52 protein-coding genes (2 of these 52 only partly in view) are annotated in these 56330 nt (G+C 71.6%); 20 read left to right on the forward strand and 32 right to left on the reverse strand.

From position 1 onward, the window contains the following. On the forward strand, positions 1 to 32 hold the 3' portion of the coding sequence (locus ACWGPE_RS03575) for a DUF305 domain-containing protein (protein ID WP_376930940.1). The gene continues 697 nt to the left of window position 1, outside the view; the window shows 32 of its 729 coding nt (coding positions 698–729); the start codon falls outside the window, past its left edge; its stop codon occupies positions 30 to 32. 3 nt (positions 33 to 35) lie between these two features. Here ACWGPE_RS03575 and ACWGPE_RS03580 read toward each other — a convergent pair whose 3' ends face one another. From ACWGPE_RS03580 to ACWGPE_RS03600, 5 genes are all read right to left on the reverse strand, one after another. Further along, positions 36 to 1523: a sugar porter family MFS transporter gene (locus ACWGPE_RS03580; protein ID WP_231432392.1), complete on the reverse strand. Its 1488-nt coding sequence runs from the start codon at positions 1521 to 1523 to the stop codon at positions 36 to 38. Between the two features lie 137 nt (positions 1524 to 1660). Next, on the reverse strand, positions 1661 to 3601 hold the full coding sequence (locus ACWGPE_RS03585; RefSeq protein ID WP_452048166.1) for an ABC transporter ATP-binding protein: 1941 nt from the start codon (positions 3599 to 3601) through the stop codon (positions 1661 to 1663). Positions 3602 to 3674: 73 nt separating this feature from the next. Beyond that, on the reverse strand, positions 3675 to 4574 hold the full coding sequence (locus ACWGPE_RS03590; RefSeq protein ID WP_231432394.1) for a carbohydrate ABC transporter permease: 900 nt from the start codon (positions 4572 to 4574) through the stop codon (positions 3675 to 3677). Between the two features lie 89 nt (positions 4575 to 4663). Then, positions 4664 to 5635 (reverse strand): carbohydrate ABC transporter permease, encoded by a 972-nt coding sequence (locus tag ACWGPE_RS03595; protein WP_231432060.1) that lies wholly within the window; start codon positions 5633 to 5635, stop codon positions 4664 to 4666. 108 nt (positions 5636 to 5743) lie between these two features. After that, a complete protein-coding gene (locus ACWGPE_RS03600) occupies positions 5744 to 7093 on the reverse strand; it encodes an ABC transporter substrate-binding protein (protein WP_231432061.1) in 1350 nt (449 codons plus the stop codon). 266 nt (positions 7094 to 7359) lie between these two features. Between ACWGPE_RS03600 and ACWGPE_RS03605 the strand changes: the two genes are divergently transcribed. Beyond that, a complete protein-coding gene (locus ACWGPE_RS03605) occupies positions 7360 to 8421 on the forward strand; it encodes a LacI family DNA-binding transcriptional regulator (RefSeq protein WP_452048167.1) in 1062 nt (353 codons plus the stop codon). 53 nt (positions 8422 to 8474) lie between these two features. On the opposite strand, the gene ACWGPE_RS03610 is transcribed toward ACWGPE_RS03605, so the two are convergent. From ACWGPE_RS03610 to ACWGPE_RS03635, 6 genes are all read right to left on the reverse strand, one after another. Continuing rightward, on the reverse strand, positions 8475 to 9731 hold the full coding sequence (locus ACWGPE_RS03610; protein WP_275506280.1) for an MFS transporter: 1257 nt from the start codon (positions 9729 to 9731) through the stop codon (positions 8475 to 8477). Then, a complete protein-coding gene (locus ACWGPE_RS03615) occupies positions 9728 to 10201 on the reverse strand; it encodes a MarR family winged helix-turn-helix transcriptional regulator (RefSeq protein WP_231432064.1) in 474 nt (157 codons plus the stop codon). Before ACWGPE_RS03615 ends, ACWGPE_RS03610 begins: the two co-directional genes overlap by 4 nt. Positions 10202 to 10362: 161 nt before the next feature. Further along, a complete protein-coding gene (gene rplL / locus ACWGPE_RS03620; protein ID WP_231432065.1) occupies positions 10363 to 10746 on the reverse strand; it encodes a 50S ribosomal protein L7/L12 in 384 nt (127 codons plus the stop codon). Between the two features lie 48 nt (positions 10747 to 10794). Next, on the reverse strand, positions 10795 to 11283 hold the full coding sequence (gene rplJ / locus ACWGPE_RS03625) for a 50S ribosomal protein L10 (RefSeq protein WP_231432066.1): 489 nt from the start codon (positions 11281 to 11283) through the stop codon (positions 10795 to 10797). Between the two features lie 365 nt (positions 11284 to 11648). After that, positions 11649 to 13580, reverse strand: coding sequence for a M64 family metallopeptidase (locus ACWGPE_RS03630; protein ID WP_452048168.1), 1932 nt, complete (start codon positions 13578 to 13580; stop codon positions 11649 to 11651). 295 nt (positions 13581 to 13875) lie between these two features. Further along, complete coding sequence (locus ACWGPE_RS03635) at positions 13876 to 15090, reverse strand: PucR family transcriptional regulator (RefSeq protein WP_452048169.1); 1215 nt, start codon at positions 15088 to 15090, stop codon at positions 13876 to 13878. Positions 15091 to 15263: 173 nt separating this feature from the next. Between ACWGPE_RS03635 and ACWGPE_RS03640 the strand changes: the two genes are divergently transcribed. Together ACWGPE_RS03640 and ACWGPE_RS03645 are read left to right on the forward strand one after the other, a co-directional pair. Further along, the gene (locus ACWGPE_RS03640) at positions 15264 to 16985 is read left to right on the forward strand and encodes an MDR family MFS transporter (RefSeq protein ID WP_255680021.1); all 1722 of its coding nucleotides are present in this window, start codon (positions 15264 to 15266) and stop codon (positions 16983 to 16985) included. 10 nt (positions 16986 to 16995) lie between these two features. After that, positions 16996 to 17433 carry a MarR family winged helix-turn-helix transcriptional regulator gene (locus ACWGPE_RS03645; RefSeq protein ID WP_231432069.1) on the forward strand — a complete coding sequence of 146 codons (438 nt, stop codon included), beginning with the start codon at positions 16996 to 16998 and terminating at the stop codon, positions 17431 to 17433. A gap of 130 nt (positions 17434 to 17563) precedes the next feature. Here ACWGPE_RS03645 and ACWGPE_RS03650 read toward each other — a convergent pair whose 3' ends face one another. The 3 genes from ACWGPE_RS03650 to ACWGPE_RS03660 all read right to left on the reverse strand — a co-directional run bounded on the left by ACWGPE_RS03650 (position 17564) and on the right by ACWGPE_RS03660 (position 21989). Then, positions 17564 to 19408, reverse strand: coding sequence for a Xaa-Pro dipeptidyl-peptidase (locus ACWGPE_RS03650; protein ID WP_275506278.1), 1845 nt, complete (start codon positions 19406 to 19408; stop codon positions 17564 to 17566). Between the two features lie 248 nt (positions 19409 to 19656). After that, a complete protein-coding gene (locus ACWGPE_RS03655; protein WP_231432071.1) occupies positions 19657 to 21246 on the reverse strand; it encodes a sensor histidine kinase in 1590 nt (529 codons plus the stop codon). Continuing rightward, positions 21243 to 21989 (reverse strand): response regulator transcription factor, encoded by a 747-nt coding sequence (locus ACWGPE_RS03660; RefSeq protein WP_231432072.1) that lies wholly within the window; start codon positions 21987 to 21989, stop codon positions 21243 to 21245. The genes ACWGPE_RS03655 and ACWGPE_RS03660 overlap by 4 nt, the downstream gene beginning before the upstream one ends. 163 nt (positions 21990 to 22152) lie before the next feature. On the opposite strand from ACWGPE_RS03660, the gene ACWGPE_RS03665 reads away from it, so the two are divergent. The 4 genes from ACWGPE_RS03665 (at position 22153) to ACWGPE_RS03680 (ending at position 26007) form a co-directional block, all read left to right on the forward strand. Further along, complete coding sequence (locus ACWGPE_RS03665; protein WP_231432073.1) at positions 22153 to 23667, forward strand: ABC transporter permease; 1515 nt, start codon at positions 22153 to 22155, stop codon at positions 23665 to 23667. 92 nt (positions 23668 to 23759) lie between these two features. Next, positions 23760 to 24425, forward strand: coding sequence for an ABC transporter ATP-binding protein (locus ACWGPE_RS03670; protein WP_452048181.1), 666 nt, complete (start codon positions 23760 to 23762; stop codon positions 24423 to 24425). A 110-nt stretch (positions 24426 to 24535) separates the two neighbouring features. Beyond that, positions 24536 to 25243 carry an amidase domain-containing protein gene (locus tag ACWGPE_RS03675; protein ID WP_231432074.1) on the forward strand — a complete coding sequence of 236 codons (708 nt, stop codon included), beginning with the start codon at positions 24536 to 24538 and terminating at the stop codon, positions 25241 to 25243. A 59-nt stretch (positions 25244 to 25302) separates the two neighbouring features. Beyond that, positions 25303 to 26007, forward strand: coding sequence for an amidase domain-containing protein (locus ACWGPE_RS03680; protein WP_452048170.1), 705 nt, complete (start codon positions 25303 to 25305; stop codon positions 26005 to 26007). 26 nt (positions 26008 to 26033) lie between these two features. On the opposite strand, the gene ACWGPE_RS03685 is transcribed toward ACWGPE_RS03680, so the two are convergent. The 8 genes from ACWGPE_RS03685 to ACWGPE_RS03720 all read right to left on the reverse strand — a co-directional run bounded on the left by ACWGPE_RS03685 (position 26034) and on the right by ACWGPE_RS03720 (position 34542). Then, a complete protein-coding gene (locus ACWGPE_RS03685; RefSeq protein ID WP_231432076.1) occupies positions 26034 to 26330 on the reverse strand; it encodes a Dabb family protein in 297 nt (98 codons plus the stop codon). Between the two features lie 8 nt (positions 26331 to 26338). Next, positions 26339 to 27352: a sugar phosphate isomerase/epimerase family protein gene (locus tag ACWGPE_RS03690; protein ID WP_231432077.1), complete on the reverse strand. Its 1014-nt coding sequence runs from the start codon at positions 27350 to 27352 to the stop codon at positions 26339 to 26341. Then, a complete protein-coding gene (locus ACWGPE_RS03695; protein ID WP_231432078.1) occupies positions 27349 to 28218 on the reverse strand; it encodes a sugar phosphate isomerase/epimerase family protein in 870 nt (289 codons plus the stop codon). Before ACWGPE_RS03695 ends, ACWGPE_RS03690 begins: the two co-directional genes overlap by 4 nt. 151 nt (positions 28219 to 28369) lie before the next feature. After that, entirely contained in the window at positions 28370 to 29575 is a 1206-nt protein-coding gene (locus ACWGPE_RS03700) for a substrate-binding domain-containing protein (RefSeq protein WP_452048171.1), read from the reverse strand. Then, complete coding sequence (locus tag ACWGPE_RS03705; RefSeq protein WP_231432080.1) at positions 29575 to 30810, reverse strand: ABC transporter permease; 1236 nt, start codon at positions 30808 to 30810, stop codon at positions 29575 to 29577. The genes ACWGPE_RS03700 and ACWGPE_RS03705 overlap by 1 nt, the downstream gene beginning before the upstream one ends. Continuing rightward, the gene (locus ACWGPE_RS03710; protein ID WP_376930930.1) at positions 30807 to 31892 is read right to left on the reverse strand and encodes an ABC transporter permease; all 1086 of its coding nucleotides are present in this window, start codon (positions 31890 to 31892) and stop codon (positions 30807 to 30809) included. The genes ACWGPE_RS03705 and ACWGPE_RS03710 overlap by 4 nt, the downstream gene beginning before the upstream one ends. Further along, positions 31889 to 33439, reverse strand: coding sequence for a sugar ABC transporter ATP-binding protein (locus tag ACWGPE_RS03715; protein WP_231432082.1), 1551 nt, complete (start codon positions 33437 to 33439; stop codon positions 31889 to 31891). Before ACWGPE_RS03715 ends, ACWGPE_RS03710 begins: the two co-directional genes overlap by 4 nt. Next, on the reverse strand, positions 33436 to 34542 hold the full coding sequence (locus ACWGPE_RS03720; RefSeq protein WP_231432083.1) for a Gfo/Idh/MocA family protein: 1107 nt from the start codon (positions 34540 to 34542) through the stop codon (positions 33436 to 33438). The genes ACWGPE_RS03715 and ACWGPE_RS03720 overlap by 4 nt, the downstream gene beginning before the upstream one ends. Positions 34543 to 34658: 116 nt before the next feature. On the opposite strand from ACWGPE_RS03720, the gene ACWGPE_RS03725 reads away from it, so the two are divergent. After that, positions 34659 to 35846: an ROK family transcriptional regulator gene (locus ACWGPE_RS03725; protein WP_231432084.1), complete on the forward strand. Its 1188-nt coding sequence runs from the start codon at positions 34659 to 34661 to the stop codon at positions 35844 to 35846. Positions 35847 to 35934: 88 nt separating this feature from the next. Here ACWGPE_RS03725 and ACWGPE_RS03730 read toward each other — a convergent pair whose 3' ends face one another. Both ACWGPE_RS03730 and ACWGPE_RS03735 read right to left on the reverse strand, forming a co-directional pair. Next, entirely contained in the window at positions 35935 to 36894 is a 960-nt protein-coding gene (locus ACWGPE_RS03730; protein WP_452048172.1) for a sugar phosphate isomerase/epimerase family protein, read from the reverse strand. A 174-nt stretch (positions 36895 to 37068) separates the two neighbouring features. After that, positions 37069 to 37542 carry a DUF1772 domain-containing protein gene (locus ACWGPE_RS03735; RefSeq protein ID WP_231432086.1) on the reverse strand — a complete coding sequence of 158 codons (474 nt, stop codon included), beginning with the start codon at positions 37540 to 37542 and terminating at the stop codon, positions 37069 to 37071. Between the two features lie 58 nt (positions 37543 to 37600). Between ACWGPE_RS03735 and ACWGPE_RS03740 the strand changes: the two genes are divergently transcribed. Beyond that, entirely contained in the window at positions 37601 to 38164 is a 564-nt protein-coding gene (locus tag ACWGPE_RS03740) for a TetR/AcrR family transcriptional regulator (protein ID WP_275506273.1), read from the forward strand. A 3-nt stretch (positions 38165 to 38167) separates the two neighbouring features. Here ACWGPE_RS03740 and ACWGPE_RS03745 read toward each other — a convergent pair whose 3' ends face one another. Beyond that, a complete protein-coding gene (locus ACWGPE_RS03745; protein ID WP_376930924.1) occupies positions 38168 to 38632 on the reverse strand; it encodes a DUF1294 domain-containing protein in 465 nt (154 codons plus the stop codon). Positions 38633 to 38737: 105 nt separating this feature from the next. Between ACWGPE_RS03745 and ACWGPE_RS03750 the strand changes: the two genes are divergently transcribed. Both ACWGPE_RS03750 and ACWGPE_RS03755 read left to right on the forward strand, forming a co-directional pair. After that, a complete protein-coding gene (locus tag ACWGPE_RS03750; protein WP_374201150.1) occupies positions 38738 to 39433 on the forward strand; it encodes a YqaJ viral recombinase family protein in 696 nt (231 codons plus the stop codon). Continuing rightward, entirely contained in the window at positions 39430 to 40233 is an 804-nt protein-coding gene (locus ACWGPE_RS03755; protein WP_231432089.1) for an alpha/beta fold hydrolase, read from the forward strand. Before ACWGPE_RS03750 ends, ACWGPE_RS03755 begins: the two co-directional genes overlap by 4 nt. A 16-nt stretch (positions 40234 to 40249) precedes the next feature. Here ACWGPE_RS03755 and ACWGPE_RS03760 read toward each other — a convergent pair whose 3' ends face one another. Beyond that, complete coding sequence (locus ACWGPE_RS03760) at positions 40250 to 40957, reverse strand: Pr6Pr family membrane protein (protein WP_231432090.1); 708 nt, start codon at positions 40955 to 40957, stop codon at positions 40250 to 40252. 102 nt (positions 40958 to 41059) lie between these two features. On the opposite strand from ACWGPE_RS03760, the gene ACWGPE_RS03765 reads away from it, so the two are divergent. Beyond that, positions 41060 to 42049: an NADP-dependent oxidoreductase gene (locus ACWGPE_RS03765; protein ID WP_452048173.1), complete on the forward strand. Its 990-nt coding sequence runs from the start codon at positions 41060 to 41062 to the stop codon at positions 42047 to 42049. Positions 42050 to 42064: 15 nt separating this feature from the next. On the opposite strand, the gene ACWGPE_RS03770 is transcribed toward ACWGPE_RS03765, so the two are convergent. After that, entirely contained in the window at positions 42065 to 43021 is a 957-nt protein-coding gene (locus ACWGPE_RS03770) for an ArsR/SmtB family transcription factor (RefSeq protein ID WP_231432092.1), read from the reverse strand. Between the two features lie 55 nt (positions 43022 to 43076). On the opposite strand from ACWGPE_RS03770, the gene ACWGPE_RS03775 reads away from it, so the two are divergent. Further along, entirely contained in the window at positions 43077 to 44486 is a 1410-nt protein-coding gene (locus tag ACWGPE_RS03775; RefSeq protein WP_452048174.1) for an MFS transporter, read from the forward strand. A 30-nt stretch (positions 44487 to 44516) separates the two neighbouring features. On the opposite strand, the gene ACWGPE_RS03780 is transcribed toward ACWGPE_RS03775, so the two are convergent. Beyond that, a complete protein-coding gene (locus ACWGPE_RS03780) occupies positions 44517 to 45194 on the reverse strand; it encodes an N-acetyltransferase family protein (RefSeq protein WP_452048175.1) in 678 nt (225 codons plus the stop codon). A gap of 59 nt (positions 45195 to 45253) precedes the next feature. Here ACWGPE_RS03780 and ACWGPE_RS03785 point away from each other — a divergent pair, with 59 nt between their 5' ends. After that, positions 45254 to 46639: an ATP-binding protein gene (locus ACWGPE_RS03785; RefSeq protein ID WP_452048176.1), complete on the forward strand. Its 1386-nt coding sequence runs from the start codon at positions 45254 to 45256 to the stop codon at positions 46637 to 46639. Between the two features lie 150 nt (positions 46640 to 46789). Here the strand turns inward: ACWGPE_RS03785 and aceB are convergent, their stop codons facing one another. Together aceB and aceA are read right to left on the reverse strand one after the other, a co-directional pair. Then, on the reverse strand, positions 46790 to 48457 hold the full coding sequence (gene aceB / locus ACWGPE_RS03790; RefSeq protein ID WP_452048177.1) for a malate synthase A: 1668 nt from the start codon (positions 48455 to 48457) through the stop codon (positions 46790 to 46792). A gap of 106 nt (positions 48458 to 48563) precedes the next feature. Next, complete coding sequence (aceA, locus tag ACWGPE_RS03795) at positions 48564 to 49898, reverse strand: isocitrate lyase (protein ID WP_231432097.1); 1335 nt, start codon at positions 49896 to 49898, stop codon at positions 48564 to 48566. Positions 49899 to 50142: 244 nt separating this feature from the next. Between aceA and ACWGPE_RS03800 the strand changes: the two genes are divergently transcribed. Together ACWGPE_RS03800 and ACWGPE_RS03805 are read left to right on the forward strand one after the other, a co-directional pair. Continuing rightward, positions 50143 to 50505, forward strand: coding sequence for a PadR family transcriptional regulator (locus ACWGPE_RS03800; protein WP_452048178.1), 363 nt, complete (start codon positions 50143 to 50145; stop codon positions 50503 to 50505). 1 nt (position 50506) lies between these two features. Beyond that, a complete protein-coding gene (locus ACWGPE_RS03805; RefSeq protein WP_376930918.1) occupies positions 50507 to 51946 on the forward strand; it encodes a permease prefix domain 1-containing protein in 1440 nt (479 codons plus the stop codon). 1 nt (position 51947) lies between these two features. Here ACWGPE_RS03805 and ACWGPE_RS03810 read toward each other — a convergent pair whose 3' ends face one another. Further along, positions 51948 to 52619 (reverse strand): response regulator, encoded by a 672-nt coding sequence (locus tag ACWGPE_RS03810; RefSeq protein ID WP_231432100.1) that lies wholly within the window; start codon positions 52617 to 52619, stop codon positions 51948 to 51950. Further along, a complete protein-coding gene (locus ACWGPE_RS03815) occupies positions 52616 to 53830 on the reverse strand; it encodes a sensor histidine kinase (protein ID WP_452048179.1) in 1215 nt (404 codons plus the stop codon). The genes ACWGPE_RS03810 and ACWGPE_RS03815 overlap by 4 nt, the downstream gene beginning before the upstream one ends. Before the next feature lie 197 nt (positions 53831 to 54027). Between ACWGPE_RS03815 and ACWGPE_RS03820 the strand changes: the two genes are divergently transcribed. The 3 genes from ACWGPE_RS03820 to ACWGPE_RS03830 form a co-directional block, all read left to right on the forward strand. Continuing rightward, positions 54028 to 54699, forward strand: coding sequence for a hypothetical protein (locus ACWGPE_RS03820; RefSeq protein WP_231432102.1), 672 nt, complete (start codon positions 54028 to 54030; stop codon positions 54697 to 54699). 226 nt (positions 54700 to 54925) lie between these two features. After that, on the forward strand, positions 54926 to 56092 hold the full coding sequence (locus tag ACWGPE_RS03825) for an ABC transporter ATP-binding protein (RefSeq protein WP_452048180.1): 1167 nt from the start codon (positions 54926 to 54928) through the stop codon (positions 56090 to 56092). A 100-nt stretch (positions 56093 to 56192) separates the two neighbouring features. Then, positions 56193 to 56330, forward strand: the 5' portion of a protein-coding gene (locus tag ACWGPE_RS03830) for a polyamine ABC transporter substrate-binding protein (RefSeq protein WP_231432104.1). It continues 1044 nt past the right edge of the window; only the first 138 of its 1182 coding nucleotides appear in the window; it begins with the start codon at positions 56193 to 56195; its stop codon lies beyond the right edge, outside the window.

The following is a 56330-nucleotide window of genomic DNA, read 5'->3' on the forward strand; positions in this document are numbered from 1 at the left end:
TCATGCAGCAGATGCTCGCCGACCGCTCCTGACCCTCAACCCGCTCGCGTCGCGCGGCGCTTCGCCGAACCCTTCGGCGGGAACAGGGTCTCGGACTGCTCGAGCGACATGCCGTTCGTCTCGGGCACCTTCGCGAGCACGAAGAAGAACGAGAGCGCGGCGAACGTCGCGTACATGCCGTAGGTGAACACGAGCGAGTAGTCGCTCAGCACGGGGAACGTGACCGTCACGAGGAAGTTCGCGATCCACTGCGCGGCCGCGGCCAGCCCGAGGGCGCGCGCCCGGATGCTGTTCGGGAAGATCTCGCCGAGCAGCACCCACACGAGCGGACCCCACGAGAACCCGAAGGCGACGACGAACACGTTCGCCGCGACGAGCGCCGTCGGACCCCACCCGCCCGGCAGCGACAACGCCCCGTCGACCGTCACGGCGTTGCCGAACGCGACGGCCATGACTGCGAGCGCGACCGTCATGCCGACCGAGCCGACGAGCAGCAGCGGCCGCCGCCCCACCCGGTCGACGAGCGCGATCGCCACGAACGTGACGGCGATGTTCGTCACCGAGGTGAGCACGCTGATCAGCAGCGAGTTCGACTCGTCGAAGCCGACGGCGCTCCACAGCGTCGTCGAGTAGTAGAAGATCACGTTGATGCCGACGAACTGCTGGAACACCGACAGCAGGATGCCGATCCACACGATCGGCCGGAGCCCGAGCACTGGGCCGCGGAGCGCGCCCTTGCGGGTCGAGAGCTTGTCGTTCGCGATCGAGTCGTGGATCTCGCGAACCGACCGGTCGATCTCATCGGCGGGCTGGATCTGCGCGAGCACGCCGCGCGCGACCTCCTCCTTGCCCTGCTTCACCAGGAACCGGGGCGACTCGGGCAATCGCAGCGCGAGCAGTCCGTAGACGACCGACGGCACGATGCACGCGAGGAACATCCAGCGCCACGCCTCGAGCCCGAACCAGAACGGCTCGCTCGCTCCGCCCGCGGCGGTCGCGAAGAGCGCGTCCGACAGCAGCGCCGCGAAGATGCCGAAGACGATCGCGAGCTGCTGCAGGGAGGCGAGCCGCCCGCGCACCTTGCGCGGCGAGATCTCGGCGATGTAGGCGGGCGCCACGACCGAGGCGATGCCGATGCCGACACCGCCGATGATCCGCCAGATCGTGAGGTCCCAGCCCGAGAACGCGAAGCCCGAGCCGATCGACGAGATGAAGAACAGCGCCGCCCCGAGCAGCATCACGGGGATACGGCCGAACCGGTCGGCGAGCCGACCGGCGAGCTCCGACCCGAGCGCGCAGCCGAGCAGCGCGCTCGCGATCGCGAAGCCGGTCGCCGCCGCCGAGAGCCCGAACTGCTGCTCGATCGCGTCCACCGCGCCGTTGACGACCGACGAGTCGAATCCGAAGAGGAACCCGCCGACGGCTCCCGACGCCGCGAGTGCGACGACCCTGCGGTTCAGGGCCCGTGCGGTCGGAGAGGTCGCGGTCGCCGACCCCGTCGCGGTGCTCGCCGCGGCATCCATGCCCGTGCTCTCGGCCCCGGTCGGCTGGCGCCCTCCAGTGCCCGAATTCTGCTCCGCCCGATCGTCCATGATCTCCCCCTCGGCGTCGTGCGACCACGCTACTGCGCGGGTCGACCGACGGTCGAGAGGCGGTGAGGTCAGTCGGCGGCCTCGCCGACCTGCACCGGCCGCTCCTCCTGCTGCCGGTAGAGCGATGCGTAGACGCCGCCCGCCTCGACGAGCTCGGCGTGCGTCCCGCGCTCGACGACGCGGCCCGCGACGACGACGAAGATGACGTCGGCGGCGACCACGGTCGAGAGCCGGTGCGCGATCGCGATCGTCGTGCGGCCGCGCGCGGCATCGTCGAGCGCCTGCTGCACGACCCGCTCGGAGATCGGGTCGAGCGCGCTCGTCGCCTCGTCGAGCACGAGCACCGCCGGGTCCTTCAGCAGCACCCGCGCGATGGCGATGCGCTGCTTCTCGCCGCCCGAGAGCCGGTACCCCCGCTCGCCGACGACGGTGTCGTACCCCTCAGGGAAGGAGGCGATCGTCTCGTGGATGTTGGCGGCCCGGGCCGCGGCCTCGAGCTCGGCGTCCGAGGCATCGGGGTTCGCGTACCGCAGGTTGTCGGCGATGGAGGCGTGGAAGAGGTAGGTCTCCTGGCTGACGATGCCGATGTGCAACATCAGGGAGTCGCGGCGGAGGTCGCGCACGTCGACGCCCGCGAACCGCACCGCACCGCTCGTCGCCTCGTAGAGCCGTGGCACGAGGTACGACACCGTCGTCTTGCCGGCGCCGCTCGGCCCGACGAACGCCGCGAACTGGCCCGGCTCGATCGTGAAGCTCACTCCGTCGAGCGTGGGACGGGGCTCGTCGCCCTCCGTGCGCACGGCATCGGGGTAGTGGAACGAGACGTCGTCGAACTCGACCCGGCCGAGCGCCCCGTCGGTCGGCACGTCGCGCGCATCGGGCGCGTCGGTGATCGCCGGTCGCAGGTCGAGGTACTCGAAGATGCGGGCGAACAGTGCGCTCGAGGTCTGCAGGTCGAGCGCGACGCGCATGAGCCCCATGAGCGGGAACAGGAGGCGAGCCTGCACCGTCGTGAAGGCGACGATCGTGCCCGCGGTGACGTCGGTGTTGCCGCCCGCGATGAGCCAGCCCGAGACGAGGTAGACGATCGCGGGGATCGACGACATGAAGATGTTCACCATCGCGAAGAACCACTGGCCGGTCATCTGCTGCCTGACCTGCAGGCCGATCTGGTTGCGGTTCTCGTCGGAGTACCGCTCGATCTCGCTCTGCTGGCGGCTGAAGCTCTTCGACAGCAGGATGCCCGAGACCGAGAGCGTCTCCTGCGTGATCGCCGTCATCTCCGACAGCGACTCCTGCGTCCGCCCGGCCAGCCGCGCCCGCACCTGGCCGACCCGCCGCTGCGCGATGACCATGAAGGGCATGAGCACGAGGGCGACCACCGTGAGCTGCCAGTTGAGCAGCAGCATCGCGACGAACGCGCTGATCACGGTGACCGTGTTGCCGAGCACGCTCGACACCGTGTTCGTCAGCACGCCGGCGACGCCGCCGACGTCGTTCTGCAGGCGCGACTGGATGATGCCCGTCTTCGTGCGGGTGAAGAAGCTCAGCTCCATCGCCTGCAGGTGGCTGAACAGCCGCACCCGCAGCGCGCCCATGACCTTGTTGCCGATGGTCGAGGTGAGCCAGGTCTGCCAGACGCCGAGCAGGGCGGCGACGACGAAGACCGCGATCATGGCGAGCACGAGGGTCGTCAGCACGGGCAGGTTCGGCGGGGATGCCTCGCCGCCGGCGCCCGTCGGGAAGAGGCCGTCGTCGAAGGCCCGCTGGGTGAGCAGCGGCGGGATGACGCTGAGCGCGGCGCCGATGAGCACGAGTACGACCGTCGTCACGAGGGCCGCCTTGTGCGGGGCGAACAGTTCGGAGATGCGGCGCAGGAGGTGCGGGATCTTCGGAGCGTCGGCGTTCTCGGCCCGCTGGGCCGCCTCGTCGGCCGAGGCGATGCGCGTGCGCGCCTTGCCGTAGCGGCCGACCTGCGCGCCGCCGCCTCCCCCGCCGTGCATGCTCATGGGTTCACCCTACGGCGGCGCGCCGACGAGCCCGCGGGCGTTCGCCCCGGGCGCATCGGGTACTGCGCGCCGGTCAGCCCTTCGTCGAGCCGGCGAGCAGGCCGCGAACGAAGTACCGCTGCAGGCTGAAGAAGACGATCAACGGGACGATGAGCGAGATGAACGCGGCCGCGGTCAGCCGCTGCCACGTCTGTCCGCGCTGGCCCGCGAGTTCTGCGAGGCGCTGCGTGAGCGGCGCGACGTCGGCGGTGCCGCCCGAGAACACGAGGGCGACGAGCAGGTCGTTCCACACCCAGAGGAACTCGAAGATCGCGAACGAGGCGAGGATCGGCACCGAGAGCGGCACGACGATGCGCATGAAGATCTGCCCGTGCGTCGCCCCGTCGACGCGCGCCGCCTCCATGAGCTCACGCGGAATCTCGGAGATGAAGTTGTGCAGCAGGAAGATCGCGAGCGGCAGGCCGAAGATCACGTGGGCGATCCAGACCTGCACGTACGTCTCGTCGGGGATGATCGGCACGAGGCCGTGGACCCATTCCTGCGCCGGCTTGAGGGTCGAGGTGAAGATCTGCAGCAGCGGGATGAGCGCCATCTGCAGCGGCACGATCTGCAGCGCGAAGATGCCGATGAACACCCAGTCGACGAAGGGGAACTTGATCCACGCGAGCGCGTAGGCCGCCATGGCCGCGAGCACCGTGCAGAACACGACGACGGGGATGGTGATCGCGAGGGAGTTCACGAAGTACGACCCGAGCTGCGGTGCGCTGGACGACGCCGAGAGCAGCACCTCGCTGTAGTTGTCGAGGGTCCAGCCCCAGTTCTGGAAGACCGTCCACCAACCGGTGGTGTTGATGAGCTCGGCCGGCCGGAACGAGGAGATGAGCAGCCCGAAGGTCGGGAGCGTCCACAACACGGCGATGAGCAGCGCGAAGACCGTCGCCGGGCGCGAGGTCAGGCGCCGTTTGACCCTCATCGCCTTGGTGCCGTCGAGGTTGTAGCCGCGACGCGCGGCCGCGTCGAGCTCTTTCACGATCGCCTTGTCGGTCGAGCCGGTGGCCTGGCTCATCGGATCTCCCTCTGCTTGCGGAGCACGCGGATGTTGTAGACCACGATCGGCACGACGAGCAGGAACAGCACGAGCGCGAGCGCGGCGCCGCGCCCCGCCTCGGCGGCTCGGAAGGCCTGCGTGTACATCTCGTTGGCGATCACGCTCGTGTTGAAGTTGCCGCCGGTCATGACGCGCACGATGTCGAACACCTTGAGCGTCGCGATCGTGATCGTCGTGACGACGACGACCAGACCGCCTCGGATGCCGGGCAGCGTCACGTTGCGGAACCGCTGCCAGTTCGTCGCGCCGTCGAGCTCGGCGGCCTCGAGCTGCTCGGACGGGATGCCCTTGATCGACGCGGAGAGCACGACGACGGCGAACCCGACCTGCACCCAGATCATCACGACGATGAGCAGCAGGGTGTTGATGAACGGCTCCTGCAGCCAGAGCACGGGCTCGCCGCCGAACCAGACCACGATCTGGTTGAGCAGGCCGATCTGGGGGCGGCTCGCCGGGCGGTACTCGTAGATGAACTTCCAGATGATGCCGGCCCCGACGAACGAGATCGCGACGGGCATGAAGACGAGCGACTTGTAGATGCGTTCACCGCGCGAGCGGTCGATGAACACCGCGTACGCGAGCCCGATGCCGGTCGAGATCGTCGGCACGAGCACGACCCAGAGGATGGTGTTGCCGAGCGTCAGCAGCGCCTCGGGCTGGGTGAACATCCAGACGTAGTTGTCGATTCCGACGAACTCGCCCGCCCGGTTGGTGAACGAGGTGAAGGCGGTGCGCACCGCCGGGTAGAGCAGCCCCACCGCCAGCAGGATGCAGGCGGGCGCGAGGAACAGCACGAGCTGGTACCACTCTCGGCCGCGCTTCGGCGCGCGGTCGATGAGGAACAGGATCAACCCGATCACGGCCGCGAAGATCGCGAGCCCGAGCAGGATCTGGAAGATCTTGCCGATGAGGTCGGCGGTGGTCACGTCGATGGCCTCCGATCGCAGGGGATACAGACGGGCCGGCGCACGGCGCGGCAGGGGTGGGGAACGGGAAGCCTCGGGGCCGCGCGCGGCGCGGCCCCGAGGCATCCATCACTCCTGCGGCCAGCTCGCCTCGATGAAGTCGAGCGTGTCTGCCGTGCTCTTGCCGCCGATCCAGTCGACCATCCCCGTCCAGAACGTGCCCGAGCCCACCGCGGCGGGCATCACGTCGGAACCGTCGAAACGGAACGTCGTGTTCGGGTCCTGCAGCAGGGCGACCGACGCCTTCAGCAGTTCGCTGCCGGCGTTCTCGGGGTCGAGCCCGGTGTTGGCGCTGATGACGCCGCCGAGGCTGACGCGCGAGTTCGCCCACTCGGGGCTCGACAGGTACGTCTGCGTGGCCACGACCTCGTCGCTGTCGGCGAACGCGGCGACGATCTCACCGCCGCCCGTGACCGCGTTGGCCCCGGCCTCGGTGCCCGGCAGCATGAACGCCCAGACGTCGCCGTCCTCTGCGACCGTCGTGCCCTCGGGCCAGAAGCCCTCGTAGAACGAGGCCTGGTGGTGCAGCGCGCACGCGCCGTCGAGGATCGGCAGGCCCGCATCACCGAAGTCGGTCGTCGCGATCGAGCGCACGTCGCCGAGCCCGCCGTTGACGTTGTCGTCGGCGCGGATGTAGTCGCCGACCGAGTCGAACGCCTCGGCGATCTTCGGGTCGTTGAACGGGATGTCGTGCGCGACCCACTCGTCGTACACGTCGGCGCCCTGCTGGCGGAGCACGAAGTCCTCCACCCAGTCGGTGCCGGGCCATCCGGTTGCGACGCCCGAGGCGAAGCCGACGCACCAGGGCTTGTCGACCGCGCCCGATTCGCGGATGTCGTCGGTCAGCGTCGCCAGCTCGTCGAGCGTCGTCGGCACCTCCCAGCCGTTCTCCTCGAACATCGACGGCGAGTACCAGACCCAGCCCTTGATGTTCGCCATCAGTGGCGCACCGTAGAGCGTGTCGTCGACGGTGCCGTAGGCGGCCCAGTCTTCGGACCAGTACTCGGCGACGTTGTCGGCCACCGCCTTCGGCGCCGGCAGCAGGTCGCCCTGCTGGGCGAGACGGGCGATGAGGCCCGGCTGCGGCGTGATGCCGAGGTCGGGCGGGTTGCCGCCCTCGATGCGCACGTTCAGCTGTTCTTCGTACTGGTCGGAGCCCTCGTAGACGATGTCGATGCCGGTGCAGTTCTCGAAGTCGACCCACGATTCGTTCAGGAGGTCGGCCTCGGCGTCGAGGATCGTGCCGTAGACGTTGACCTCGGTGCCGTCGTCGAAGGTGCCGTAGGTCTCGTACGGGCCGCAGTCGCCCGTGGCGGAGTCGTCGTTCGCGATGTCGCCCGTGCAGGCCGTGAGCGTGAGGCCGACCGCCGCGGCCACCACGACGGGGGCCATCAAACGGCGATGCCGTGTGAATCTCATGTCTTCTCCTCGTTGAGTGTGGTGCAGGGCGGAGCCGGAACCGGTTCCAGATTCCACGCTATGGCAGGGCGAGCGGCTCCCACAAGGGGGCGGCCGGTCACGATCCGGCACCGATCGCACGGCCTACGAACATTGCGAGAGAGCGCTCCCCTGCGCATCGGGACGGATGCCTCGGGGCGGGCGCCGAGGCATCCGCAATCGGTTCCAATCACGGGTCGGCCCGCAGTATGCTCGGCACCGGGACTGCCCGACGGAGGGGGTTGCTGATGGCGGCGATCGGCGATGTCGCCCGCCTGGCCGGAGTGTCGAAGGCGACCGCGTCGCGAGCACTCTCGGGCCGCGGTCACGTCGCGGTCGCCACGCGCCGGCGGGTCGAGGCGGCTGCAGCCGAGATCGGCTACATCGCCTCGCCCGATGCGGCGAGCCTCGTCACCGGCCGCACGAAGAACGTCGGCGTCGTCATCCCGTTCGTCAACCGCTGGTTCTTCGGCGAGGTGCTCGAGGGCATCGAGCGGGCGCTCCTGGCCGCCGGCTACGACCTCACGCTCTACAACGTCGGCGACACGGGGCCGGTGCGCGACCGCGTGTTCGAGTTCTTCCTCGCGCGCAAGCGCGTCGACGCGGTCATCGCCGTCGGCGTCGACCTCACGAGTCGCGAGGCGGAAGGGCTCGAGCAGCGGGGCAAGCCGCTCGTGCGCCTCGGCGGCGGCGAGCCGGGCGGCGCCAGGCTCTCGATCGACGACCGGGCGGTCGGCGCGCTCGCGACCGAGCACCTGCTGCACCTCGGCCACACCCGCGTCGCGCATCTCGCCGGCGCGGGCGCGGCCGCAGCGCCGTGGAGCGTGCACGGCCAGCGTCGGCTGGGCTATCTCGACGCCATCGCGGCGGCCGGGCTCGGCGATGCGGTCGCCGGGAGCGCCGCGGCGGGCGCCGCGTCGGGCGCCGCGGCGACGCTCCTCGAAGGCGAGATGACCATGCCGGGGGGTTACACGGCCGCGCTGCAGCTGCTCGGCAGGCCCGGGCCGCGCGCGACGGCGGTGTTCGCCGCCTCCGACGAGATGGCGTTCGGGGTGATCCGCGCCGCCGAGCGGCTCGGCCTCTCGGTGCCCCGCGACCTCTCGGTGATCGGCGTCGACGGCCACGAGTACGGCGAGATGTTCGGTCTCACGACGATCTCGCAGTCGCCGGGCGACCAGGGCCGGCTGGCCGTCGACGTCGTGCTGCGGCTGCTCGGCGAGGGCGAGCACGCCGACCCGCTGCCCGATTCGGGTGCCCCGCTGCCGACGCGCCTCGTCGTGCGCGCGAGCACGACCGCCCCGGGGCGCTGACACCGGCCGGCTCTCCGCGCCTCGTCACGGACGGGATCGGGTCGTGGCGCGGTTCACGCCGCGTCGCCGACCGAGATCGCCTCGGCCTCGACGAGGGATGACTCGGGTTCGGACTCGACCCGGTCGACCCGGCGCAGCGCGCGGTGCCCGGCGACGACGATCACGAGCGCGACGCCGACCGAGATCGCCGCCGCGTAGTACGGCGCGTCGGGCGAGATGAGGTGGGCGAGCTCGGCCGCCGCGGGCGGGGCGACCGCACCGCCCAGGAACCGCACCGCCGAGTAGGCGCTCGACGCGACCGAGCGCTGCAGGTCGGTCGCCTCCATGACGCACTCGGTGAGCACGGTGTTGAGCACGCCGAGCACGAGACCGCCGACGACGATGCAGACGACGAGCGCCGCGGGGTCGGAGATGAACAGGCCCGCCGCGACGAGGTCGAGCGAGAGCAGCGGCAACGCGATCCAGAGCACGCGGGTGCGCGGCATCCTCGCCGTGAGCAGGGGCGCCACGAAGACCGAGGTGATCGCGAGCGCGAGGCCCCAGCCGAAGAACGTGAAGCCGAGGCCGAGCGCGTCGAAGCCGAGCGGGAACGGCGAGTACGCGAGCAGCACGAAGAAGCCGATGTTGTAGAACAGCGCGGCGGCGGCGAGCACGGCCAGTGCGGGCTGGCGCAGCGCCCGGATGGGCGCCGACAGCCTGGTGGGCTCGGGCCCGGCGGTGGCACCCGCGTCGTCCTTCAGGAACGCGACGATCGCGATGAAGCCGACCGCCATCAGCGCGGCGGTGCCGAAGAACGGGCCCCGCCAGCTGACGTGCCCGAGCAGTCCGCCGAGCAGCGGGCCGATCGCGATGCCGAGACCGAGCGCCGCCTCGTAGAGGATGATCGCCGAGCCGGTGCCGCCCGCTGCGGCGCCGACGATCGTCGCGAGCGCCGTCGAGATGAACAGTGCGTTGCCGAGTCCCCACCCGGCGCGGAACCCGATGACCTCCTCGACGTTCTGCGAGAGGCCGGCCGCCGCGGCGAACACGATGATGAGGCCGAGCCCGATGAGCAGCGTCTTCTTCGCGCCGATGCGGCTCGACAGCCAGCTCGTGCCGAGCATCGCGAGCCCCGTGATGAGCAGGTAGCTCGTGAAGAGCATCTCGGTCTCGGTCGGGGTCGCCTTGAGGCTCTCGGCGATCGCGGGCAGGATCGGGTCGACGAGGCCGATGCCCATGAACGCGATCACGCACGCGAACGCGACGGCCCAGACGGCCTTCGGCTGCTTCAGGATCGATGCGGATGTCTCGTGGCTGGCGTGGCTGGTCACGCGGTCGCTGCTCCATTCCGCGCGGTGTCGTCCGCGCGCTCGATGCGGGTACGGATGACGGCGACCGCTCGGGCGAGCGTCTCGCGCTCGTCGATCGAGAGGTCGTCGAAGTAGGGGGCCATCGCGCCGACGAGCTCGTCGCGCCACGCGTCGAGCGCCTCGAGGCCCGACGGGTCGGCCGAGATGAGCCACGCGCGAGCGTCGTTCGCGTCGGCGATACGGCGGATCCACCCCCGGTCGTCGAGGGTGTGCACGAGCTTCGTCATGGTCGGCTGGCTGACCCGGCTGACGCGGGCGAGTTCGCCGAGGCGCATGGGGCCGAGGTCGCGCAGCACCGCGATGGTGCGCCAGACGGCGGGTGACTCGGCGGACGCCGTCGACGCGGCGGCGAGGCGGGTGAGGCGGTGGTTCACCGAGACGAGATCGCCGATGAGCGCGGTCAGGCTCGACGTGTCGGTGGAAGAATGCATAGCCCAACTATATAGCTAGGCTAAGCAATTGTCGAATGCGTTGCTCCCCCGATTGGGCCCGAGAACGACGGATGCCCCGTGGTCGATGATCGACCACGGGGCATCCGTGTGTTCAGGTGACGCGGTCACCTCAAGCAGCGCGCCCGAAGCGGGCGCCCTGATTACTTGAGGGTGACGGTTGCGCCGGCTTCCTCGAGGGCAGCCTTCGCCTTCTCGGCGGTCTCCTTGTTCGCGCCCTCGAGCACGGCCTTGGGAGCACCGTCGACGACGGCCTTGGCCTCGCCGAGACCGAGCGAGGTGAGCTCGCGGACGGTCTTGATGACCTGGATCTTCTTGTCGCCGGCAGCCTCGAGGATGACGTCGAACGAGTCCTTCTCCTCCTCGGCCTCAGCGGCACCGGCGCCACCGGCAGCGCCGGCGACGGCGACCGGGGCGGCCGCGGTGACTTCGAACTTCTCCTCGAACGCCTTCACGAACTCGCTGAGCTCGACAAGCGTGAGACCAGCGAACTGCTCGAGCAGCTCTTCGGTGGTGAGCTTCGCCATGATGTTTCTCCTAATGGGTGGGGTTTGTAGAACGAGATCGTCGGGCGCTTACGCGGCCTCGGCGGTCTCCAGCTTTTCGCGAAGCGCGTCGATGGTGGCGGCAGCCTTGCCCATCGTCGCCTTCATCATTCCCGCAGCCTTCGCAAGCAGAACCTCACGGCTCTCGAGCGAGGCGTACTTGTTGACCTCGTCGGCGCTGAGGGTCTTGCCCTCGAAGACGCCGCTCTTGATCACGAGATGCGGGTTCGCCTTGGCGAAGTCACGCACGGCCTTGGCAGTGGCGACGAAGTCGCCGTGCACGAAGGCGACGGCGGACGGACCGTTGAGGTCGTCGTCCAGCGTCGTGATCCCCGCGTTGTTGGCGGCGATCTTGGTCAGCGTGTTCTTCACCACGGCGTAGTTCGCGTCCTGACGGATGCTGTTGCGCAGCTCCTTGAGCTGTGCAACCGTCAGGCCGCGGTATTCGGTCAGCAGAACGGCAGTCGAGCTCTCGAACAGGTTCGTGAGTTCGGCAACCGAGGCTTCCTTGTTCGCCATGGCCACTCCTTGTGTACTCAACGCGCATCGCGGAGGCGATGCACGGCCTGGGAGCGCTGGAAGCATGGGGAGAAAGAAAAAAGCTCCGGCGCAGTTGCGCGGAGCTCGGCCGATCACTCGGAAGTCTTCGTCACACCTGCGCGGGCCCTTGCTTTCGCAAGACTTCGGTCGCATGCGCCCGCTTTCACGAGCGCGCACGACAACCAGCGGTCTTCGGCTCCGTCAAGATTAGCGGATGCCTCGGCCCTCGCCAAATCGGCGGGGCGCACCGGCGCACGCGGAAGGGGCACCCGGGGCCCTTCGGCCCCGGGTGCCCCTGCGCGATCAGCCGGACGAGGATGCGCCGATGCGGCGCGTCAGCCCGTTCAGGGGCGCACCTCGACGGTGAACGCCTCGACCGGACCGATGTTGCCCGCGGCATCCGTCGACCGGTACTCGACGCGGTGCTCGCCGTAACCCGGCTCGCGCGCCTGGAACGGCGAGAGCGACATGCCGCCCGTGCCGAGGTTGCCGTAGATGAGGTCGTCGACGTTCGTGCCGGTCGGCGTGAACAGGAACGGCGCATCCGCGTCGGTCGGCCAGCCGTAGTAGTTGTGCCACCCGTCTCCGTCGAGGCGGAACTCGGTCACGAGCGCGCCGGCCTGGTCGTCGCTCGCCGTCAGCTTCATCGTGAACGACTCGTCGACGACGTAGTGCGGCTCGCCGTTCGCGCCGGTCGAGGTCTCGACCGGGGTTCCGACGACCGCCTCGACGGTCGGACCGGTCGCGTCGACCGTCCAGGCGCGGGTCTCGGTCGCCGCGGCGGCCCGCTTCGAGTCGCCGACGGACGCGGTGACCGTGTGCGTACCGGCGGAGAGGTCGAGGTCTGCGAGCTCGAGGGTGCGCGCGTTGTGCGGATTCGGCTGACGCTCGCCGTCGACCGTCCAGATCACGTCGAACACCCGGTCGGGGCGATGCGTGGTCTCGACGTAGAGCACGTCGTCGGAGCCGACGGGGCGCTCGGTCTGGGTCGACTCGGTGAACGCCGGCTCGACGTCGGTCGCCGCTGCGCGGCCGGTGCCCACGGTCCACGAACGCGTCTGGGTCATCGACGCCGAGTCGCGCAGCGCGGGGTCGCGCACGAACGGCGTGTTGTCGACGACGGTGACGGTCACCGTGTCGCCGGGCTTCGCCCTGGTCTTCGCGAGCTCGAGCTGCGTCGTGTTGTGCGGGTTCGGCACCGCCTTGCCGTTGATCGCCCAGGCGACGTCGAGCTCGTGGTAGACGGGGTGGGCGACATCGATCGAGATCACTTCGTCGGCCGCGACCGGCGTCGCCTCGTCGGGCGCTTCCGCGATGAGCGGGATCTTCGACGAGATGCGCTCGGTCATGATCTCGCGGGAGACCTGGTCCATCTGGTATCCGAGGGTCTTCATCATCGAGTGGCGGCTCGGACGGAAGATGCCGGTCGAGTAGTACTGGCCGCCCTCGTAGGCGCCGATGATGCCGCCGGCCTCGCTCGGCTCGCCGAGCCAGCGCCACCACTTGGCCTGCTGCGCGGCCATCTCCTCGACGGTCATGATCGTGTGGTGCTTCGAGCGGGGCTCGCCGCCCGTGTAGTCGCCGGTCGTGATGCCGCGCGTGTAGTAGTCGTACTCGTCGGCGAGGCCGCCGAGCGAGTGCCCGATCTCGTGCGGCGAGATGAGGGCCGAGAGCGAGTTGCCGCCGCTCGCCGTCGCATAGCTGCCGCCCGCGCCGCCGTAGGTGTCGCTGTTCGCGAGGGCGAGCACCTGGTCGACCTTGGGCGCGGCCTTCGCGTACTCGCGGGCCTTCGCGCCGTCCATCGTGATCAGCCGCTGCACGCTGTTCGGGTTGCAGCCGCCCCAGAACGACATCTTGAGCGGAGTGTTCCGTCGGGGCGAGTCGAGCGACGAGTCGCAGCTGATGCCGGACTCGCCCGAGATGATCTCGACCGCGTAGACGTTGAAGTAGTTGCGGTAGCTCTTGTACGGTTCGATGCTCCACATCGTCTCGAGGTGCTTCTCGACCTGCTCGCGGAAGAGCGGCTGCTCGTCGGCGGTGTAGCCGTCGCCGAGGATCACGAGCGAGAACCGCTCGGAGGGGTCGCCCGTCACCTGGATCGGGACGAGCGTCGAGCTGCCGACGGCGGGCTCGTCGGCGTTCGCGGACTGGGCCGTGGCGACGGTCAGGCCGGTGGCGAGCACTGCGGCGAGCGCGAGGGCGCCGGCGCGACGACGCGCCGGGCGCGACGTGACGGCTCGCGGCACGGCCGGCGGGGCGAGCGGTTGGGCGTTCATGCGATGGTTCCCTTCATCTGGATGTCCCGCGGCGCGACGTTGCGTCGCGGTCGGAAGATCGGCGCATGGGTGGCGCGACGAACCGCTCCCCCGCCGCGGTGACGGCGGGTGGTGCTCTTCTCGTCGGGCGACGCGGCCGGCCTTCAGCCCGTGCTGGATCCGCCGCGTGCCCGTTCTTGCCCGTGTCAGGTGACTCACAGCCTAGGAACCCCTCGGCGCCCGGTCATCGATCAACTGTCGAGCAACCACGAGCTCCGGTGCGACGATCGTCGTACGAGACCGGCGACGGATCCCGTCAGGCCGTGAGGTTCGGCTCGATGGCCGCCGCGACCTCGATGCGGCGCAGGAGCAGCGCGAGATGGAGCCCGAGGTGCTCGAGCCCGTCGTGCAGGTCGATGCCGAGGATGCGCTCGACGCGGGCGAGCCGGTGGTAGACCGTCGCCCGGTGCACGTTCAGCCGTCCCGCGACGTCGCGGAGCCGACCTCCGTGCCGGAAGTACGCCTCGAGCGTCTCGAGGAGCACGTCTCCGTCGCGCTCGTCGAGAAGGCTCGCGAGTCCGGTCGAGAAGTCCGCCGAGCGCACGCCCAGCGCGGCCGCGGACTGCAGGCCGCGGTACACGCCGAGCTCGTCCCAGGCGACGGCGGGCCCCCGCAGTCGGAAGGCCGTGGCGATCGCGAGCGCGCGCTGCGCCTCGCGGTGGCTCCGGGCCGAGTCGGGCAGGTGCACGACGGCGCCGCCGATCGCGACGAGCGGGTCGCCCAGGGGGCCGCCGCCGCGCGCAGCGGCCGACCGCAGTCGCTCGACGACGGCGTCCACGGCCGGGTGCAGCCGCCCGCCGTCGTCCGGCACGATGAGCACCACGCCGCCGGCGGTCACGAGGGTGAGCGGGCCGAGGTCCGCGAGCGCCCGGCGGATGCGGCGCTCGGCAGCCTCGAGGTCCTCGCGGCTGAGCGCGCCGGGATCGCGGGTGGTCAGGAGGTAGGCGCGGAGGGCGCCCGAGGCGTCGATGTCGCCCGACGCGACCAGCTCGTCGGCCGCGAGGAGGCGCTCGCGCGCCTCGCCCATGAGCAGCACGCGAGTGCGCTCCGCCCTGCGGGCCGACTCGTCGTCGCGCAACGAGAGCACGCGGGCCCATTCCTCGGCCAGGCGCACGGCGAGCTCACCGGCTCGAGCGACCTCCTCCGGCGACATCGCGTCGGGCTCCTCGATGAGCCAGAGATGCGCGCGCGCACCGTCCTGGGTGCGGATCGGGACGTAGAGCCGCTGCAGCATGCCGAGGCCGGGATTGCGCGGCACGTGCATGGTCTCCTCGGAGCGGTAGACCCCGAGTCCCGCGAGCCAGGAATGCACGCCCGGACCGGCGTGGTGCTCGAGGATCGAGCGGCGCCGCACCTCGTCGATGACCTCGGACTGCGGGCTGAAGGCGACGACGCGATACCGGCCGTCCTCGAGGAGCGCCGGCCGGCCGAGTTCGCGGGCGATGAGATTGACGAGCTGACTGACGGTCACCGGCTGCCTCCGAGGTGCACCGCGCAGGGGGATTCCCACGGGGGTACGCGACGCATCTGGGATCTCAGGATACCGGCCGGATCCTGAGGAATAGTTGACCTGAGTCGATAGTTGATAAAGATCAACGAAACGTATATAGTTGACCGTAATCAACTTTCTGTGAGGATCTCCCCTTGACTGCAACACTCCCGAACGACACCGAGGCGCAGCGCTCGCCGCGCGAGGTGTTCACGGCCCTCTCGGGCCTCATCATGGGCATGTTCGTCGCCGTGCTCTCGGGCACGGTCGTCTCGACCTCGATGCCCGTCATCATCGCCGACCTCGGCGGCGACCAGGCCGCCTACACCTGGGTCATCACGGCGAGCCTGCTCGCCACCGCCGTCTCGACCCCGATCTGGGGCAAGCTCGCCGACCTCGTCGACCGCAAGATGCTGCTGCAGCTCGCGCTCGGCCTCTTCGTCGCGGGCACCGTCATCGCCGGCTTCTCGCAGGACACGGGCATGCTCATCGCCGTGCGCGTCGTACAGGGCCTCGGCGCCGGCGGCCTGATGTCGCTCGTCATGATCGCCGTCGCGCTCATCATCTCGCCGCGCGAGCGCGGCAAGTACATGGGTGTCGTCGGCGGCATCATGGCGCTCGCCACGATCGGCGGGCCGCTGCTCGGCGGCGTCATCACCGACGCGTTCGGCTGGCGCGCCAACTTCTTCATCGGCGTGCCCTTCGCCGTGCTCGCGATCATTCTCATCCAGCGCACGCTGCACCTGCCGAAGCCGAACCGCGAGCGGGTCAAGATCGACTACCTCGGCGCCATCCTGCTCACCGTCGGCGTCTCGCTGCTGCTCATCTGGGTGTCGATGGGCGGCAACCAGTTCGACTGGGACTCGGTCGAGAGCTTCGTCGTCATCGGCATCTCCGCCGCCGCGATCATCGGCTTCGTCATCGCCGAGTTCTTCGTCGAGGAGCCCATCGTGCCGATGAGCCTCTTCGCGAACCGCACCTTCACCCTCGCCGTGATCGCGTCGATCTCGGTCGGCGTCGCGATGTTCGCGACGAGCGTCTTCCTCGCGCAGTACTTCCAGCTGGCGCGCGGCGCCACCCCGACCGAGTCGGGCCTCATGACCATCCCGATGATCGTCGGCCAGATGGGCGCCTCGATCGGCATCGGCGCGCTCGTGAGCCGCTTCGGCAAGTGGAAGGGCTGGATGCTGCTGGGCTCCGTGCTCGTGACCGCCGGCGTGACCGCCATGGCGACCCTGCAGTACGACACCGAGTTCGCGCTCGTCTCGGTCTACATGTTCGTGCTCGGCGCCGGCCTCGGCATGGTCATGCAGAACCTGACCCTGATCGTGCAGAACGACACGCCCGCCTCGCAGCTCGGCGCCGCGAGCTCGAACGTGAACTTCTTCCGCTCGATCGCCGGCACCATCGGCGTGACGGTCATGGGCTCGGTGCTCGCCACCCAGGTGACGACGCACATCACGAGCAGCCTCGCGAAGTTCACGCCGACCTCGCCCGACGAGATCGACGCGCTCAAGTCGCTCGCGACCGGCGACCTGCCCAAGGTCTCGGAGCTGCCCGACACGATCCGCGTGATCGTGGAGAGCTCGTACGGCCAGGGCATCGCCGACGTGTTCATCATCGCGATCCCCCTCGCCGTGCTGAGCCTCATCGCGATCGCGTTCCTGCCGAACAAGCCGCTGTCGACGAAGAATGCCGCGCAGACCCTCGCCGAGGAGGCGGAGCAGGTCGCCATCGACCTCGCCGAGGCCGAGATCGGCGCGCCGGTCACCTCGTCGCTGCAGGTCGTCGAGGGCTCGGATGCCGCGACCGGCGCCGACCGCGAGGCATCCGCCCGCTCGTCGGCGACGGCCACAGCGCAGGAGGCGCGCAAGTAGCATGATCGCCATGACCTCCCCCTCCCTCGACGAGGCCATCGCCCGCGTCGAAGAGCAACTCGGCCTCGTCTTCAACCGTGCCCGCACGGTCTGGAAGGAGGCGGCGCAGCAGATCCACCCCGAGCTGAACCCGGCCGGGTACAAGCTGCTCTCGACGATCGTGCGACTGGGCTCGTCGAACGCGCATCAGCTCGCGGAGCTCTTCGACATGGACAAGAGCGTCGTGAGCCGCCAGGTGCGCATCCTCGAGGAGGACGGGCTGGTCGTGAGCCGCCCCGACGAGCGAGACGGCCGGGTGCGGGTGCTCGAGCCCACCCCGTTCGCGGTCGAGCGGGTCGCGGCCCTGCGGGTGAAGAACCAGGCACGGCTCCACGAAGCGCTCAGCGAGCGCTCCGTGTCCGAGCTCGAGACCTTCGCCGAGATGCTGAAGGTGCTGTCGGAGGCCTGAGCCTCCGGGCGGACCTCCCCCCGCCGCCCGGACCGCGCCGGACGGACTCCCCCGCCGTTCCGGCCGCGACGAAGGAGCGTATCGAGACCCGCCGGGGTCCCGATACGCTCCTTCTGCGTCTCCGTCGCGCTCAGCCCGCGTGCAGCGACGCCTGCAGGGCCTCCATGCCGCCGACGAGCGGCAGGTGCACGGTCGACTTCGACGGGTCGAGCGTGAGCGTCGTGCCCGGCGCCGGGCGCACCGTGTACTCCTGGTCGCTCGAGAGCACGACGACGCCGATCTGCGAGCCCGCCGAGAACACGTAGTCCTTCGGCTGCAGGTCGAACGCGAAGTCGTACGCCACCCCGGGGGCGACGGGCGTCGTCACCGCGTCGGAGTCGCGGTTCTCGACGTCCATCCAGCCCCGCGTGATGATCTTCGGGGCTCCCGTCAGCGGGTACTCGACGAGGAGGGCGGTGAGGTTCGCCTTCGGCCGGTCGACCGCGATCCGCAGCGAGACCGTCGGCGTGCCCGAGAGCCGCAGCGGCTCGCCGAGCGCCGCCGTGCGGTACGCGAGCCGGTTCGGCGACGATGCGGCGGCGGCCAGGTCGGCGGCGCGGATGCCCGCGTCGTCGACGAGGTCCTCGGTCGCCTTCGATCCGTTGCGCGACGCGGCGAGCGCGCCGACGCCGTCGGCCTCGACGGCGGGCGCGAGCTTGAGCTTCACGTCCTCCGTCGCCGGGTCGGGCCACTCGGGGTACTCGGTGAGGGTGCGGTCCTCGCGCACGACGTACGCCTTCGGCAACTGCTCGACGCCGTTCTCGACGTCGTACAGGTACCGCGTGAACCAGCGGTTGAGCAGCGTGTCGTTCGGGTTGCCGCCGTGGCCGCCCTGGTGCAGGTAGATCTGGTGCGGCACGCCGTTCGCCTTGAGCTCCTCGTAGAGCGCGGAGGCGTTCTTCGTCATGACGTTCCAGTCGTTGAGCCCGTGCGCGACGAGGGTCGCCGCGCTGATGCGGTCGGCGTTCGCGAGGTAGTTCCGCTCCTCCCAGAACGCGCTGCGGTCGCCGGTCGCGCGGTCCTGGTTCGCCCGCAGCTCGTCGATGACCGGCTGGCAGATCTCCTGGTCGAACCGGGTGTACACGTAGTCGGCGAGCACGTCGAGGTCCTCGCCCTGGTATCCGCCCGGTGCGCGGACCGCGCCGTTCGCGCGGTAGTAGTCGTACCAGTCGGAGATCGCCGAGACGGGCACGATCGCGTCGAGTCCCTCGACGCCCGTCGACGCGACGCCGATCGGCAGCGTGCCGTTGTACGACGTCCCGATCATGCCGACGCTGCCGGTCGTCCAGTCGGCCGCGACCTCGGTTGCGCGGTCGGGCTTCGTGTACGCCTTCGCGCGGCCGTTCAGCCAGTCGACGACGGCCTTGCCGGCGAGCGACTCGTTCACCCCGCCCGAGGTGGGGCAGCCCTCCGACCAGCCGCTGCCGAAGCCCTCGGCGTGCACGACGGCGAAGCCGCGGGGCACCCACGTGTTCTCGAGCGAGCGAGAGATGGTCGGGCTCGTGCGGTTCGTCGGCTGGTACGCGGGCCACGGGTCCTTCGTCGAGGGCGGGTCTCCGATCTCGTGGTCGACCGACCAGTTCGTCACCTGCGAGCCGCCTGCGTAGTACGGGCTCAGCTCCATGATGACCGGCACGTCGAGGCCGTCGGTCTCGGTCTCGGGCACTCGGCTGACGTCGATGTGCACGAGGTCGGGCCGCCCGTCGCGGTCTGAGTCGACCTCGCTCTCGACCCAGGCCTCCTCGTTGACCCACTCGGCCGAGTTCTTCGTGAAGACGGCTTGCGAGAGGCCGTCGACGAAGGTCGGATCAGTCGGGTCGGGGCTCGCGTACGCGGGCGAGGCGGCCGCGAGGCCGGCGCCGGCGATCACGGCGGTGAGCAGGGCTGCGGTGCGGATGGTGCGTCGTCGTGCGGTGGTGGGTACCGCTGAAGACATGCGGATGCTCCTTCGGTCATGCCGGGGCCACGGCCTCCACCCGCGTCTCTGCGCGGTGCCACGACCCCGTGGCTCCTCCACACGCTAGGGGTGCAGGCGCGCGACACGCCAGAGATGGTCGGATGTCTGTCCGGCGGCCGCACCCGTCGCCTCCGGTCCTCGTGTCGCGACGGGCACGTTCGCACGACACCCGTCGCACGGCGCCCGCACGCCGTGTTCCGGTGAGGACTGCCGGTCGTTCGATCGGGCTACGACGCGGGCGTCGCCCCGGCGAGCGGCAGATCGACCGTGAAGACCGTGCGGCCGGGCTTCGACTCGACCGACACCGTGCCGTGCTGCGCCTCGACCACCGCGCGCACGATCGCGAGCCCGAGGCCGGTCGACCCGGCGCGGCGCGAGCGCGAGGCATCCCCTCGTGCGAAGCGCTCGAACAGGCGGTCGCGCAGCCCCTCGTCGATGCCTGGGCCGTCGTCGGCGATCTGGAGCCTCGCGCGCCCGTCGACCTCGGTGAGGGTCGCCGACACGGCGGTGCCGGCGGGCGTGTGCACGCGCGCGTTCGCGAGCAGGTTGGCCAGCACCTGGCGCAGTCGTGCGTCGTCGCCCGAGACCTCGACGGGCGACTCCCCCGCGTCGACCGACCAGTCGTGATCGGGTCCTGCGGCCTGGGCGTCGCCGACGGCGTCGACGACGATCGCCCGCAGGTCGACGGTCGAGTGCACGAGTTCGCGCCCCTCGTCGAGCCGGGCGAGCAGCAGCAGGTCCTCGACGAGCTCGGTCATGCGCACCGACTCCGACTCGATGCGCGAGAGCGCATGCATCACGTCCTCGGGCAGCTGGCCGCCGTGCAGCCGCGTGAGCTCGGCGTACCCGCGGATCGATGCGAGCGGCGTGCGCAGCTCGTGCGAGGCGTCGGCGACGAAGCGGCGCACCTTCTGCTCGCTCTGCTCGCGCGCCGTCAGGGCGGATGCCACGTGCCCCAGCATGCGGTTGAAGGCGGCGCCGAGCCGGCCGACCTCGGTGCGCTCGTCGCCGACGTCGACCCGCTCGGCGAGCGCGACGTCGCCGCGGTCGAGCGGCAGTTCCGACACTCGCTGGGCGGTCTCGGTGACGCGCGCGAGCGGGCTGAGGGCACGGGTGACGATGAGCGAGCCGAGCGCGAGCGCGGCGGCGAGCCCCGCGAGCGCGACGATCGTGATCGTGATCGCGAGCTGCGAGGTCGCGGCGCCGACCTCGGCGAGGGGCAGTGCGAGGACGATCGAGACGCCGTCCCACTCGGCCTCCTCGACGGCGAGCGCACGGTAGTCGCCGTACTCGCCGACCTTGATCGAATGGGGCTGCCCGTCGGCCGGCACCGCCGCGAGGGCGTTCGCCACGTGGTCGGGAAGGTCGAGCACGCGACCGCCCTCGGTGATGTAGCCGGCCCGTGCCTCGCCCTCGCGCGGCACGAGGGCGGCGAGCGTGCCGGCCTCCTGGCCGGGAACGTTCAGCACGAGTCCCGGTGCGGCGTCGGGGTCGCCGGGGAACCCGGGCGGCTGCCCGGCGATGGCGACGTTCGCGCGCGAGATCGCCGAGTCGAGGTTGGCGTCGAGCCGGGCGACCGACGAGCTGTGGAACACCGCGACGCTCACGACGCCGACGACGGCGCTCACCGCGACGAGCAGCGATGCGACGATGACGAGGAGCCGGCGACGCAGGGTCCAGGGGCGGCGGTGCGCGGCATCCGCGTCGTTCGTCGCCGTGTCGTCGCCCTGGCCGGCCGACCCGCCGGCGCCGTGGTCGCGGGCGGTGGCCTCCCGGCGAGCCGCCGCCGCGTATCCGGGATCGCCGGGGCGCGTCATCCCGCCGCCTTCAGCATGTAGCCGGCGCCGCGAACCGTGTGGATCATGGGTGCCCGGCCCGCGTCGATCTTCTTGCGCAGGTACGAGATGTAGAGCTCGACCACCGTCTCCTTGCCGCCGAAGTCGTACGACCACACGCGATCGAGGATCTGCGCCTTCGAGAGCACGCGGCGGGGATTGCGCATGAGGTAGCGCAGCAGCTCGAACTCGGTCGCGGTGAGCTCGATCGGCTCTCCCGCGCGGGCGACCTCGTAGGAGTCCTCGTCGAGGGTGAGGTCGCCGACGGTCAGCACCGGGTCCTTCGCCTGCGCGAGGGTGAGCGTCGAGCGGCGGATGAGCCCGCGCAGCCGGGCGACGACCTCTTCGAGGCTGAACGGCTTCGTGACGTAGTCGTCGCCGCCCGCGGTGAGCCCGGCGATGCGGTCGTCGAGCGAGTCCTTCGCGGTGAGGAACAGCACGGGGGTCTCGGTGCCGTCGGCGCGCACCCGCTGCAGCACCTCGAGCCCGTCGATGTCGGGCAGCATGATGTCGAGCACGATCGCATCTGGACGGAACTCGCGCGCGATCCGCACGGCGCTCTGGCCGTCGGCGGCGGTGCGCACGTCCCAGCCCTCGTACTTGAGCGCCATCCTGAGCAGCTCGGTGAGCGAGTGCTCGTCGTCGACGACGAGCACCCGCACCATCGACCCGTCGCCCTTGGCGATCGCGGGGGCACGGTGCGGGGCGGCGGGCGTCGAGCTCATGGTTCCAGTATCCGCACCGAGCTATGCGATTCCTATGGCTCGCCTGTGCGATTCCGGATGCCTCGGCCCCGGCCGATGCATGGCCGACGCATAGCGGCGCCAAAGCGACGCCACAGCGCGCGCTCCTAGCGTCGGTCCCGACCCCATCGACGAGAGGACCCCCATGTTCTTCACCTACCTCCGGCGCGAGCTCGCGGGCCGCCGCAGGCAGACCGCGATCATCGCGATCGGCATGGCGCTCGCCATCGCCCTCGTCATGATCGTGAACGCCGTCTCGACGGGCGTGCGCGATGCGCAGGCCCAGGTACTGCAGTCGGTCTACGGCGTCGGCACCGACCTCACGGTGACGGCGACCCCCGCCGCACCGGGCGAGGGGGACGGGCCGCAGCGCTTCGAGTTCGGCGCCGACGACGGCGAGACCGCCGACGGCTCGACCTCGATCAGCCAGTCGCGCCTCACCTCGGGCCCGGGCTCGCAGACATTCGACGCGTCGTCGCTCGACACCGTGCAGGGCCTCGGCGGCGTCTCGGCGGCCGCGGCGACGCTCGCGCTCGAGAACGTCACGTTCTCGGGCGAGCTGCCCGACTTCTCGGCGCAGCAGGACGGCACCGACCGGGTGGCACCGGGCGACGGCACCGGCGAGCAGCCCCCGCAGGGCGGGTTCGACGGCGCCGGCGGCAGCGCCTTCGACGTCGACCGGGTCAGCGTGCTCGGCGTCGATCCGGCCGGCGCCGCGGTCGGCCCGCTGTCGTCGGTCGAACTGGCCGACGGCCGCGGCCTCGAGTCGGGCGACACCGGTCAGGCCGTCGTCGTGCTCGACGCGACCTACGCGACGAGCGCCGAACTCGCGGTCGGCGACACGATCGACCTCGGGGGCACGGACTTCGAGGTGGTCGGCACGGTCGCCTCGACGTCGGCCGACGCGACGACCGCGTCGAACGCGTACATCCCGCTCGACCTCGCCCAGTCGATCTCGGGCCAGGACGGCATGATCAGCGACCTCTACGTGCAGGCGGACTCGTCGGATCGGATCGACGCCGTGCAGGCCGAGATCGAGGAGGCGCTGCCCGACGCCACGGTGTCGACGCAGGCCGACCTCGCCTCGCAGGTCTCGGGATCGCTGTCGACCGCGTCGAGCCTCATCTCGAACCTCGGCCTGTGGGTCTCGCTCGCCGTGCTGGTCGCCGCGTTCCTCATCGCGATCCTCTTCACGATCCAGGGGGTCACCCGGCGCACCCGCGAGTTCGGCACGCTCAAGGCGATCGGCTGGCGAAACGGCCGGATCGTCGGGCAGGTCGCGGGCGAGTCGCTCGTGCAGGGCCTCATCGGCGGGGCCGCGGGCCTCGTCATCGGCCTCGCCGGCATCTGGATCGTGAACCTCATGGGGCTCACGCTCGGCGGCAGCGCCGGCGGCATCACGGCCGGCGGCCCGGGCGGTGCGGCGATGCAGGGGGCGGATGCCTCGGGCGCGATGCCCGGCGGCATGGCCGGCGGCCCGTTCGGCGCCGCCGCGGCGACCCAGACGACCACCGAGGTCGTGCTGAACGCGCCGGTGACGGTGGGCGTCATCGCGATCGCGATCGGCCTCGCCGTGCTCGGGGGCCTCGCCGCCGGCGCGATCGGCGGCTGGCGGGCCTCGCGCCTGCGCCCGGCGGAAGCGCTGCGGAGCGTCGCATGACCGCCGTCGAGACCGGGGCCGTGCACGCCGCCGGCGCCGAGGCATCCACCGAAACCGGGCCGGCGACGCCCGCCCGACCGAAGGGAACCCACATGTACGTGCTCGAGAACGTCACGAAGCAGTACCCCGGCAAGCGCACGGTCACCGCGCTGAAGGACGTCAGCCTCGAGATCGCAGCCGGCCAGATGGTCGCGATCCAGGGGCCGACGGGCGGTGGCAAGTCCACGCTGCTGCAGATGCTCGGCGCGCTCGACCGGCCGACCTCCGGCCGGGTGCGGCTCGGCGAGTCCGACATCTCGCACCTGCCCGACGCGAAGCTCGCCCGGGTTCGCGCGAAGGAGGTGGGCTTCGTCTTCCAGGGGTTCAACCTCATTCCGACGCTCACGGCGCAGGAGAACGTCGAGACCGCCCTCGAGCCGCTCGGCGTGCCGGGGCCGGAGCGGCGCCGGCGCGCCGCCGAGGCGCTCGCCGCCGTGGGGCTCGCCGACCGCGCGACGCACGTGCCCGGTGAGCTCTCGGGCGGGCAGCAGCAGCGGGTCGCGATCGCCCGCGCCCTGGTGAAGGAGCCCGACGTGCTGCTCGCCGACGAGCCGACGGGCGCGCTCGACGAGGAGACCCGCGACGAGATCCTGGGCCTGCTCGAGGGGCTGTGGCGCGACCGCGGGCTCACGCTCGTCATCGTCACGCACGACTCGGCCGTCGCGCGGCGGGCCGAGCGGCGCCTGCACATCAAGCACGGCACGGTCACCGAGCGCTGATGCGACGTCCGTCGAAGCGCGGATGCCTCGCCGGGAGCACTCCCGGCGAGGCGTCCGCGCACTCGTCCGTTCGGATGGAACGCGGAGGAAGACCGCCTACGGTCGAATCGATGTCGCAGCCACCGCACCCCCGCGCCCTCCCCCGCCGAGCCGTGCTGATCGGCGGCGGCGTCGCCGCCGTCGCGGCCACCGGCGGCGCCCTCGCCTGGCTCTTCGGGCAGTCGCCCGCCCCCTCGGCCGCGTCGGCCGACTCGATCGACGCCGCGACCGCCCGGCCGACGCCGGGCGCCGACGCGAGGGCCGACTCGACGGTCGCCGCGGCCGCGGTGAGCCCCGCGGTCGCGGCCCAGCTCGCCTACCTGCGCGCCCACTGGCAGGACACGTCAAGCGAGGAGTTCGGCTACATCGACGAGAACGACTGCGTGAACTTCGCGAGCCAGGGGCTGCTCGCCCGCGGCTGGACCGAGGACGACGAGTGGTGGTACTCGGCCGACGGCGACCCGTGGGCCTCGAGCGACGCCTGGATCAGCTCGACCGTGCTGCGCGACTACCTCGAGCTGCACCCCGAGCGGGCGACCGCCCTCGACGACACGCAACGTTCCCTCGTGAAGCCCGGCGACCTCGTGCAGTTCGACTGGGACGGCACCGGCGACCGCGATCACACGGGCACCGTGACGGCCGTCGTCGTCGGCGCCGACGGCGCGGTCTCGATCGAGTACGCCGGCCACACCGACGCCACTTGGGACCGCACGGTCGACGAGGCGATCACCGAGATCCATCCCGGCGGCGTCGCGTACTACTGGAGCATCCCCGAGTAGCGCCCGACGATGCGCGTGCCCTCCGGCCGACCGTCGACGCACGACGTAGCGTGGAACCGATGAGCCAGCCGACCCCGCGACCCTCTCCCGGCGTGTACCTGCGCCGGCGCCTCGTCGTGGGCGGCGCGCTGCTCGTCGCCGTCGGGCTCGTCGTGTGGCTCGTCGTGGCGATCGTGACCGCGGCGGTCGCCGCCGCCACGCCGCCCGACCCGACCGGGCCGGGAACGCAGGGCGGCCACGGCAGCCGTCCGAACGCGGCGGCGCTCGAGCTCGACCCCGAGCTGCCGGCCCCCGTGCTGCGCCAGCTCGAGTACGTGCGCGAGCACTGGGACGGCGCGAACGAGCAGTACGGCGTGCTCGGCGACGACGACTGCGTGAACTTCGCCTCGCAGTCGCTCGTCGAGCGCGGCTGGCAGCCCGACGCCGAGTGGTGGTACTCGGCGGACGGCGACCCGTACGCGTCGAGCGACGCGTGGCGATCGTCGACCGTGTTCCGCGACTACCTCGCGGCGCACCCCGAGCGGGCGACGCCGCTCTCCGACGCGCAGCGAGCGAAGGTGAAGCCCGGCGACATCGTGCAGTTCGACTGGGACGCCTCGGGCGATCGCGACCACACCGCCATCGTCACGGCCGTCATCGAGGACGAGGACGGCGACGTGCACGTCTACTACGCGGGGCACACCGACGCGACGTGGGATCGGTCGGTCGACGACCACCCGAAGCACCCCGAGACGAAGGTGTACTTCTGGAGCGTGACGGGCTGACGCCCGCCGGCGGTCGCGACCGCCGGTCAGGCCGGTTCGAAGTCGAACTCCTGGAAGTCGGCGACCTCGGGCACCCAGCGCTCCTCCACGAAGCCGACGTGAGCGGGATGGCGGTTGTAGGCGTCATACGCCGCGGCATCCGCGAACACCATGCGGAACTGGTGGGTGAACGGGCTCCCGGGGCTGACCTGACGCATGACCGCGAAGCCCGTCACCCCGGGGATCGCCGTCAGCGTGTCGCGGCCGGCGCGCAGGAACGCCGACTCCTCGTCGGAGCCGGCCTCGTGCACGAGGCGGAAGACGACGGTGTGCTCGATCGGCATGCGAGCCCCTACTGGTTCGAGAACGCCGCGTCGAACGAGGCGGTCGGGCGCGGGAAGAGCTTCGAGCGGATGAACCCGACCGCCTCGGCGGCACCGTGCAGCCGGTCCATGCCGGCGTCCTCCCACTCGACCGAGATCGGGCCCGTGTAGCCGATCGCGTCGAGCGCGCGGAACGCGTCCTCCCACGGCACGTCGCCGTGCCCCGTCGAGACGAAGTCCCAGCCGCGCCGCGGGTCGCCCCACGGCAGGTGCGAGCCGAGGATTCCCGGCCGGCCGGTCGCGGGCCGCATCCTCGTGTCCTTGCAGTCGACGTGGTAGATCCGGTCCTGGAAGTCCCAGATGAAGCCGACGGGGTCGATGCCCTGCCACATCATGTGCGAGGGGTCCCAGTTGAAGCCGAACGCGGCGCGGCGGTCGATCGCCTCGAGCGTGCGCACGCTCGTCCAGTAGTCGTAGGCGATCTCGGAGGGGTGGACTTCGTGGGCGAAGCGCACGCCCTCGGCGTCGAACACGTCGAGGATGGGGTTCCAGCGGTTCGCGAAGTCCTCGTAGCCGGCGTCGATGACGCTCGCCGGCACGGGCGGGAACATGGCCACGTACGGCCAGATCGCCGAGCCCGTGAACCCGACGACGGTGTCGACGCCGAGCGCGCGGGCGACCCGCGCCGCCCGCTTCATGTCGTCGGCGGCACGCTGCCGCACCCCCTCGGGGTCGCCGTCGCCCCACGTGTACGGGCGCACGATCGCCTCGTGGCGGAAGTCGATCGGATCGTCGCAGACGGCCTGGCCCGTCAGGTGGTTCGAGATCGCGTGGACCTCGAGCCCGTGCCGCTTCAGGATCTCCTGCCGCTCGGCGAGGTAACCGGGCTCCTCCTCCGCCAGCTTCAGGTCGAGGTGGTCGCCCGAGCAGGCGATCTCGAGCCCGTCGTAGCCCCAATCGGCGGCGAGGCGCGCCACCTCGGCGAACGGCAGGTCGGCCCACTGGCCGGTGAACAGCGTGACGGGATGGGTTGCGGCGGTCATGCGGGGTACCTTTCGTCGTTCAGGGCGGTCAGGTAGCGGATGCTTCGTGCCGCCAGCTCGTCCTGCGAGGGCGCGAGCGGCCGCCAGACCGAGGCGGCCACCGCGATCGTGGCGTTCTCGCCCGTGAAGCTCTCGAGCCCGAGCGCCCCGGCGTACCCGACCTCGTCGAGTGCGTCGAGGAACGCCGGCCAGTCGAGGTGGTCGTCGCCGACGGCGCCGCGGTCGTTGCCGCAGACCTGCACGTAGGCGAGGTTCGGGCCGGCCGCACGGATCGCGTCGCCGATCGACTTCTCCTCGATGTTGAGGTGGTAGCTGTCGAGCGCGAGCCCGAGGCCGGGGCCGAGCAGCGGCCCGAGCGCCTCGAGCGCCTGCTCGACCGTGTTCACGAGGCTCGTCTCGTACCGGTTGAGCGGTTCGATCGCGAGCCGGATGCCACGAGCCTCGGCCTGTCGCACGAGCGGCGCGAGCGCCGTGCGGAGCTCGCGGTACCGGGCCTCGCGCTCCTCGGCGTCCATGCGCCAGGCGCGGCCGGTGGCCGCGGTGAAGGGGCCGGCCACGACCGGGGAGCCGAGGCGCTCGGCGACGCCGAGGCAGTGCACGAGGTAGTTCTGGGTCGCCACGATCTCGGAGCCGGGCGCGGCGACGAGGTTGCGGCCGGGGCCCATCGCCCCGATCACGATCGGGGCGAGGCGGTGCTCGCGCAGGATCTCCACCGCGGCATCCGCCGACCAGTCGCCGGGGTTCTCGACCGGCAGCTCGATCGCCCCGAAGCCGAGCGCCGCCGCCTTCGCGGCGAGCGCGGGCAGGTTCTCGGCGGTGAGGGGCGAAGCCCACACCCAGGTGTTCACGCCGATGGTGCGGCGCATGCTGCCTCCTTGCAGAACTCCGTCGGTCGAGTAGGGAGCGAAGCGAGCGTATCGAGACCCGCCGCCGGTCGACGAGCGCAGCGTATCGAGACCACGATCGTGCGTGTGGTCCCGATACGCGCTCCGCGCTCCTCGACCGACGGATCAGGGTTTACGGGATGATCCGGTCCTCCCAGACCTGCGGGTAGCCGGGCAGGTCCTCGCCGCCGAACTTGGCGTAGTGCCCGTCGGGCATGTTCTCGTTGAGCGCGAGGTACTCGTCGACCTCCTCCGCGGTGATCGGCGACTGCGGCAGCACCCACTCCTGGGGCACCTCCTCGCCGGCGAAGATCTTCTGCGCGGCGAGCAGCGGCGTGCGCCACTGGAAGTTCGAGTACACCGGCGCGAGGCCCGTGAGCCCGGTCTCCTTCCACTTGCGGAGGAAGCTCATCTCGTCCTCGCCCGTCATCACCGGGTAGTCGGCGCCGGCATCCTCGAACGCCTCGATGGCGGCGACGGCGCCGTCGCCGGCGTCCATCCAGATGCCCTGGACGTCGCCCTTGGCGAGCTCGTCGGAGATGATCTTCTTGATCTCGGCGGGGTCGGCGCCCGTGAAGTAGTCGACGGCCTCGATGCCGGCCTCGTCGAACAGCTTCTCGGCCGCGGCCCAGCGCTGCTCGAGCACGTCGACGCCCGGCAGGATGCGCAGTGCCACGACCTTGTCGCCCTCGTCGAGCTCGTCGATGAGGAACTCGGCCGTGTCGATGCCCCACGCGAATCCGCCGATGGGGTGGATGAACGTGACGGGGCAGTCGGTCTGCACGCCGCGGTCGAACACGACGACGGGCTTGCCCGTGTCGCAGGCGCGCTCGACGGCCGGGGTCATCGCCGCCGTCGAGTTCGGCGAGATGAGGAAGATGTCGCAGTTGCCCTCGTTGATGAAGTAGTCGATGTCGGCGATCTGCGTGTCGTCGGAGTCCTGCGCGTCGCGGGTCTCCATCTCGCTGATCACACCGGCGTCCTGCAGCACCTTCAGCTGCTGGTTCATCGTGATCCAGCCGGTCTGGCGCCACGGGTTCGAGATCGAGGCGTTGGCGAAGCACGCCTTCTTCGCCCCGTCGCTCGCGAACTCCGAGGTGTCGACCATCTCGGCGTTGATGTACTGCAGCCACGGCTGCCCTTCGGGGCCCTCGGGCACGACGTCGCGTTCGGCGTCCTGCTTGTCGAAGAGCTCCTGGTCGAACCACTCGACCGCTTCCTCCGTGGCGCCGGCGTCTTCCGTCGGCGCGGCCACGTTGGGGTCGGTGGTACAGCCGGCCATCGTCAGCAGCGCGAGGGCGCCGACCATTGCGGATGCCACCGCATACTTGCGTCGCATCACGAACCTCCCTTGGTTTCGTTGTCAGCCCTCGACGTCGAGGGAATGGATGCAGGGCGAGCGGATGCCTCGGCATCGCGCTCCTCCGCCGGTGCCGGCGAAGTCTGGGTCGCCGTGTCCGGCGAGGTCTGGGTGGCGGTCCCGGGCGAGCCGCCCGATGCCGCGTCGGATGCCTCGGCCGAGGCATCCGGAATCGTCGTCGATGCCGCGGGTGCCGGATCGATGCCCTTGCCGCGGCGTCGTGCGCGGAAGGTGGTCGCCGAGTAGGCGACCGCGATGATGATGATCGCGCCCTGCACCGCGTCGCGGTAGGTCGAGGGCACGCCGGCGAAGTTGAGCAGGGTGAACAGGGCCTCGAGCGCGAACGCGCCCGCCGCCGCCGCGACGACCCAGCCGCGCCCGCCGCCGAGCACCACGCCGCCGAGCACGACCGCGGTGATCGCGATGAACTCGTAGCCGCGACCGACCGACGGGTGGACACCGGCGTAGCCCACGAGCAGCACGCCCGCGATCGTCGCGGAGAGCGAGGAGATCATGAAGGTCGACGTCTTCACCCACCAGCTGCGGGCGCCCGCGAACCGCGCGGTCGTCGGGTTGTCGCCGAGCGCGATGATCGTGCGGCCGAACGGGCGCTTCGAGAACCAGATCGCGACGGCGAGCACGACGGCGAGCACGAGGACCGACCACGGCAGGATGTCGATGACGGGGATGCCGCGGATGCCGCCGCGCCCGATCTCGCGGAACCCGTCGGCGGGGTTGCCGGTCGCGGCGCCGCCCGTCCAGTAGAGGGTGCCGCCGAGCAGCGCGAGCATCATGCCGAGGGTGACGATGAAGCTCGGCACCTTGAGGAACGAGACGATGAGTCCGTTGACCAGCCCGATGAGGGCGCCGAACGCGAGCATGAGCGCGAGCACGGGCAGCGACTTCGCCTCGTCCTGGCCGATGAGGTTGCCGGCGATCACGACCTGGGCCGTGACGACCGATCCCATCGACAGGTCGAACTCGCCGCCGACGATGACGAAGTACTGGCCGATCGCGACGATCGCGATGGGCGCCACGCGCTGGATGAAGCGGATGAACTGGCTCGGTTCGGCGAACGACGGGTTCAGGACGGTGATCGCGACCAGCAGCACGATGAGCAGCAGGAACACGGCGCCGCGCGGGCTCACGAGGGTGCGGCCGAGGTCGGCCAGGCGGCTGCCCAGGTCGCGGCGGTCGGTGCTGACGGCGGTCATGCGCGGGCCTCCTCTCGTGCGTCGTTCCCGTCGGCGTCGCCTCCGGCGCCGTCGGGGCCGGTCGGCGGTGCCGAGGCGTTCGCGAACCTCGGCCTGCGCCGGTCGACCGACCGGCTCGTGTAGACCGCGACGGCCGCGACGATGACGACGCCGCGCACGACGTCCTTCAGGAAGGGGTTCACCTGCATGACGCTCATCACGTTGTCGACGACGGCGAAGATCGCGACGCCGCCGATCGTGCCCCAGATCGAGCCGCGGCCGCCCATGAGCAGGGTGCCGCCGAGCACGACCGCGGCGATCGAGAGCAGGTCGTAGCCGCCCTGGGTGCCGACGACCGGACTGCCGACGCCGAGCCGGCTCGCGAGCAGCAGCCCGGCGAGCGCCGCCGTGATCGAGCACAGCATGTGCGCGACGATGAGCGGTCGTGCGGTGCGGATGCCCGACAGGCGCGCGACCTGCTCGTTGCCGCCGACCGCGAACATGTGGTTGCCGGTGCGCGTGCGGGCGAGGAAGAACGCCCCGGCGAGCGCGACGAGCAGCATGAGCAGCGTCGAGACGGGGATCGGTCCGATGCCCGTGGCACCGATGAGCTGGAACTCCCACGGCACCTGGCCGCTCGTGCCCTTGTAGTTCGTGTCGAGGTAGCCCTTGATGATGAGGCCGGTGCCGAGCGTCGCGATGAAGCCGTTGACCTTGAGCTTCGTGACGATGAGCCCGTTCGCGAGCCCGATGACCGCGGCGACGACGATCACGGCGACGACGGCCATCGGGATGTTCGCGGGGTTGCCGGCCATGAGGTCGGCCGCGATGAGGCTCGACAGGCTCACGACGTAGGGCACCGACAGGTCGAGGGACGCGCACAGGATGACGAGGGTCTGGCCGATGGCGACGAAGCCGAGCACGCTCATTCCGGTGAGGATGTCGCGGATGTTGCCGGCGCTGAAGAAGTTGCGGCCGACGGAGGCGACGAGGACGGCGCCGATCGCGATGACCGCGACCAGCGCGATGCCGACGATGAGGCTCGAGTCGAGCCGGCGACGGCGCGGTGTCGCGCGCCGGGCGGTGGGGGTCGTCGCGCTCATCGCAGCTCCTCCCCGCCGACGCGCAGGGTTCCCGTCGCGGCGCCGAGGATCGTCGCCTCGTCGCTGCGAGCCGGCAGTTCGGCCGAGGCCCGGCCGTCGTGCATGACGATGATGCGATCGGACATGCCGATCACCTCGGGCAGTTCGGACGAGATCATCAGGATGGCGACCCCTTCTTTCGCGAGTCGGCGCATGAGCGTGTAGACGGCGACCTTCGCGCCGACGTCGATGCCGCGGGTCGGTTCGTCGAGGAGTACGACGCGGGGCTTGGTCGCGAGCCATTTCGCGAGGACGACCTTCTGCTGGTTGCCGCCCGAGAGGAACTGCACCTCCTGGTCGAGGCCGCGCGACGACAGCTCGAGCGAGGAGAGCACGCCCGGCAGCTCTCGCCGCGTCTCGCGGGTGCGCCGCGAGAACACCGAGCGGATCACGAGGAGCGCGTTGTCGGCGATCGACTGGTTGAGCGCGAGGCCCTGGGCCTTGCGGTCCTCGGTGATGAGGGCGACGCCCCGCCTCACCGCCTGCCGGGCCGAGGAGATCTGCACCGGCCGGCCGTCGAGGCGCAGCTCGCCGCGCGTGAACGGCGCGATGCCGAACACGGCCTCGACGAGTTCGGTGCGACCCGAGCCCTGCAGGCCCGCGACACCGACGATCTCACCGGCGCGCAGCTCGAGGTCGACCCCGTCGACGTAGGCGTTGCCGGCGGCGCGGAGCTCGAGCCGGGGCTCGCCCCTCACGGTGCCCGGCTCGGGGTCGGGGAAGTACGCGGAGATCGGCCGGCCGACCATCCGCCGCACGAGCTCGTCGGTGTCGAGCTCGGACGCGGGCCCGCTCGAGACGAGCGCACCGTCTTTCAGCACCGTGATCGTGTCGCAGAGGTCGAAGATCTCCTTCAGCCGGTGCGAGACGTAGATGATCGCGACGCCGCGCGCCTGCAGGCGCCGGACGATCGCGTAGAGCAGCTCGACCTCGTGATCGGCGAGCGCGGCGGTCGGCTCGTCCATCTGGATGACCCGGGCGTCGACCGAGAGCGCCTTGACGATCTCGACGATCTGCTGCTCGGCGACGGTCAGGGTGCGGACCGGCGCGTCGGCGTCGATCGAGTCGATGCCGAGCTCGGCGAGCAGCGCCCGCGTCTCGGCGAGCATCGCCTTGCGGTCGACGAGGCCGCGCCGCTTCGGCTCGCGACCGAGGAAGACGTTCTGCGCGACCGTGCGCTCGGGCAGCAGGTTGAACTCCTGGAAGACCGTCGCGAGGCCGGCCCGCGCGGCCTGCACGGGGTGGCTGAACGCGACCTCCTCGCCGCCGAGTCGCACACTGCCCGCGTCGCGCTCGTAGACGCCCGCGAGGATCTTCATGAAGGTCGACTTGCCGGCGCCGTTCTCGCCGACCAGGCCGTGGACCTCGCCGGCGCGCAGGGTCAGCCCCACGCCGCGCAGCACGGTCACGCCGAAGAACGACTTCTCGAGCCCCTCGGCGACGAGCACCGGCTCGCCGGCCGCGGCGACTGCGCCGGGCGACGACGATGCGGGGGTCGCGGCGCTCATGCGGGCACCTCCGTCCAGTCGCGGCGTTCGGCCGAGGCGAGCACGGCCTCGGTGACCTGTGCGGCGCGCAGCCCGTCGGCGAAGACCGGGAGCCCGTCGGGCCGCGCGCCGTCGATCGCCGCGTAGGCGTCGGCGACGAAGGCGTTGAACGCGTCCTGGTAGCCCATCGGGTGCCCGGCGGGCACGAGCGAGAGCCGGGCCGCGTCGGCGTCGAGCCGCGCCGGATCGCGCTCGATGATGCTCGAGGCCGCGGTGCGGCCCACCCAGAGGGTGTCGGGGCGCTCCTGCTCGAACCGGATGCTCGCCTCGGTGCCCGCGAGCTCGATCGAGAGGGCGTTCTTGCGACCCGGAGCGACCTGCGAGACGAGTAGCGTGCCGAGTGCGCCGGAGGCGAACTCGACGACGAGCGCCACGAGGTCTTCGGTCTCGACGGCGACGTGGTCGACGCGCTCGGCGTACGCGGTGCTGGTCGAGGCGGTGAGCCTCGCGATGCGCTCGCCCGCGACGAACTCGACGAGGTCGACGAGGTGGGAGCCGATGTCGGCGAACGCCCGCGACGGCCCTCCGAGCGCGGGGTCGACGCGCCAGTCGTCGTCACCCGGCGTCGAGAGCCAGTCCTGCAGGTAGGCCCCGTGCACGCTGAGCAGCCGGCCGGTCTCCCCGGCGGCGACACGGGCCCGCGCCTCGCGGACCATCGGGTGGAAGCGGTAGACGAACGGCACCGCGGCGACGAGGCCGCGCTCGTCGGCGAGCCGCACGAGTTCGACGGCGTCGGCCGCGGTCGTCGCGAGCGGCTTCTCGCAGACGACGTGCTTGCCGGCCTCGAGCGCGGCCCTCGCGAAGCGGGCGTGCGTCGTGTTCGGCGTGCAGATGTGCACCACGTCGATGTCGGGGTCGGCGAGCAGGGCTTCGAACGAGTCGTAGGCGGCACCGAGACCGAGGCGCTCGGCCGCCGCGGCGGCACGACCCGAGGTCGACGAGGCGGCGCCGACGAGCTCGGCTCGGGCGGCGCGGGCGGCACGCGAGTGCACCGCGGCCATGAAGCCGCCACCGATGAAGCCGGCACGTCGTGTGCGGGTCGGGGCGATGACGTCCGTTGTCATGGGGACATCGTGACACACTCATGGCAACTTTTGCTAGCACTCCGTCAAAAGTTGTTCTCCGGACAACAGGTAGTGGCTGTGCCATACGTCGAAGACCTTGTGCTTTACTCAGTTGCATGGTGGACATCAGCCGAGGATCCGCGCTCGGCACATCGGGTGCCAGTGAGCTGTTCCAGCTCCTGCGCGACGGCGTGCCGCGCACGCGCGCGTCGCTCGCGCAATCGACCGGGCTCGCCCGTTCGACGATCGCGGCGCGGGTCGACGAGCTCATGCGGCTCGGACTCGTCACACCGGTCGCCGACGCCGCCTCGACCGGGGGGCGCCCGCCGTCGCAGTTCGCGCTCAACCCCGCCGCGCGCATCGTGCTCGCGGCCGACCTCGGCGCGTCGCACGCGACGCTCGCCGTCACCGACCTCTCCGGCACGGTGCTCGTCGAGCGCTCCGAGCCGAAGGACATCGCCCTCGGCCCCGAGGCCGTGCTCGGCTGGATGGTCGAGCAGGGACTCGCACTCATCGAGGGGCTCGGCCGCGACCGCCGCGAGCTCGTCGCCATCGGCATCGGCGTTCCCGGCCCGGTCGAGCACTCGACGGGGCGGCCGGTGAACCCGCCGATCATGCCCGGCTGGGACCGCTTCGACGTGCCCGGCTGGGTGCAGCAGCACCTCGAGGTGCCGGTGCTGGTCGACAACGACGTGAACATCATGGCCCTCGGCGAGCAGGCGCTCGCCTGGCCGCAGATCGAGCACCTCATGTTCGTGAAGGTCGCGACCGGCATCGGCTCGGGCATCATCTCGGGCGGGCGGCTGCAGCGCGGCGCGCAGGGCATCGCGGGCGACATCGGCCACGTGCGGGTGGCGCGCGGCAGCGACGTGCCCTGCCACTGCGGCAACCGCGGATGCCTCGAGGCGCTCGCCTCGGGGCCGGCGATCGCCCGCGCGCTGCGCGAGCAGGGCGTCGACGCGGCGTCCGGCGGCGATGTCGTCGAGCTCGTGAAGCGCGGCGACATCGACGCCATCCAGGCGGTGCGCCAGGCCGGTCGCGACATCGGCGAGGTGCTGACCGCGTGCGTCAGCCTCGTGAATCCCTCGGTCATCGCCATCGGCGGCTCGATGGCGCGAGCCGGCGAGCACCTCATCGCCGGCGTGCGCGAGGTCGTCTACACGCGCTCGATGCCGCTCGCGACCGAGCACCTCGCGATCGTGCAGTCGGCCGCGGCCGAGAACGCGGCCGTGCTCGGCGCGAGCATGCTCGCGATCCACCACGTGCTCTCGCCCGAGGGCATCGACGCGCTCGCCGCGCGCTGACCGCGAGGCATCCCCGGCGGTACCGGTGTCCCTGAGGTGCGGCAGCCGGGGGCGCGCCTGCCACGACGCGCCCCCGACCGCGACACCGTCAGAACCGCAGCTCGCGGAGGTAGTCGTACCCGACCTCCGCGGTCTGCAGCGGGGTGACGTCGGGAGTGTCGTTCTCGACGATGTACTCCTCGACGGCGTGCGCCCGGAAGATCCGCGCGAAGTCGATCGTGCCGGTGCCGAGGTCGGCCATGTCGCCTCCCACGTGACGGTCCTTGACGTGGAACTGCCGCACCCGCTGCGGCGCCGCGTCGATCACGTCGATCGCGAACTGCTCGGGGTCGGCGGCGCCGTCACCGCTCTGGATGCCGCCGGTGACGGCCCAGTAGAGGTCGACCTCGAGGTGCACGAGGGCGGGGTCGAGCCGCTCGGTGAGCACCTGCCACGGGGTGAGCCCGCCGCCCAGGTCGGTCGTGAACTCGTGCGCGTGGTTGTGGTAGCCGTAGGCGATGCCGTACGAGGCCGCGGCCTGCGCCTCGGCGTTCATCGTGTCGGCGAGCTGCTGCCACTCGGCGAGCGCACCCGAGGCGAAGTACGGCACGTTGAGATAGCGCTGGCCGAGCGTCGCCGCGTTCTCGAGCTTCTGCTCGAGGGCGGCCGCGTCGGACGAGGGGCCGTCGTGCGACGACGACGCCCAGACGCCGATCTCGTCGTAGAACGCGCGCAGTCCGGCGGCGGTGCGGCCGAAGTAGCCGAGCGCCTGCTCGACGCGCGGGTAGCCCATGTCCGCGATCGCGCCCAGCGTCGTGTCGTAGTCGCCGGGACCCCATGGTACTCCGAGCGCCTCGCGCACCGTCCACAGCTGGATGCTGATCTTGCCGGGCGGCACCCGCTTCCACGGCTTCGTCGCGACGTCCGCCGCGGCGGGGATCGCCCCGGCGGAGAACGTCGCGGCCGCGGCCGTCGCGCCCAGCGCTCCGAGGAGGAGGCCGCGTCGGCTCACCCCGCGCCCGGCGAGCGATTCGCGCAGCGCCCCTCGTCCGTCATGTCCGTAACACATGCTGGTTCCTTCCGTCTCGTCGTCGAGAGTCCGTGCGGAACACTGTCGCCTACTTTTGTCGTCGCGTCAATCGAAAGTTGTTTGTGATGGTCACAGAAGTCGCAACCACGTCACCTGAACGGTGCGGCGCCGGTCATACGGCGGCCGTGCGGACGGGGCGACCGCCCGCACCCGTCAGACGAGTGCGATCGTCGCGCACAGCAGCAGGATCGACAGGCCGAGCAGCACCGCACGGAGCACGATGATCGACTCCCATCGCGACTGCAGCGCGCGAGCGTCGGCCGGCACGTCGCCGGCCAGGGCCGCTGCGGTGAGCACCTTGTTGATCGGCGCCGAGATGCGGGCGAAGAGTCCGAGCCAGGCGAGCAGCAGGGCGAGCGCGATCGCCGAGAGCGTCGTGGTGACGGCCGTTCCCCAGCCGACCGCGAGCGCGACCGTGATCGCCGCCAGCACCGTGCCGAGGATGCCGACGACCGGCAGACGCCGATCGCCGTAGTAGTGGCCCCGGCCGACCACCTGCACCATGGTGCGGTCGTCGACCTCGGCATAGACGGGACGCAGCACGACCGCCGCGACCACGTCGGTGCCGAAGATCACGGCGAGGTTCAGCACTGCAAGGGCCGCGGCTGCGGCGATGACGATCGACATCTCGACTCCTTCGACTGGTGTTAGCGCTGCTAACTGTTACCGCTGCTAACATAGCGACATGGCACGCACCCCGCAAGAGGCGGAACGCTTCCGCGAACGCGAACGCCTCATCCTCGACACCACGCGTCGGATCGCCGAGGACGAGGGCTGGGCCGCAGTCACGGTGCGCCGGCTCGCCGACGAGATCGGGTTCAGCCAGCCGATCCTCTACCGTCACTTCCCCGGGGGGCGCGACGAGATCGTCGAGCGACTCGTCGTCACCGGCTATACCGAACTCGCCACCCGGATGGCGTCGCCCGACGACGACCTGCGCCACCTGATCACGGCGTACCTCGACTACGCACGCACGAATCCCGCCCTCTACGAGGCGATGGCGTCAGCACGCACGAGCTTCGCCTTCGCCTCCGGCGATACGCCCGAGGTCCTCGTCTCGGGCTTCGCCGTCGTCGAACGCGCCGCGGGCGGACGCGACGCGCACGATCGAACGGTCAGGGCCGAACTGCTCTGGAGCCTGCTGCACGGGGTCAGCGGGCTCTCGGCCGGCGGGCGACTCGACGACGCGCTCGGCGCCGACCGCGAACGGCTCATCGCGACGCTCTTCGCGACGCCAGTCGACGGGTGACGCCTACCGTGCGAGCCAGGCGAGGAGCGCGCCGAGCGCGAGCACGTTGACGACGACGCCGACCCAGAACACGCGGCGGAAGCTGCGCTTGCGCGTCTTGTGCCGCAGCCGCTGCTGCGCGACGATCGCACCGGGCCAGCCGCCGACGATGTCGAGGAGGTGCAGCGTGCGTTCGGGCACCCGCTGCGAGCCGCGCCTCGCGGCGAGCTTGTCGAGCCCGTAGGCCGCGAACGCGACGAGCGACACCGCGCCGTACCACGCTGCGATCCACCACGGCGCGACCCCGGCCACCACCGTCGCGGCGACGAGCAGTGCGAAGGCCGCGAGGACGCCCCAGCTCAGCGCGGCGGGCAGCGGGCGCGACAGGTCCCTCCCGGCGGGCGACGTCGGCGCGGTGGCGGGGCGACCGTTCGGACGGGATGCCGCGGGGCGGGCGCCGCGCGCGGCGGTCGTCGAATCACGGGCCATGCCGTCGATCGTACGATGCGCGGGTCTCGAGACGCTCGCTCGACAACCCGCTCGACGACCGCACGCCGCGCCGCATCCGACGGTGGCGGCGGGTACGCTCGGAACGTGCCAGAACCGTTCGCCCTCTTCGACCTCGAGGGCGACACGTGGGCTCCTCCGCCCGAACCCCGGCCGAGGCATCCGCACGAGACCCGCGTCGTCGCCGACTCGAGCGACCGCGTCGCCTGGCTGCGCGCCCGGTCGCAGGGCATCACGGCGACCGACGCGGCGAAGCTCGCGACGCGCGAGTCGGTGCGCACCGCCGCCCACGAGAAGCTGCACGGGTCGCGGCACAGCTTCGGCGGCAGTCGCTACACCGACCACGGCCGCGCCCGTGAGCCCGTCATCGCCGAGTGGGCGAAGCAGACGCACGGCCTCGAAGGCTCGACGCTGCTGTTCCACGCCGAGACCGAGCGGCGGCACCTCGCGACGCCCGACGGGCTGCGGGTGGCGCCGAACGGCGCACTCGAGCTGTGCGAGATCAAGACGACGTCGAAGCCCTGGCGCGGCATCCCGCGCGGGTACCTCAGACAGGTCTGGTGGCAGCAGTACGTGCTCGGCGCCGAGCGCACCCTCGTCGTGTGGGAGGAGCACGCCGACTTCGTGCCCGTCGACGACGAGCCGAAGTGCCGCTGGGTCGACCGCGACGACGACCAGATCGCGATCCTCGTCGGGCTCGCGAACGAGCTGCTGGCCGCGATCCGGCCAAACCCGCGCGCCGCCGACCCGCGCGCGTTCTACCGTCCGGGCGCCCTCGCGTGACCACGCTCCTGCTGCACGGGCTCGGCGCCGACCGCCGCCAGCCGCTCGAGCTGTTCGCCCCGGCGGTGCGCGCCGCCGCCGGCGACGACGAGCTCGTCATCGCCCCCGACGTCCGCGCCCACGGCGGCTACCTCACCGTCGGCGAGCCGGCCGACTTCGCGATCGACCGACTGGCTGCCGAGATCGCGGCGACGACGCGGGCGCAGGTCGAGAAGACGACCGGGCGACCGGTCGACGACGACGGGCCGCTGACGGTCATCGGGCTCTCGATGGGCGCCGCGATCGCGATGCGGCTTCTGCTCGGCGGCATGCTGCCCATCGACCGGGCCGTGTTCGTGCGCCCGGCCTTCGACGACCGCTCGCTGCCCGACAACCTGCGGGCGTTCCCCGTGATCGGACAGCTCCTCATCGACGCCGGCCCGGCGGGCGCCCAGGAGTTCCGCGAGCGGGAGCTCTACCAGCGGGTCGCCGACGAGTCGCCCGCCGCGGCGAAGGGGCTGCTCTCGCAGTTCACCTCCCCCGACGCGGCGCGGCGGGCCATGCGCCTCGTCGAGATCCCCCGCAACCGGGCGTTCGCGAACGACGCCGAGCTCGCCGCCCTCGGCGGACGCGGCGTCAGCACCTTCGTCATCGCGGCGCCCCGCGACCCGGTGCACCCCGTGCCCACCGCCGAGCACTGGGCCGGAGCGCTCGGCGCACCGCTGGCGATGCTCACCGAGCGCGACGCCGGCCAGGCCCGGCAGAACGCGGTGCTCGCCGAGCACCTCGCGCGGTGGCTCGAACGCGCGCCCCGCACCTGACCGGCACGAGCCCCGCTCAGCGTGCGTCGACGCGGTCTGCGTCGGAGGCGGCCTCCGGCGCCACGACCGGGGATGCCTCGGCTGCGCCGCCGCGGTACGGCCACGCCGTTCGGCTGATCGCGATGACCCCGGCACCGACGAGCAGGATGAAGGCGGCGATCGCGACGACGTACACGAGCACGCCGTCGTAGCCGACGCCGGGCTTCACGGCGGGGTCGAGGAACGGGTACGGGTACCAGCCGACGATCGCGCCGCGGAGCATCGTGTACGCGGCCCAGGCGAGCGGGAAGAGCGCGACGGTCCAGAGGCGCCGCCACGGCACCGGACGACGACCGGGCGCGAGCACCCAGTCGGCGAGCAGATAGAGCGGCGCCCAGACGTGCAGGATCTCGTTCGACCAGGGCACCGTCGTCGCCTGGTCGAGCGAGATGTCGCGCAGCAGCGTGTTGTAGACCACGAGGGTGGTGGTCATGTAGGCCGTGGCGCAGACCCGCACGACCGTGAACCCGGGGCTGTCGGTCTCGCTCCGGAACGCGAACCACGCGGCCGCGAGCAGCACGACGGCCGCGAGCGCGTTCGAGAGGATCGTGAAGAAGCTGAAGAAGTTCACCACGAAGGACCCCGGGTCCTCGACCATCGAGAGGCTCTTCACGAACTGGCCGACGATCGCGGTGATGATCAGCGCGGCGGCCAGCACCCGCAGTACCCCGAAGACCCGTCGCATCGCGCTCCCCTCGTGCCGTCGTGCGGCGCAGTCGGGCCGAGCCCGTCGCGACGCTGAGTGCAGCCTAGCGATGACGGCATGATGGAGGTGGGAGGACGACGCATGACGCAGACGACGCAGGCCCCGACGATGCACGCACTCGTGATCGACCGCACGGGCGACCCCGACGAGTTCCACCTCGCCGAGGTGCCGCGGCCACTGCGGGTGAGCGACGAGGTGCTCGTGCGGGTCGTCGCCGCGAGCCTCAACCCGATCGACGTGAAGACGCGTGCCGGCCGCGGCACCGCGGCGGCGATCACGGGCTTCCCCGTCGTGCTCGGCCACGACTTCGCGGGAATCGTCGAGCAGGTGCCCTACGCGGCGCATCCGCTGCAGCCGGGAGACCGGGTCTACGGCATGGGCCGGGTGCCCCGCACCGGCGGCAGCTTCGCCGAGCTCATCAGCGTGAGCTCGATGAGCGTCGCGCGGATGCCCGCCTCACTCGACTTCGCGCACGCCGCCGCCGTCCCGCTCGCCGCGCTCACGGCGTGGGGCGCGGTGGTCGACACGGCGCGGGTGCACGACGGCCAGCGCATGCTCGTGCATGCGGGCGCCGGCGGCGTCGGCCATTTCGCCGTACAGTTCGCGGCGTATTTCGGCGCGAACGTCACCGCGACCGCATCGGCCCGCAACGCCGAGTTCGTCCGCGACCTCGGCGCCCGCCGCGTCGTGGACTACACGACCGAGCGCTTCGAGGAGGTCGCCCGCGACCAGGACGTCGTGATCGACCTGATCGGCAACGTGAAGGACGACACGGGCGTGCGCTCGCTCGACGCGCTGCGCCCGGGCGGACTGGTCGTGAACGTGCCGACCGGCTCGTGGCCGACCATGCGGGAGGACGCGGAGGCCCGCGGCCTGCGCGCCACCGGGTACTCGGTGTCGCCCGACGCCCGCACGCTCGCGGTCATCACCCGCCTCATCGACGACGGGGCCGTGCGCGTGCACGTCGACCGCGAGCTGCCGCTCGCCGACGGCGCCGAGGCGAGCCGGCTCGTCGAAGCCGGGCACGTGCGCGGCAAGATCGTGCTGCGGATCGCGCCCGATCCCGCCTGACCGGCGGGAGGTCGCTCACCGCCCGGCGGCGAGCAGCGACGAGCCGAGTTCGCTGCGCAGGTAGAGCATGCTGTGACCGTACCGGGTCGAGACGACGAGCCCCGCGTCGCGGAGCACCCGCAGGTGCTGGTTCACCGCCGACGCGGTGACGCCGAACCGCACCCCGAGCTCGGTCGACGAGGCGGGGTCGCCGAGCGCCGAGAGCAGGCGGGCGCGCGTCTCGCCGAGCACCGCGGCGACGGCCGCCGGGTTCGCGACGTCCTCGGCCTCCCACAGGGCGCCCTGGCCGCGGGCCGGGTACATGAGCATCGGCGGGCCGTCGCCGACCGGCGCCGAGGCGCGACGCGTGAACATCGTCGGCACGAGCGTGAGCCCCGAGCCGCCGACGGCCCGGGTGCGCTCGATCGGATGCCGCAGTCGCACCGCGAGCACCCCGTCGGCGAACTCGACCGTGCTGGTCAGGCCGTTCAGCATCGTCGCGACGCCCGACTGCGCGATCTGACGGCCCCGGTGCACGACGTCGGCCTCGAGCACCGCGCGCATGCGCGGCCAGTACGGTGCGAACGACGACTCCCAGAGTTCGTCGAGCGCGGCGACGATGCGCCGCAGCGCCGCCCGGTGCGAGCCCGCGAACACCGCGGGCACCGCGCCGTGCACCGCTTCGAGGTCGCGGCGGAACACCTCGGCCGGCGTCTCGAGCAGCGCCTCGAGCTCGTCGTCGAGGCGGGTGAGCGGCGACTCCGGCCTCGGGTTCAGGAAGTCGGGCGTCCACAGGCGATCGTCGATGAGCGCCGCGAGCACGGCGTGGTCGAGACCCGCCCGTGCCGTCTCGGTGCGGGCGACCCAGGGCAGCTGCAGCGGAAACCGCGACGGGTCGCGCACGGCGCGCAACGAGAGGCCGAGCTCCGAGAGCGGCGAGATGCCGAAGCGCACGGCTGCGACATCGTTCTCGTTCAGCACGTAGCGCAACATGAAGGCATACGCTACATCAATTTCGTGGCGCCTCGGCCTCTGCCAGAACTGAACCGTGAGCCCTACCTCCCCGACCGACACCGACCCCGCTCCCGGCACCGGCTCGACGCCGGCCGTCGGCTCCGAGGCATCCCCGCCTCTCGAGACGCCGGGCGCACGCCCCACCTGGCGCGCCCGCCTCGCCGCCTCGGTCGCCGACCCGGTGCTGCGCATCCTCGTCGGCGCGACCCTCATCTCGCGGATCGGCCGCGGCATCTTCCTCGCCGTCACGGTGCTGTACTTCACCCTGATCGTCGGCCTCGCGCCGGGAGAGGTCGCGATCGTGCTCGCCTCGGCGAGCGCGGCCGGGGTCGTCGCGTCGTTCGCCGGCGGATGGCTCGCCGACCGGTTCAGCGCGAAGCGGCTGCTCATCCTCTTCACCGCGGTCGAGGGCGTGGCGCTCATCGCGTACGTCTTCGCGGGCGACTTCGCGACGGCACTCGTGATCGCCGTGGTCTGCGGGTTCTTCGAGCAGGGCGCGAACTCGACCCGCTCCGCGATCATCGCGCGCGCCTTCGAGGGCGAGTCGCGCGTGCACGCCAGGGCGGTGCTGCGCACCGTCACGAACGTCTCGATCGCGGTCGGCTCGGGCCTCGGCGCCCTCGCCCTCGCGCTCGGCACCGCCGAGGCGTACCGGGGGCTCATCATCGGCGCGGGCGTGCTCTACCTGCTCGGCCTGTTCCAGCTCGTGCGGCTGCCCGCGCGCGTCGATGCACCGGCACGGCCGACGGTCGCCGACGTGGTCACCGCCACGGGTTCCGTGGATGCCGCGGCCACCGCCGACGCGATCGCCGAGGAGCGCCGCAACTGGCGCGCCCACTCGCCGTGGCGCGACCCGCGCTACCTCGCCCTCACGGTGCTCAGCGCGATCTTCGGCATGCAGTTCGGCGTCGGCGAGCTCGGCGTGCCGTTGTGGATCACCCGCGACACGTCCGCGCCCGAGGTGCTCATCGCCGCCCTGCTCATCCTCAACACGGCGATCGTCGTCGTCTTCCAGGTGCCGATGTCGCGCGGCACGCACGACCTGCGGGTCGCGGGTCGCGTCTCGGCGATCGCCGCGTGGCTCATGGCCGGGGCGTGCCTCGTGTACGCCGCGGCCGCAGGGCTGCCGACCGGGTTCGCCGTCACCGTGCTCGTGATCGCCGCACTGGCGCACGCCTTCGCGGAGGTGCTCTCGCAGGCGGGCGGCTGGGGCCTCAGCTTCGAGCTCGCCGACCCCGTGCGCGCCGGCACCTACCAGGGCGTGTTCGGCATGGGCTACTCGGTCGGTGCGCTCGCGGCACCCCTCGTGGTGAACGCCACCGCGATCTCGAACGGGCTCTGGGGCTGGACGGTGCTCGCTGTGATCTTCCTCGTCTCGGGCCTCGGCACGGCCTGGATCGCCCGGCGCGCGGCTCGCGCCGCGGCATCCCCCTCGCCCGCCTGAACTCCCGGTGACCGCTCGCGGCGCGGCGGCTCAGCCGAGCGGCTGCGCGAGCACCCAGTCGTTCTCGAGGCGGCCGCCGACGGTGAAGTGCTTGCGGCCGGCCTTCGCGAAGCCGTGCTTCTCGTAGAAGCGGATCGCCCGGGCGTTCTGCTCGTTCACGCCGAGCCAGCACGCGATCGCACCGGTCGCCCCGGCGGCGTCGAGGGTCGCCGCCATGAGCGGCGCGGCGATGCCGCCGCCGTGCTCGTCGGCACGCGTGTAGAACTTGCTGAGCTCGATCGCCGGGCGGGCGGCGACCGCGGCGGCGGCATCCGCGTCGCCTGGCTCGCCGCCCACGAGCATGCTGTATCCGACGAGCCGGGCCGACGTCCCGTCGCTGCGCTCGGCCACGAGCACGATGCGATCGGGGTCGGCCAGGTGGCTCGCGAAGTGCTCGGGCAGGAAGTTGCGCGCGACGAAGTCGGCGACGGCCTCCGCCGTCGTGTGCGGCGGGCACGCGAGCGGGAAGGTCTCGGCGGCGAGCTCCGCGAGCGGCTCGACATCGGTCGCGGCCGCAGGGCGGATGAGGAGTTCGGTCACGGCGCTCACGCCGCGATTCTGCCAGAGCACGACCCGCAGCGCGCCGAACGTGACGTCGGCGATCGCCCGCAGCGCGCCGAACGTGACGTCGGCGATCGCCCGCGACGCCGCGGTGCGCACGACGGCCATGCCGGCGCGTCGCCGGGAAGTCCTGTCGCCGGTCGGACCCGCCGTGCCATGATCGGCGCATGGCCGACCGCAGCTCGCCGCTCCTCGCCCGCTCCGACGACGGGCGATCGTTCACGATCGCGGATGCCTCCGGCACGCCGTTCACCGCCGGCACCCTGCTGCTCGTCACGGCCGACGACCGGCGGCACCTCGCGATCGTCGAGGAGCGCGGAGCGGCCGGCGGCGAGCCCGACGCCGTGCTCGGTCGCCTGATCGGCATCATCGACGGCACCCGGTTCGACCCTCGGGGCGGCTCGCCGTTCTCCGACGCCGTGGTCGAGATCGCCGACGCCGACACCATCGACCTCGTGCACGCGGCGATGGGCGCGACGCTCGAGATCGGCGTGAACCTCAGCCCGCCGATCCGCCCGGCGCGACTGCTCAGCCATCGCTTCAACCGGCACACCTTCTGGTGCGGGCAGAGCGGGTCGGGCAAGACGTACGCCCTCGGCGTCGTGCTCGAGCAGCTCATCGCGCACACCGCGCTGCCCGTCGTGGTCTTCGACCCGAACTCCGACTTCGTGCGGCTCGGCGAGCTCAACCCCGGCGCGAGCGGGCCAACGGCCGAACTGCTGGGCCAACGCGACATCCGCGTGCTGCGCCCGAGCACGCCGGGCGCCGATCCGTTGCGCGCCCGCTTCCCCGCCCTGAGCCTCGAGGCGAAGGCCGCGGTGCTCCGCCTCGACCCGGTCGCCGACCGCGAGGAGTTCAATGCGGTCGTGCATCTCGGCGACACGCTCAGCGCCGACGAGCCCGACGAGGTGCTGCCCGAGCTGCTCGGCTCCGACGATCCCGTGCGTCGTGCGCTCGGCCTTCGCATCGAGAACATGGGCCTGCTGAACTGGGAGGTGTGGGCGGGCCACGACCGCGAGGCGACGCTCGTCATCGACGAACGCGCCGACGCGACCGTGCTCGACCTGGGCGGGTTCTCGACGCCCGACCAGCACCTCGTCGTCGCGCTGTCGGTGCTCGAGGAGCTCTGGGAGCGGCGCGAGGAGCGGCGGCCCACCCTGCTCGTGATCGACGAGGCGCACAACCTCTGCTCCCCCGCGCTCACGTCGCCCCTCGCGATCGCGGTGCGCGACCGCATCGAGCAGATCGCCGCAGAGGGCCGCAAGTACGGCCTCTGGCTGCTCATCTCGACGCAGCGACCGTCGAAGGTGCACCCCGGCATCGTCTCCCAGTGCGACAACCTCGCCCTCATGAAGATGAGCTCGCCGATCGATCTCGCGGGCATCGCCGAGTACTTCGGGTATGCGCCGGCCGCGCTCGTCGCGCGCTCGCCGTGGTTCCGCCAGGGCGAGGCGCTCTTCGCCGGCGGTTTCGCCCCCGCGCCGACCCTGCTCGCGATGAACCGGCGTCTCACGCCCGAGGGCGGAAGCGACGTGGGCGTGCCCCTGCGCTGACCGCGGTCGCTCGGTGATCGGCGTCGGTCGGTCGAGCGGTCGAGCGGTCGAGCGGTCGAGCGGTCGAGTGCAGCGTCTCGAGACCACCGCGGCACAGAAGGATGCCTCGGCGGGATCGTGTCCCGCCGAGGCATCCCCTCGATCAGCCCGTCACAGGAACCGGGCGTAGGCCCCCAGCGTGAGGAACGTGGGGAACTCGGGCTCGAGCGCGACCGAGCGGAACACCTGGATGGCGTCGTCGAAGCGGTCGCCCTCGAATCGGGGCAGGCTGCGCACCGCCTCGCCCATCGCCCCGACGATGTACGTCTGGTCGATGCGGGTGCCCTCTGCGGTGACGGTGTTGTCGTGCAGCCACTGCCAGATCTGCGACCGCGAGATCTCGGCCGTCGCCGCGTCCTCCATGAGGTTCTCGATCGCCGCGGCGCCGATGCCGCGCAGCCACGACTCGATGTAGCGGATCGCGATCTGGATGTTGTCGATCACTCCCGCCTCGGTGACGGCGCCACCCACCGACGGGATGTCGAGCAGCTGGGCACCGGTCACCTCGACGTCCTCGCGCAGGCGGTCGAGCTGGTTCGGCCGCTCGCCGAGCACCGCGTCGAACTCGGCCCGTGCCGTCGGGATGAGGTCGGGGTGCGCCACCCAGGTGCCGTCGAACCCGTCGCCGGCCTCTCGGCGCTTGTCGGCCGACACCGCGGCGAGCGCACGCTCGGTCACCTCGGGGTCTCGGCGGTTCGGGATGAACGCGCTCATGCCGCCGATGGCATACGCACCGCGCTGGTGCGCCGTCGAGACGAGCAGCTCGGTGTAGGCCCGCATGAACGGCACCGTCATCGTGATCTGCGTGCGGTCGGGGAACACCCAGCGGCGGCCCCGGCTGCGGAACGTCTTCACGATCGAGAAGATGTAGTCCCAGCGACCGGCGTTGAGGCCCGCGCAGTGGTCGCGCAGCTCGAAGAGGATCTCCTCCATCTGGAAGGCGGCCTGGATGGTCTCGATGAGCACCGTCGCCCGGACGGTGCCCTGCGGCATGCCGACGTAGTCCTGCGCGAACACGAAGATGTCGTTCCAGAGCTTCGCCTCGCGGTGCGACTCGAGCTTCGGCAGGTAGAAGTACGGACCCCGGCCGAGCTCGATGAGCCGGCGTGCGTTGTGGAAGAAGTAGAGCCCGAAGTCGACGAGCGAGCCCGAGGCGTGCATGGCGCGGCCCGAGCGGTCGTGGAACTTCAGGTGCTTCTCGGTCAGGTGCCAGCCGCGCGGGCGGAACACGATCGTCGGGGTCTCCGTGATCGGGCGCTCGAGACGGTACTGCCGGCCCTCGGGGCTCGTGTACTCGAGCCGGTCGCGCAGGGCGTCGAACAGGCTCAGCTGGCCCTCGACGACGTTGCGCCAGGTGGGGCTCGTCGCGTCCTCCTGGTCGGCGAGCCAGACCTTCGCGTCGCTGTTGAGCGCGTTGATCGCCATCTTGCGGTCGGTCGGGCCGGTGATCTCGACGCGGCGGTCCTCGAGGCCGGGGCCGGCGCCGGCGACGCGCCAGCTGCGGTCCTCGCGGATGCGGGCGGTCTCGGGCAGGAACTTCGGGTCGCGCCCGTTCGCGGCGTCGACCCGGGTCTGCAGCCGGGCGGCGAGCAGCTCGTGCCGGGTGTGCGCGAACCGGTCGTGCAGCTCGGCGATGAACTCGAGCGCCTCGGGCGTGAGGATCTCGTCGTACCGCTCGCCGAGCTGGGCGGTGATCTCGATGCGCGGGTCGACGACGGCGAAGCTGCCCGTCGCGGTGCGCGGTTCGGTCTCGGCGCGTTCGAGGGTGATGGTGCTCATGGTTTCGTCTCCTTGCGACGTGCCGGCCGAGGAGCGCGGAGCGGGTGTCGAGACCGGTGTGGTGGTCTCGATACGGCGCTTCGCGCCTCCTCGACCGACGGATGCGTCAGTGGTTGAACTGGTCTTCCTCGGTCGATCCGACGAGGGCGAGCGTGGCGCTCTGCGGGTTCAGCGCGGTGGCGATCTGGTCGAAGTAGCCGGTGCCGACCTCGCGCTGGTGGCGCGTGGCGGTGTAGCCGGCCGCCTCCGAGGCGAATTCCGCCTCCTGGAGCTCGACGTAGGCCGACATGTGACGCTCGTTGTAGTCCTTGGCGAGCGTGAACATGGAGTGGTTGAGGGCGTGGAAGCCCGCGAGGGTGATGAACTGGAACGCGTAGCCCATCGACGCGAGCTCCCGCTGGAACTTCGCGATCTGGTCGTCGTCGAGGTGGCGCTTCCAGTTGAACGACGGCGAGCAGTTGTACGAGAGGCGCTTGCCGGGGAACTTCGCGTGCACGGCCTCGGCGAACCGGCGGGCGAGCTCGAGGTCGGGCTCGGCCGACTCGACCCAGAGCAGGTCGGCGTACTCGGCGTAGGCGAGGCCGCGGGCGATGACCGGCTCGATGCCGTTCTGCACCTCGTAGAAGCCCTCGGCGGTGCGCTCGCCCGTCACGAACGGGCGGTCGCGCTCGTCGTGGTCGCTCGTCAGCAGCGTCGCGGCGAGCGCGTCGGTACGGGCGATGATGATCGACGGCACGCCCGCGACGTCGGCCGCGAGGCGGGCCGCGTTGATCGTGCGGATGTGCTGCGAGGTGGGGATGAGCACCTTGCCGCCCATGTGCCCGCACTTCTTCTCGCTCGCGAGCTGGTCCTCCCAGTGCACGCCCGCGGCTCCGGCCTCGATCATCTGGTGCATGAGCTCATAGGCGTTGAGCGGTCCGCCGAAGCCCGCCTCGGCGTCGGCGACGATCGGCGCCATCCAGTCGGCGATGCCCGTGGCCGAGGCATCCGTCTCGATCTGGCCGGCCCGGAGGAGCGCGTTGTTGATGCGGCGCACGACGGCCGGCACCGAGTTCGCGGGGTAGAGCGACTGGTCGGGGTAGGTCTGGCCCGAGAGGTTCGCGTCGGCGGCGACCTGCCAGCCGCTCAGGTAGATCGCCTTGAGGCCCGCGCGAACCTGCTGCACGGCCTGGTTGCCGGTGAGGGCGCCGAGCGCGGCCGACCACTCGGGGTCCTCCATGCGCTCGAACGCGTTCCCGGTGTTCTTCTGGATGTTCTCCCAGAGCTTCTCGGCGCCGCGCTTGGCGAGCGTGCGCTCCTCCCGCACGGGGCCGCGGAGCGCGATGACGTCTTCGGCGGTGTAGTCGCGCTTGACGCCCTCCCAGCGCGGGTCGGCGTCCCACTCGAGCTGCAGCTCGGCAGCGGTCTGGGTCTGGTCGCCGGGGCGGGTGGGGGTGCTCATCGTCGTGCTCCTTCGGTCGTGCGGGGTCGTGATGCGGGATGCCTCGTGGCGGGGCGTCCGCTCGTCGTGAAACCCATGCTGCGCCCGCCGGGACGGGCCGCATCGACGATCCAGGGGGTGAACTTCTGCGGTATTTCTGCGGCACGGAAGAAGCGCCACCGGTTGGCCGCCGCTCGCCTCCACCGGCGCCATCGTGGTACCTTGCAGTTCTAGGTATCTAGCAGCTCAAGGTATGGAGACGGTCATGCGCATCGGCAAAGACCTGGTCGCGGCGGCCGCGACCCCCGTCGTGCTCGGCATCCTCGCCGAGGGAGAGTCGTACGGGTACGCGATCCTGCAGCGGATCACCGCCCTGTCGGGCGGTGAGCTCGAGTGGAGCGACGGCATGCTCTACCCCCTCCTGCACCGGCTCGAGCGACTCGGGCACGTGCACTCCGAGTGGCGTCAGAGCGACTCGGGCCGGCCGCGCAAGCACTACCGCCTGAGCGAGCAGGGTGAGGCGGTGCTCGCCGAGCAGCGCCGGCAGTGGTCGGTCGTCGGCGACGTGCTGAGCAAGGTGTGGCCCGACGACGGCCCCCGGCTGCGCCTCGCGCTCGGGGAGGTCTGACGTGCCGATCGACGCGCCCCACGACCTGCCGACCGACCTCGACGCGCTCGTCGCCTCGTGGCGGCGATGGATGCAGCGGCACGATGCGATGAGCGCGACCGACCTCGCCGAGCTCGAGAGCCACCTCTACGACACCGTCGACCACTTCGTCGCCGCCGGGCTCACCCCCGACGAGGCGTTCCTGGTCGCGGTGAAGCGCCTCGGCGCGACCGACGATCTCTCCCGCGAGTACGCACGAGAGCACTCCGAGCGGCTCTGGAAGCAGCTCGTGCTGACGGGCGACGGCGGCACCGACGCCGTCGATGAGGAGGACGCCGCCCGTCCCCTCCCGTTCCACCGCCGGGCGAACGGGCTCGCCGTCGCGCTGGCGCTCGGCGCCGGCGCCGGCCTCGCCGTGAAGGCCGTGGACCTCGCGACCGACGACCCCGCCCAGGTCGTGCTGAACAGTGCCGTGATCGTGCTGCCGTTCCTCGCGCTCTGGTTCGCGTGGCGCCGCCGGCCCTCCCTCGGGGTGCTCGCGACCGTGGGCGCCGTCTTCCTCGTCACCGGGCTCGCGCTCAACCTCTACCCGTTCACGGTTCCCGACACGGCCACCGCCGGATCCGAGGTCGCCGGGATCACCGCGGCGACGGAGATCATCGCGATGATCGGCTCGTTCGTCGTGCTCTGGCTCGCGGTCGGCATCGCCTACGCCGGCAGCGGCTGGCGCGACGAGCGCACCCGCATGGACGTCGTGCGCTTCAGCGGCGAGTGGTTCGTCTATTACCTGCTCATCGCCCTCGGCGGCGGCGCGCTCTCGGCGCTGACGGTCGCGGTGTTCGCCTCGATCGGCGTCGACGTGATGCAGTTCGTGGGCGAGTGGGTGCTGCCGCTCGGCGCGGCGGGAGCGGTGCTCGTCGCGGCGTGGCTCGTCGGGGCGAAGCAGCGCGTGATCGAGAACATCGCCCCCGTGCTCACGAAGGTCTTCACACCCCTGTTCACCCTCTTGCTGCTCGCGCTCGTCGTCGCGGCGCTCGTGCAGTGGAACCTCGTCGACGCGAGCCGCGACCTGCTCATCGCCTTCGACGCCGTGCTCGTCGTGGTGGTCGGCCTCCTCGTCTACTCGATCTCGGCGCGCGACCCGCTGCTGCCGCCCGGGTGGTTCGACCGACTGCAGGCCCTGATGCTCGCGAGCGCCCTCGTGCTCGACGTGGTCGTCCTCATCGCGATGCTCGGGCGCACCGGCGAGTTCGGCTTCAGCGCGAACAAGACCGCGTCGCTCGGCCTCAACCTCATCCTGCTCGTCAACCTCGCCTGGGCGATGCGCCTGCAGGTCGGCTTCCTGCGGCGTCGCACGGGCTTCGGCGCGCTCGAGCGCTGGCAGACCGCGATGCTCCCGGTGTACTTCGCGTGGGCCGCGATCCTCGTCGTGGTCTTCCCGCCGCTGTTCGGCTTCGCCTGAGCTATCCGCCTGCCGCGTGTTCGCCGGGTCGCACGAGCCCCGACTCGTAGGCGGCGACGACGGCCTGCACCCGGTCGCGCACACCGAGCTTCACGAACAGGCGGGTGATGTGCGCCTTGACCGTGGCCTCGCTGAGGAAGAGCTCAGCGCCGATCTCGTGGTTCGAGAGCCCGCGCGCGATGAGCGACCACACCTCGCGCTCGCGTGGGGTGAGGTCGACGGATGCCGTCGCGCGCGCGTCGGGCGGCGGCGCCGCGAGGTAGCGCTCGATCAGCCGCCGGGTGAGCGAGGGCGCCAGCAGCGACTCGCCCCCGGCGATCGTGCGCACGGCGTCGACGAGCCGGTCGGGCGGTGCGTCCTTCAGCAGGAATCCCGAGGCGCCGGCCTGCAGTGCGCGGTACACGTACTCGTCGAGGTCGAAGGTCGTGAGCACGAGCACCCGCGGCGCTCCCGGCGCCCCGGCGATCCGACGCGTGGCCTCGATGCCGTCGAGGCCGGGCATGCGGATGTCCATGAGCACGACGTCGGGGCGGAGCCGGCGCACGAGCTCCACGGCCTCGATGCCGTCGCCCGCCTCGCCGACCACCTCGAGATCGGCCGCCTCGAGCAGACCGACGATGCCCGAGCGTACGAGCGCGTGGTCGTCGACGACGAGGAGCCGGGGGCCGCTCACGCGTGCGATCCGATCGGCAGGGGGCCGAGCGGAAGGCTCGCGGCGACGCGCCAGCCCGCCCCGGATGGGCCCGCCTCCAGCGACCCGCCGTACACCCGCACGCGCTCGCCCATGCCCGGCAGTCCACGCCCGCTGCCGGGGGCACCGGGGCGGACGACCGTCGGCGCCCCGTTCACGACCGCCACCACGACCGCCCGCTCGTCGCGCGAGACCCGCACCTCGACGGGCGCTCCAGCGGCGTGGGTGCGGACGTTGGTGAGCGACTCCTGGACGATGCGGTGCACCGCCAGGGCGTGGCCGTCGGGGATGTCGCGCGCCGGCTCGTCGACATGGAGGCGGCACTCGTGCCCGGCGGCCTCGGTCTCCGCGATGAGCTCGGGCAGGCCCGAGAGACCCGGCTGCGGCGCGTAGACCGCCCCGTCCTCGCGCAGCACGCCGAGGAGGTGCCGCATCTCGTCGAGGGCCGACTGCGCGGTGCCTCGCGTGAGGGTGAGATGGCGTCGCGCACGGTCGAGGTCCTTGTCGAGGAACTGCTCGGCGGCCCCGGCCTGCAACGCGACGATCGAGAGCGCGTGCGCGACGATGTCGTGGAGCTCTCGTGCGATGCGCACGCGCTCGGCGGCGACCGCGTCGGCGGCCAGGCGATCGGAGCTGTCGCGCGTGCGTTGCAGGGTGAGCGCGCGATGGCGGACCACGCGACCCGCCGTCCAGGTCGCGCCGACGAAGAACACCAGGAAGACGGTGCCGGCCGTCTCGATGCCGGGCGAGCCGAAGTAGCCGAGGACGTGGGCGCCGAGCATGGCCGCGATCGGCACGAGGCCGAGCAGCGCGGCCCGCCACCACGCCGCGATGCGCTCGGCGACCGTGAAGGTGGCGACGAGCAGGCTCGGGAACGGGTTGAAGGTCGCGTCCGGCCCGCTCGTCGCGGCGTGCAGCAGCAGCGCGCAGGCGACCGCGAGCATCACGAGCGCCGGAAACCGACGCCGCACCACGAGCGGCAGCGAGACGGCGAGCGCGAAGCCGAGCTGGGCGACGACGTTCGCCGAGGGAACGAGCAGCGCCTCCAGCACCGCCCAGAGCGCGATACCGCCCGCGAGCGCGAGGTCGAACGGCGTGGTCCACGCGCGCCAGCCGCGGGCGCCGGGCGCGATCGGGCGGAGCACCTCGTGCTCGTCGCGCGCGCGCTCACTCGTGGGGTGCCGGCTCGTCACGCTCCGATGCTAGGCCGAGGAACGGCACCCACGACAGCGACGAAGGTCGGCATTCGGCCCCGATCCGAGTCGTATCCGGGGCCGCCCGCGAGTCGAGCCGCCCGTCGACCCTCGGACGATGCCGGCGCCTGCTGGCCGTCCGTAGCGTCGCATCGCCGGCCGATCGTGCCGGCCTCGAACTCGAACGGAAGGCCGACATGGCACCCCTCACCGAATCCGGATCAGCGCCCGACCGGGAGCTCCGCCCATCGCCGCGTCCCACGGCCGGCACGCGGCCCGCCGGCGCCGCCTACCCCCGGCCCGGCCGCGTCGGCCACCGCCTCGCGGGCGCCGCGGCCCTCACCGCCGGAGCCCTGTCGATCGTGATCGGCACGTTGCAGATCCTCTTCCCGCAGGACGAGGATCCGACGATCGATCCGCGGACCCGGGTCATCCTCGCGATGTTCACGGTCAGCCTCTGGGCGCTCGCGGTGCTCTTCCTCGGACTGGCCCGGTACGCCGGATCGAGCTGGGGCGCGATCGTCGCCGCCGTCGGCACGGTCCTGCTCACCGTCGGCACCATCACGAGCGCCGTGAACGGCGTCGACCTCGAGTTCTTCCCGATCGTGGCGATGGCGGCCAATGCGCTGTGGCTCATCGGCTCGATCGCACTGTGCGTCTCGCTCGTACGCGCACGCCGGGTCGGCCTCTGGCTCGCGATCGCCCTGCCCTTCGTCCAGGTGCCGCTGCTCTTCCTCTCGCAGCTCGGCGGCGGCACGGTCGCGGGCGCCTACCTCGTGGCGGTGGGCTGCGTGCTCCTCGCGGGCCGCGTCCAGCAGCGTGCGCGCCGGCGCGAGCTCGAGGAACGCAGCGCGACACCCGGCGCCTGAACCGACGGCCCGGGCGGCACGGTGCGCGGATCACCGCGAGCCCCGACGCCGCCCGGGCATTCCGCACCACCGACCGTCCGGGCACCGACCGGACGGTCTGTCCGATGCCGGTCGCGGGTTCGTCTGGTTCGTCCAGTTCGGGCGTCGCGCGTTTGCGTCCGGTCGGGTGCGCGGATTGAATGGCGACGAACGCGACGAGGCGTCCGAGTGAAAGAGGTGCCGCACCGTGACCAGCGCAGCCACGATCGAGTCCAAGCCGACCACTTCCACGACCGGCGAGGCGCCCGGCACGGTCGTCGTCGATGCCGTCACGAAGCGCTACGGCAACGCGACCGCGGTCGACGGCATGTCGCTCACGATCGAACCGGGCGAGTTCATCTCGCTGCTCGGCCCGTCGGGCTGCGGCAAGACCACGACGCTGCGCATGATCGCCGGGTTCGAGCAGCCCGACGCCGGCGATATCCGCGTCTCGGGCCGTTCGGTGCTCGGCGTGCCGCCCTATCGCCGCGACGTGAACACGGTGTTCCAGGCCTACGCGCTCTTCCCGCACATGTCGGTCGCGGAGAACGTCGCCTACGGCCTGCAGCAGCGCCGCACGCCGAGGTCGGAGGTGCGCGACCGCGTGGTCGAGGCGCTCGACCTCGTGCAGATGCGCCGATTCGCCGACCGCAAGCCGACCCAGCTCTCGGGCGGACAGCAGCAGCGCATCGCGCTCGCGCGCGCACTCGTGAACCGTCCGTCGGTGCTGCTCCTCGACGAGCCGCTCGGTGCGCTCGACCGTCAGCTGCGCGAAGAGATGCAGCTCGAACTGAAGCTCCTGCAGTCGCGCCTCGGCATCACGTTCGTGTTCGTCACCCACGACCAGGGCGAGGCCCTCTCGATGAGCGACCGCATCGCGATCATGCGCGACGGCCGCATCGAGCAGCTCGCCGACGCCGACACCGTCTACGCGCGGCCCGCTTCGGCCTACGTCGCGGCGTTCGTCGGCCAGCAGAACTTCTTCCGCGGCGAGGTCGCCGAGGGCGGCGCGGCCGTCGCATCGACCCACGCGCTCGTGCGCGGTACGGCGCCCGAGCTCGCGGGGCTCGCGAACGGCCAGGCCGCGGTGCGGCCCGAGTTCGTCGAGATCGCCGCGGCCCGGTCGGATGCCTCGGCCGAGGTCAACCTCGCGCGCGGCACGCTGCTCGGGGTCTCGCACCTCGGCGAGACCATGCAGTACCTCGTGCGGCTCGGCGACGACCAGAGCCTCATCGTGCGCCGCCCCACCCCCGAGGCGCCGAACCTCACCGTCGGCGACCCCGTCGAGTGCTCGTGGCGCGCCGAGAGCGTGCTGCTGTTCCCCGCCGACGATGCGGCGAGCGCGGGCGGCTACGTCGCCCCGCCGACGGCCTGAGCCGGCCCGCAGCGCCGGCCACGGGGCATCCCGTCGCCGTGCGCACGTCTGCGACCTCCACCCCTGAACCGCGATCCCTTCCCATCACCAGGAGACTCCGATGACCGATTCCCTCCCCACCGTCCGCATCCTCGCTCACGAGAGCGCCGCGAAGGTCATCGGCCGCGAGCTCAACCGCCGCCGGTTCCTGAGCTTCGCCGCGGCCGCCGGCGCGACCGGCTTCCTCGCCGCGTGCTCG

The sequence above is a fragment of the Agromyces sp. NPDC055658 genome (genome assembly GCF_053618155.1).

Excerpts from the sequence above, each read along its gene's own strand:
- ACWGPE_RS03580 (WP_231432392.1), bottom strand. The coding sequence starts at position 1,523 with ATGGATGCCGCGGCGAGCACCGCGACGGGGTCGGCGACCGCGACCTCT.
- ACWGPE_RS03585 (WP_452048166.1), bottom strand. The coding sequence starts at position 3,601 with ATGAGCATGCACGGCGGGGGAGGCGGCGGCGCGCAGGTCGGCCGCTAC.
- ACWGPE_RS03590 (WP_231432394.1), bottom strand. The coding sequence starts at position 4,574 with ATGAGGGTCAAACGGCGCCTGACCTCGCGCCCGGCGACGGTCTTCGCG.
- ACWGPE_RS03600 (WP_231432061.1), bottom strand. The coding sequence starts at position 7,093 with ATGAGATTCACACGGCATCGCCGTTTGATGGCCCCCGTCGTGGTGGCC.
- ACWGPE_RS03605 (WP_452048167.1), top strand. The coding sequence starts at position 7,360 with ATGGCGGCGATCGGCGATGTCGCCCGCCTGGCCGGAGTGTCGAAGGCG.
- ACWGPE_RS03615 (WP_231432064.1), bottom strand. The coding sequence starts at position 10,201 with ATGCATTCTTCCACCGACACGTCGAGCCTGACCGCGCTCATCGGCGAT.
- rplL (WP_231432065.1), bottom strand. The coding sequence starts at position 10,746 with ATGGCGAAGCTCACCACCGAAGAGCTGCTCGAGCAGTTCGCTGGTCTC.
- rplJ (WP_231432066.1), bottom strand. The coding sequence starts at position 11,283 with ATGGCGAACAAGGAAGCCTCGGTTGCCGAACTCACGAACCTGTTCGAG.
- ACWGPE_RS03630 (WP_452048168.1), bottom strand. The coding sequence starts at position 13,580 with ATGAACGCCCAACCGCTCGCCCCGCCGGCCGTGCCGCGAGCCGTCACG.
- ACWGPE_RS03645 (WP_231432069.1), top strand. The coding sequence starts at position 16,996 with ATGACCTCCCCCTCCCTCGACGAGGCCATCGCCCGCGTCGAAGAGCAA.
- ACWGPE_RS03650 (WP_275506278.1), bottom strand. The coding sequence starts at position 19,408 with ATGTCTTCAGCGGTACCCACCACCGCACGACGACGCACCATCCGCACC.
- ACWGPE_RS03655 (WP_231432071.1), bottom strand. The coding sequence starts at position 21,246 with ATGACGCGCCCCGGCGATCCCGGATACGCGGCGGCGGCTCGCCGGGAG.
- ACWGPE_RS03660 (WP_231432072.1), bottom strand. The coding sequence starts at position 21,989 with ATGAGCTCGACGCCCGCCGCCCCGCACCGTGCCCCCGCGATCGCCAAG.
- ACWGPE_RS03665 (WP_231432073.1), top strand. The coding sequence starts at position 22,153 with ATGTTCTTCACCTACCTCCGGCGCGAGCTCGCGGGCCGCCGCAGGCAG.
- ACWGPE_RS03670 (WP_452048181.1), top strand. The coding sequence starts at position 23,760 with ATGTACGTGCTCGAGAACGTCACGAAGCAGTACCCCGGCAAGCGCACG.
- ACWGPE_RS03675 (WP_231432074.1), top strand. The coding sequence starts at position 24,536 with ATGTCGCAGCCACCGCACCCCCGCGCCCTCCCCCGCCGAGCCGTGCTG.
- ACWGPE_RS03680 (WP_452048170.1), top strand. The coding sequence starts at position 25,303 with ATGAGCCAGCCGACCCCGCGACCCTCTCCCGGCGTGTACCTGCGCCGG.
- ACWGPE_RS03685 (WP_231432076.1), bottom strand. The coding sequence starts at position 26,330 with ATGCCGATCGAGCACACCGTCGTCTTCCGCCTCGTGCACGAGGCCGGC.
- ACWGPE_RS03690 (WP_231432077.1), bottom strand. The coding sequence starts at position 27,352 with ATGACCGCCGCAACCCATCCCGTCACGCTGTTCACCGGCCAGTGGGCC.
- ACWGPE_RS03695 (WP_231432078.1), bottom strand. The coding sequence starts at position 28,218 with ATGCGCCGCACCATCGGCGTGAACACCTGGGTGTGGGCTTCGCCCCTC.
- ACWGPE_RS03700 (WP_452048171.1), bottom strand. The coding sequence starts at position 29,575 with ATGCGACGCAAGTATGCGGTGGCATCCGCAATGGTCGGCGCCCTCGCG.
- ACWGPE_RS03705 (WP_231432080.1), bottom strand. The coding sequence starts at position 30,810 with ATGACCGCCGTCAGCACCGACCGCCGCGACCTGGGCAGCCGCCTGGCC.
- ACWGPE_RS03710 (WP_376930930.1), bottom strand. The coding sequence starts at position 31,892 with ATGAGCGCGACGACCCCCACCGCCCGGCGCGCGACACCGCGCCGTCGC.
- ACWGPE_RS03715 (WP_231432082.1), bottom strand. The coding sequence starts at position 33,439 with ATGAGCGCCGCGACCCCCGCATCGTCGTCGCCCGGCGCAGTCGCCGCG.
- ACWGPE_RS03720 (WP_231432083.1), bottom strand. The coding sequence starts at position 34,542 with ATGACAACGGACGTCATCGCCCCGACCCGCACACGACGTGCCGGCTTC.
- ACWGPE_RS03725 (WP_231432084.1), top strand. The coding sequence starts at position 34,659 with ATGGTGGACATCAGCCGAGGATCCGCGCTCGGCACATCGGGTGCCAGT.
- ACWGPE_RS03730 (WP_452048172.1), bottom strand. The coding sequence starts at position 36,894 with ATGTGTTACGGACATGACGGACGAGGGGCGCTGCGCGAATCGCTCGCC.
- ACWGPE_RS03735 (WP_231432086.1), bottom strand. The coding sequence starts at position 37,542 with ATGTCGATCGTCATCGCCGCAGCCGCGGCCCTTGCAGTGCTGAACCTC.
- ACWGPE_RS03740 (WP_275506273.1), top strand. The coding sequence starts at position 37,601 with ATGGCACGCACCCCGCAAGAGGCGGAACGCTTCCGCGAACGCGAACGC.
- ACWGPE_RS03745 (WP_376930924.1), bottom strand. The coding sequence starts at position 38,632 with ATGGCCCGTGATTCGACGACCGCCGCGCGCGGCGCCCGCCCCGCGGCA.
- ACWGPE_RS03760 (WP_231432090.1), bottom strand. The coding sequence starts at position 40,957 with ATGCGACGGGTCTTCGGGGTACTGCGGGTGCTGGCCGCCGCGCTGATC.
- ACWGPE_RS03765 (WP_452048173.1), top strand. The coding sequence starts at position 41,060 with ATGACGCAGACGACGCAGGCCCCGACGATGCACGCACTCGTGATCGAC.
- ACWGPE_RS03770 (WP_231432092.1), bottom strand. The coding sequence starts at position 43,021 with ATGTTGCGCTACGTGCTGAACGAGAACGATGTCGCAGCCGTGCGCTTC.
- ACWGPE_RS03780 (WP_452048175.1), bottom strand. The coding sequence starts at position 45,194 with ATGGCCGTCGTGCGCACCGCGGCGTCGCGGGCGATCGCCGACGTCACG.
- ACWGPE_RS03785 (WP_452048176.1), top strand. The coding sequence starts at position 45,254 with ATGGCCGACCGCAGCTCGCCGCTCCTCGCCCGCTCCGACGACGGGCGA.
- aceB (WP_452048177.1), bottom strand. The coding sequence starts at position 48,457 with ATGAGCACCATCACCCTCGAACGCGCCGAGACCGAACCGCGCACCGCG.
- aceA (WP_231432097.1), bottom strand. The coding sequence starts at position 49,898 with ATGAGCACCCCCACCCGCCCCGGCGACCAGACCCAGACCGCTGCCGAG.
- ACWGPE_RS03800 (WP_452048178.1), top strand. The coding sequence starts at position 50,143 with ATGCGCATCGGCAAAGACCTGGTCGCGGCGGCCGCGACCCCCGTCGTG.
- ACWGPE_RS03820 (WP_231432102.1), top strand. The coding sequence starts at position 54,028 with ATGGCACCCCTCACCGAATCCGGATCAGCGCCCGACCGGGAGCTCCGC.